Origin of the sequence: Kocuria salsicia (assembly GCF_039532055.1) — a bacterium.
Taxonomy (GTDB): Bacteria; Actinomycetota; Actinomycetes; order Actinomycetales; family Micrococcaceae; genus Kocuria; species Kocuria salsicia.
The window spans coordinates 115,344-171,788 of the sequence record NZ_BAAARF010000012.1 but is presented as its reverse complement, the minus strand read 5'-3'; the positions used below and the strand labels follow the sequence as shown (position 1 = coordinate 171,788).

Annotated in this window: 52 protein-coding genes and 1 riboswitch (2 of these 53 running past the window's edge); of the genes, 28 read left to right on the top strand and 24 right to left on the bottom strand. The window is 70.6% G+C overall.

The genetic code is table 11. The features are described 5' to 3' along the window. The 3 genes from ABD264_RS10710 to ABD264_RS10700 form a co-directional block, all read right to left on the bottom strand. Positions 1-527: the start of an MFS transporter gene (locus ABD264_RS10710; RefSeq protein ID WP_144942336.1), read on the bottom strand. It extends 877 nt beyond the left edge of the window; 527 of the gene's 1,404 nt are visible here — the first part of the coding sequence; it begins with the start codon at positions 525-527; its stop codon lies off the left edge, out of view. A 132-nt stretch (positions 528-659) separates the two neighbouring features. Beyond that, on the bottom strand, positions 660-2,477 hold the full coding sequence (locus tag ABD264_RS10705) for an ATP-binding protein (protein WP_144942335.1): 1,818 nt from the start codon (positions 2,475-2,477) through the stop codon (positions 660-662). Between the two features lie 104 nt (positions 2,478-2,581). After that, positions 2,582-3,235, bottom strand: coding sequence for a Maf family protein (locus ABD264_RS10700; protein WP_303106045.1), 654 nt, complete (start codon positions 3,233-3,235; stop codon positions 2,582-2,584). 1,148 nt (positions 3,236-4,383) lie between these two features. On the opposite strand from ABD264_RS10700, the gene ABD264_RS10695 reads away from it, so the two are divergent. After that, positions 4,384-6,033, top strand: a complete 1,650-nt coding sequence (locus ABD264_RS10695) for a sugar transferase (protein ID WP_344205983.1) — start codon at positions 4,384-4,386, stop codon at positions 6,031-6,033. Positions 6,034-6,101: 68 nt separating this feature from the next. Here the strand turns inward: ABD264_RS10695 and ABD264_RS10690 are convergent, their stop codons facing one another. Both ABD264_RS10690 and ABD264_RS10685 read right to left on the bottom strand, forming a co-directional pair. Beyond that, positions 6,102-6,290, bottom strand: coding sequence for a hypothetical protein (locus tag ABD264_RS10690; RefSeq protein WP_344205981.1), 189 nt, complete (start codon positions 6,288-6,290; stop codon positions 6,102-6,104). Between the two features lie 464 nt (positions 6,291-6,754). Then, the gene (locus ABD264_RS10685) at positions 6,755-7,255 is read right to left on the bottom strand and encodes a DUF779 domain-containing protein (protein ID WP_144942332.1); all 501 of its coding nucleotides are present in this window, start codon (positions 7,253-7,255) and stop codon (positions 6,755-6,757) included. A gap of 32 nt (positions 7,256-7,287) precedes the next feature. On the opposite strand from ABD264_RS10685, the gene ABD264_RS10680 reads away from it, so the two are divergent. Further along, positions 7,288-7,458, top strand: coding sequence for a hypothetical protein (locus tag ABD264_RS10680; RefSeq protein ID WP_153245902.1), 171 nt, complete (start codon positions 7,288-7,290; stop codon positions 7,456-7,458). 88 nt (positions 7,459-7,546) lie between these two features. Here the strand turns inward: ABD264_RS10680 and exaC are convergent, their stop codons facing one another. The 4 genes from exaC to ABD264_RS10660 all read right to left on the bottom strand — a co-directional run bounded on the left by exaC (position 7,547) and on the right by ABD264_RS10660 (position 13,319). Next, positions 7,547-9,070, bottom strand: a complete 1,524-nt coding sequence (exaC, locus tag ABD264_RS10675; RefSeq protein WP_290498592.1) for an acetaldehyde dehydrogenase ExaC — start codon at positions 9,068-9,070, stop codon at positions 7,547-7,549. 161 nt (positions 9,071-9,231) lie between these two features. Beyond that, positions 9,232-10,668, bottom strand: a complete 1,437-nt coding sequence (locus ABD264_RS10670; protein ID WP_303106048.1) for a dicarboxylate/amino acid:cation symporter — start codon at positions 10,666-10,668, stop codon at positions 9,232-9,234. Positions 10,669-10,783: 115 nt separating this feature from the next. Continuing rightward, on the bottom strand, positions 10,784-12,520 hold the full coding sequence (locus ABD264_RS10665) for a DUF885 domain-containing protein (protein ID WP_303106049.1): 1,737 nt from the start codon (positions 12,518-12,520) through the stop codon (positions 10,784-10,786). 103 nt (positions 12,521-12,623) lie between these two features. Then, complete coding sequence (locus tag ABD264_RS10660; RefSeq protein WP_344205976.1) at positions 12,624-13,319, bottom strand: IclR family transcriptional regulator; 696 nt, start codon at positions 13,317-13,319, stop codon at positions 12,624-12,626. Between ABD264_RS10660 and ABD264_RS10655 the strand changes: the two genes are divergently transcribed. The 3 genes from ABD264_RS10655 to ABD264_RS10645 are packed head-to-tail and all read left to right on the top strand — an operon-like array spanning position 13,312 to position 14,471. Then, positions 13,312-13,704 (top strand): MFS transporter, encoded by a 393-nt coding sequence (locus ABD264_RS10655; protein ID WP_344205974.1) that lies wholly within the window; start codon positions 13,312-13,314, stop codon positions 13,702-13,704. The two genes, ABD264_RS10660 and ABD264_RS10655, sit on opposite strands and share 8 nt — an antisense overlap. A gap of 50 nt (positions 13,705-13,754) precedes the next feature. Beyond that, on the top strand, positions 13,755-14,198 hold the full coding sequence (locus ABD264_RS10650; protein ID WP_344205972.1) for an MFS transporter: 444 nt from the start codon (positions 13,755-13,757) through the stop codon (positions 14,196-14,198). An 18-nt stretch (positions 14,199-14,216) separates the two neighbouring features. Then, entirely contained in the window at positions 14,217-14,471 is a 255-nt protein-coding gene (locus tag ABD264_RS10645; RefSeq protein WP_222128305.1) for a hypothetical protein, read from the top strand. Between the two features lie 15 nt (positions 14,472-14,486). Here ABD264_RS10645 and ABD264_RS10640 read toward each other — a convergent pair whose 3' ends face one another. After that, positions 14,487-15,626, bottom strand: a complete 1,140-nt coding sequence (locus tag ABD264_RS10640; RefSeq protein WP_344205970.1) for a MauE/DoxX family redox-associated membrane protein — start codon at positions 15,624-15,626, stop codon at positions 14,487-14,489. A gap of 356 nt (positions 15,627-15,982) precedes the next feature. Here ABD264_RS10640 and ABD264_RS10635 point away from each other — a divergent pair, with 356 nt between their 5' ends. Further along, positions 15,983-16,123, top strand: a complete 141-nt coding sequence (locus tag ABD264_RS10635) for a hypothetical protein (protein WP_153245901.1) — start codon at positions 15,983-15,985, stop codon at positions 16,121-16,123. 13 nt (positions 16,124-16,136) lie between these two features. Here the strand turns inward: ABD264_RS10635 and ABD264_RS10630 are convergent, their stop codons facing one another. From ABD264_RS10630 to ABD264_RS10620, 3 genes are all read right to left on the bottom strand, one after another. Beyond that, entirely contained in the window at positions 16,137-16,433 is a 297-nt protein-coding gene (locus ABD264_RS10630) for an acyl-CoA carboxylase subunit epsilon (protein ID WP_344205968.1), read from the bottom strand. After that, positions 16,430-18,013, bottom strand: coding sequence for an acyl-CoA carboxylase subunit beta (locus tag ABD264_RS10625; protein ID WP_055084544.1), 1,584 nt, complete (start codon positions 18,011-18,013; stop codon positions 16,430-16,432). The genes ABD264_RS10630 and ABD264_RS10625 overlap by 4 nt, the downstream gene beginning before the upstream one ends. A gap of 229 nt (positions 18,014-18,242) precedes the next feature. Beyond that, a complete protein-coding gene (locus tag ABD264_RS10620) occupies positions 18,243-18,536 on the bottom strand; it encodes a YciI family protein (protein WP_055084542.1) in 294 nt (97 codons plus the stop codon). Positions 18,537-18,780: 244 nt separating this feature from the next. Between ABD264_RS10620 and ABD264_RS10615 the strand changes: the two genes are divergently transcribed. The 4 genes from ABD264_RS10615 (at position 18,781) to ABD264_RS10600 (ending at position 22,488) form a co-directional block, all read left to right on the top strand. Next, a complete protein-coding gene (locus tag ABD264_RS10615) occupies positions 18,781-19,815 on the top strand; it encodes a biotin--[acetyl-CoA-carboxylase] ligase (protein ID WP_303106054.1) in 1,035 nt (344 codons plus the stop codon). Beyond that, complete coding sequence (locus ABD264_RS10610; protein WP_144942325.1) at positions 19,812-20,354, top strand: hypothetical protein; 543 nt, start codon at positions 19,812-19,814, stop codon at positions 20,352-20,354. Before ABD264_RS10615 ends, ABD264_RS10610 begins: the two co-directional genes overlap by 4 nt. A gap of 65 nt (positions 20,355-20,419) precedes the next feature. Further along, the gene (locus ABD264_RS10605; RefSeq protein WP_144942324.1) at positions 20,420-21,574 is read left to right on the top strand and encodes an adenylate/guanylate cyclase domain-containing protein; all 1,155 of its coding nucleotides are present in this window, start codon (positions 20,420-20,422) and stop codon (positions 21,572-21,574) included. Beyond that, on the top strand, positions 21,571-22,488 hold the full coding sequence (locus ABD264_RS10600) for a PP2C family protein-serine/threonine phosphatase (protein ID WP_144942323.1): 918 nt from the start codon (positions 21,571-21,573) through the stop codon (positions 22,486-22,488). The genes ABD264_RS10605 and ABD264_RS10600 overlap by 4 nt, the downstream gene beginning before the upstream one ends. A 75-nt stretch (positions 22,489-22,563) precedes the next feature. Here ABD264_RS10600 and ABD264_RS10595 read toward each other — a convergent pair whose 3' ends face one another. Further along, positions 22,564-24,678 carry an acyl-CoA dehydrogenase family protein gene (locus ABD264_RS10595; protein ID WP_344205961.1) on the bottom strand — a complete coding sequence of 705 codons (2,115 nt, stop codon included), beginning with the start codon at positions 24,676-24,678 and terminating at the stop codon, positions 22,564-22,566. A 90-nt stretch (positions 24,679-24,768) separates the two neighbouring features. Then, positions 24,769-25,449: a TetR/AcrR family transcriptional regulator gene (locus ABD264_RS10590; protein WP_244944767.1), complete on the bottom strand. Its 681-nt coding sequence runs from the start codon at positions 25,447-25,449 to the stop codon at positions 24,769-24,771. Positions 25,450-25,519: 70 nt separating this feature from the next. Between ABD264_RS10590 and ABD264_RS10585 the strand changes: the two genes are divergently transcribed. From ABD264_RS10585 to ABD264_RS10545, 9 genes are all read left to right on the top strand, one after another. Continuing rightward, positions 25,520-26,884, top strand: coding sequence for an acetyl-CoA C-acetyltransferase (locus ABD264_RS10585; RefSeq protein ID WP_344205959.1), 1,365 nt, complete (start codon positions 25,520-25,522; stop codon positions 26,882-26,884). A gap of 49 nt (positions 26,885-26,933) precedes the next feature. Then, a complete protein-coding gene (locus ABD264_RS10580) occupies positions 26,934-28,316 on the top strand; it encodes a 3-oxoacyl-ACP reductase (protein WP_144942319.1) in 1,383 nt (460 codons plus the stop codon). Positions 28,317-28,320: 4 nt separating this feature from the next. After that, positions 28,321-29,391, top strand: a complete 1,071-nt coding sequence (locus tag ABD264_RS10575; protein WP_344205957.1) for a MaoC family dehydratase — start codon at positions 28,321-28,323, stop codon at positions 29,389-29,391. Positions 29,392-29,617: 226 nt separating this feature from the next. After that, the gene (gene ligA / locus ABD264_RS10570) at positions 29,618-31,906 is read left to right on the top strand and encodes an NAD-dependent DNA ligase LigA (protein ID WP_303106059.1); all 2,289 of its coding nucleotides are present in this window, start codon (positions 29,618-29,620) and stop codon (positions 31,904-31,906) included. Between the two features lie 7 nt (positions 31,907-31,913). Then, positions 31,914-32,771, top strand: coding sequence for an inositol monophosphatase family protein (locus ABD264_RS10565; RefSeq protein WP_144942316.1), 858 nt, complete (start codon positions 31,914-31,916; stop codon positions 32,769-32,771). A gap of 429 nt (positions 32,772-33,200) precedes the next feature. Continuing rightward, a complete protein-coding gene (locus ABD264_RS10560; protein ID WP_344205954.1) occupies positions 33,201-33,923 on the top strand; it encodes a transglycosylase family protein in 723 nt (240 codons plus the stop codon). 148 nt (positions 33,924-34,071) lie between these two features. Then, a complete protein-coding gene (locus ABD264_RS10555) occupies positions 34,072-35,268 on the top strand; it encodes an NAD(P)/FAD-dependent oxidoreductase (RefSeq protein WP_144942314.1) in 1,197 nt (398 codons plus the stop codon). Between the two features lie 318 nt (positions 35,269-35,586). After that, positions 35,587-35,757, top strand: coding sequence for a hypothetical protein (locus ABD264_RS10550; RefSeq protein WP_303106061.1), 171 nt, complete (start codon positions 35,587-35,589; stop codon positions 35,755-35,757). A 75-nt stretch (positions 35,758-35,832) separates the two neighbouring features. After that, positions 35,833-35,985, top strand: coding sequence for a hypothetical protein (locus tag ABD264_RS10545; protein ID WP_186366705.1), 153 nt, complete (start codon positions 35,833-35,835; stop codon positions 35,983-35,985). Positions 35,986-36,168: 183 nt separating this feature from the next. Here the strand turns inward: ABD264_RS10545 and ABD264_RS10540 are convergent, their stop codons facing one another. The 5 genes from ABD264_RS10540 to ABD264_RS10520 all read right to left on the bottom strand — a co-directional run bounded on the left by ABD264_RS10540 (position 36,169) and on the right by ABD264_RS10520 (position 43,000). After that, positions 36,169-38,613, bottom strand: a complete 2,445-nt coding sequence (locus ABD264_RS10540; protein ID WP_344205951.1) for a S9 family peptidase — start codon at positions 38,611-38,613, stop codon at positions 36,169-36,171. Between the two features lie 187 nt (positions 38,614-38,800). Then, complete coding sequence (locus tag ABD264_RS10535) at positions 38,801-39,940, bottom strand: ABC transporter permease (RefSeq protein WP_303106063.1); 1,140 nt, start codon at positions 39,938-39,940, stop codon at positions 38,801-38,803. After that, positions 39,937-40,821: an ABC transporter ATP-binding protein gene (locus tag ABD264_RS10530; protein ID WP_144942310.1), complete on the bottom strand. Its 885-nt coding sequence runs from the start codon at positions 40,819-40,821 to the stop codon at positions 39,937-39,939. The genes ABD264_RS10535 and ABD264_RS10530 overlap by 4 nt, the downstream gene beginning before the upstream one ends. A 122-nt stretch (positions 40,822-40,943) precedes the next feature. Next, positions 40,944-41,732, bottom strand: a complete 789-nt coding sequence (locus tag ABD264_RS10525; RefSeq protein WP_303106064.1) for a response regulator — start codon at positions 41,730-41,732, stop codon at positions 40,944-40,946. After that, a complete protein-coding gene (locus ABD264_RS10520; RefSeq protein ID WP_303106065.1) occupies positions 41,729-43,000 on the bottom strand; it encodes a sensor histidine kinase in 1,272 nt (423 codons plus the stop codon). The genes ABD264_RS10525 and ABD264_RS10520 overlap by 4 nt, the downstream gene beginning before the upstream one ends. Positions 43,001-43,231: 231 nt before the next feature. On the opposite strand from ABD264_RS10520, the gene ABD264_RS10515 reads away from it, so the two are divergent. Continuing rightward, positions 43,232-43,996: a CPBP family intramembrane glutamic endopeptidase gene (locus ABD264_RS10515; protein WP_144942307.1), complete on the top strand. Its 765-nt coding sequence runs from the start codon at positions 43,232-43,234 to the stop codon at positions 43,994-43,996. 141 nt (positions 43,997-44,137) lie between these two features. Here the strand turns inward: ABD264_RS10515 and ABD264_RS10510 are convergent, their stop codons facing one another. Further along, the gene (locus ABD264_RS10510) at positions 44,138-44,776 is read right to left on the bottom strand and encodes a VOC family protein (protein WP_126875036.1); all 639 of its coding nucleotides are present in this window, start codon (positions 44,774-44,776) and stop codon (positions 44,138-44,140) included. 105 nt (positions 44,777-44,881) lie between these two features. Then, positions 44,882-45,000: riboswitch (SAM riboswitch) on the top strand. 74 nt (positions 45,001-45,074) lie between these two features. Here ABD264_RS10510 and ABD264_RS10505 point away from each other — a divergent pair. The 3 genes from ABD264_RS10505 (at position 45,075) to ABD264_RS10495 (ending at position 48,623) form a co-directional block, all read left to right on the top strand. Next, on the top strand, positions 45,075-46,517 hold the full coding sequence (locus ABD264_RS10505) for a bifunctional o-acetylhomoserine/o-acetylserine sulfhydrylase (protein WP_126875035.1): 1,443 nt from the start codon (positions 45,075-45,077) through the stop codon (positions 46,515-46,517). After that, on the top strand, positions 46,514-47,680 hold the full coding sequence (metX, locus tag ABD264_RS10500; protein WP_144942305.1) for a homoserine O-acetyltransferase MetX: 1,167 nt from the start codon (positions 46,514-46,516) through the stop codon (positions 47,678-47,680). The genes ABD264_RS10505 and metX overlap by 4 nt, the downstream gene beginning before the upstream one ends. Before the next feature lie 127 nt (positions 47,681-47,807). Then, positions 47,808-48,623 (top strand): GNAT family N-acetyltransferase, encoded by an 816-nt coding sequence (locus ABD264_RS10495; protein WP_144942304.1) that lies wholly within the window; start codon positions 47,808-47,810, stop codon positions 48,621-48,623. Between the two features lie 133 nt (positions 48,624-48,756). Here ABD264_RS10495 and ABD264_RS10490 read toward each other — a convergent pair whose 3' ends face one another. Next, on the bottom strand, positions 48,757-49,632 hold the full coding sequence (locus tag ABD264_RS10490; RefSeq protein WP_244944766.1) for an SGNH/GDSL hydrolase family protein: 876 nt from the start codon (positions 49,630-49,632) through the stop codon (positions 48,757-48,759). 72 nt (positions 49,633-49,704) lie between these two features. Between ABD264_RS10490 and ABD264_RS10485 the strand changes: the two genes are divergently transcribed. Continuing rightward, positions 49,705-50,349, top strand: coding sequence for an alpha/beta hydrolase (locus tag ABD264_RS10485; protein WP_144942303.1), 645 nt, complete (start codon positions 49,705-49,707; stop codon positions 50,347-50,349). 65 nt (positions 50,350-50,414) lie between these two features. Here ABD264_RS10485 and ABD264_RS10480 read toward each other — a convergent pair whose 3' ends face one another. Beyond that, entirely contained in the window at positions 50,415-50,651 is a 237-nt protein-coding gene (locus tag ABD264_RS10480) for an RNA-binding S4 domain-containing protein (protein ID WP_144942302.1), read from the bottom strand. 200 nt (positions 50,652-50,851) lie between these two features. Here ABD264_RS10480 and ABD264_RS10475 point away from each other — a divergent pair, with 200 nt between their 5' ends. Together ABD264_RS10475 and mmsB are read left to right on the top strand one after the other, a co-directional pair. Further along, complete coding sequence (locus tag ABD264_RS10475; protein WP_144942301.1) at positions 50,852-52,348, top strand: CoA-acylating methylmalonate-semialdehyde dehydrogenase; 1,497 nt, start codon at positions 50,852-50,854, stop codon at positions 52,346-52,348. Positions 52,349-52,444: 96 nt separating this feature from the next. After that, positions 52,445-53,389, top strand: coding sequence for a 3-hydroxyisobutyrate dehydrogenase (gene mmsB, locus ABD264_RS10470; protein WP_303106066.1), 945 nt, complete (start codon positions 52,445-52,447; stop codon positions 53,387-53,389). Here the strand turns inward: mmsB and ABD264_RS10465 are convergent. Continuing rightward, positions 53,343-53,891 carry a MarR family winged helix-turn-helix transcriptional regulator gene (locus ABD264_RS10465; protein WP_303106067.1) on the bottom strand — a complete coding sequence of 183 codons (549 nt, stop codon included), beginning with the start codon at positions 53,889-53,891 and terminating at the stop codon, positions 53,343-53,345. The genes mmsB and ABD264_RS10465 overlap by 47 nt on opposite strands. Positions 53,892-54,095: 204 nt before the next feature. On the opposite strand from ABD264_RS10465, the gene ABD264_RS10460 reads away from it, so the two are divergent. Together ABD264_RS10460 and ABD264_RS10455 are read left to right on the top strand one after the other, a co-directional pair. After that, positions 54,096-55,289: an acyl-CoA dehydrogenase family protein gene (locus ABD264_RS10460; RefSeq protein ID WP_290498567.1), complete on the top strand. Its 1,194-nt coding sequence runs from the start codon at positions 54,096-54,098 to the stop codon at positions 55,287-55,289. 244 nt (positions 55,290-55,533) lie between these two features. Next, positions 55,534-56,445: the 5' portion of a glycine--tRNA ligase gene (locus tag ABD264_RS10455; RefSeq protein ID WP_303106068.1), read on the top strand. Its footprint extends 471 nt past the window's final position; the window shows 912 of its 1,383 coding nt (coding positions 1-912); it begins with the start codon at positions 55,534-55,536; its stop codon lies off the right edge, out of view.

The window sequence follows — 56,445 nt, the reverse complement described above, 5'->3', positions numbered from 1 at the left end:
ATGAACCCGAACGGGGCCCCGAGCTGCGGCCACATGGCGGCCCGCGCGCGCTTGCCCTCCTCCGCGTACTCGGTGGCCAGCAGGGATGCGCCGGACCACTCGCCACCCAGGCCCAGACCCTGGCAGAAGCGCAGGATCGTGAGGATCAGAGGCGCCCAGATGCCGATCTGGTAGAAGGTGGGCAGCATGCCGATCAGGAACGTGGCCACACCCATGGTCAGCAGCGCGCCGATCAGGGTGGCCTTGCGTCCGATGCGATCACCGTAGTGCCCGAAGATCACAGAACCGATGGGGCGGCCGAAGAACGCGGCGGCGAACGTGGCCATGGAGGCCAGCAGCTTGGCGGTGTCGTTCTCGCCCGTGAAGAACAGGGCGGGGAAGACGGCCACGGCGGCGGTGGCGTAGACGTAGAAGTCGTAGAACTCGATCGTGGTCCCCACGAGGGAGGCCAGGATCACGCGGCTGCGCGGAACGGCGGGGCGTTGCGCTGCAGAACCGGGGTCCACGGTGGACACGGGCGAAGACATGGTGAACCTCACAGGACAGGTGGTCTGAATGTCTTCAAGATAGAGCGCCGGATACCACATCGTGAACTGGGGAGTTCACATTCTGAGACGCCGTCTTGACCGCGGCGGCGTCGTCGCGCTGCCCCTATCCGCTCAGCCCGTGATGGAGGCGAGCACGGTCCCGGCGGAGACGGTGTCCCCCTGCGAGACGTCCAGGTCCTTGACGACCCCGGACTTGTGCGCCGTGAGGGGCTGCTCCATCTTCATGGCCTCGAGCACCACGATCAGATCGCCCTCGGAGACCTCATCCCCGTTGGACACGGCGATCTTCACGATGGTGCCCTGCATGGGTGAGGTCAGTGAGTCCCCGGATGCACCGCGGGCCGCGGCCGAACCACGCGTGGCCCGCTGCTTGCGCTGCTTGCTCTGCGCGGTGGGGGCGGCCGAGCGGGGGCCCGCGAGCTGCTGCGGGACGGTCACCTCCAGGCGCTTGCCGCCCACCTCCACCACGATGCTCTGCCGCTCCGGCTCCTCCTCCGAGGGCTCGGGGGCAGCGCTGAAGGGTTCGATCTGGTTGTCGAACTCGGTCTCGATCCAGCGGGTGTGCACGGTGAACGGGGTGCCTTCAGGGGTGGCGAAGGCCGGATCGGAGACGACGGCACGGTGGAACGGGACCACCGTGGGCATGCCCTCGATGCTCAGCTCCTGCAGGGCACGGCGGGAGCGCTCCAGGGCCTGGGTGCGGTTCGCGCCCGTGACGATGAGCTTGGCGAGCATGGAGTCGAAGCTGCCGCCCACCGTCTCTCCGGCCTCCACACCAGAGTCCACGCGCACCCCGGGCCCGGAGGGCATGGTGAACGTGGTGAGCGTGCCGGGGGAGGGCATGAAGTTGCGCCCGGCGTCCTCGCCGTTGATGCGGAACTCGAAGCTGTGGCCGCGGATCTCGGGGTCCTCGTAGCCGAGCGCCTCGCCGCGGGCGATGCGGAACTGCTCGCGCACCAAGTCCAGTCCGGAGACCTCCTCCGAGACGGGGTGCTCCACCTGCAGGCGCGTGTTGACCTCCAGGAAGGAGATGGTGCCGTCCTGGCCCACGAGGAACTCGCACGTGCCCGCGCCCTGGTACCCGGCCTCGCGCAGGATGGCCTTGGAGGACTCGTAGAGACGCTGGTTCTGCTCGTCCGTGAGGAACGGTGCCGGAGCCTCTTCCACGAGCTTCTGATTGCGGCGCTGCAGCGAGCAGTCGCGGGTTGAGACGACGACGACGTTGCCGAACTGGTCCGCGAGGCACTGGGTCTCCACGTGGCGGGGTGCGTCCAGGAAGCGTTCGACGAAGCACTCACCGCGGCCGAACGCCGCGGTCGCTTCGCGCACGGCGGACTCGTACAGCTCCGGGATGGCCTCGCGTTCGCGCACGACCTTGATGCCGCGTCCGCCGCCGCCGAAGGCCGCCTTGATGGCGATGGGCAGGCCGTGCTCGTCCGCGAAGTCCAGGACCTCCTGGGCGCTCGTCACGGGGTCCGCGGTGCCGGGCACCTGCGGGGCGTTGACCTTCTCCGCGATGTGGCGGGCGGCCACCTTGTCCCCCAGCTGGCGGATGGCCGCCGGGGGAGGGCCGATCCACGTGAGACCGGCGTTGAGCACGGCCGCCGCGAAGTCCGCGTTCTCGGAGAGGAACCCGTAGCCGGGATGGACGGCGTCCGCGCCGGAGCGGGCGGCGGCGTCGAGGATCTTGTCGATCTGCAGGTAGGAGTCCGCGGCGGTGGTGCCACCGAGGGCGTAGGCCTCGTCCGCCATGCGCACATGCAGGGCGTCCCGGTCCGGGTCCGCGTACACGGCCACCGAGGCGATGCCCTCGTCACGCGCGGCGCGGATGACACGGACCGCGATCTCCCCACGGTTGGCCACCAGGACCTTGGTGAGCGGACGGGGTGCGGTGGCGGCCTCTTCGTGCTGCCGCGAGGTGGTGGTCACGTGATAACTCCTTGTCGACATCTCTCCGAAAGATTAGTGCCCCGCCGGGGGGAACGCCTAAGTGTCGGCGCCGAGAACCGCGTGAACTGTAGAAGTTCTACAAATCATTGCGCGCTGTGCTGTGCGCCCTCCGGCTGGGCGTCCCACCACGTGGTGACGCACACGCCCGCGTCGCGCAGCAGTGCCCGCAGCGTGGACAGGCTCAGTCCGACCACCGCGTTCGGGTCCCCCTCCACGCGTTCCACGAACACGGATCCGCGCCCGTCCAGCGTGAAGGAGCCGGCCACCTGCAGTGGTTCTCCGGTGCCCACGTAGTCCCGGATCTCCTCGGGGGACATCTGCGCGAAGTGAACGGTCGCCGAGCTCAGGGCCCCGTGTCCGGCCTGGTGGGCCGCGTCGTCGTGGGCGTCCACCAGCCAGTGGCCGGTGTGCAGCGTGCCCGCCCGCCCGCTCATGGCGGTGATGCGCTTGAGCGCGACGTCCGGTTCGTACGGCTTCCCGTACGACTCCCCGTCCAGCTCGAACACGGAGTCGCAGCCGAGCACCAGGCGGCCCTGCGCCTGCGGCAGCTGGGCGACGGCCTCCGCCTTGGCGCGGGCCAGGCGCAGCGCGGTCTCCGCCGGCGTGAATGGCCCCTCGGCGCGAACCAGGGCGTCCTCGTCCACGTGGGAGACGACTGCGTCGAACGGGATGGCGGCCCTGCGCAACAGGCCCGCGCGGGCCGGGGACTGGGAGGCGAGGATCAGGGAAGGTTCCACGCTGCAACTGTACGGCGGCAGGATCGGTTGCACCCGCGCAGGTTCCATCCACTCCGGTCAGCGCCATCCGTTGCCCGCTCGCATCGGTTCGGTCCGTCCCTGATTGCGCCGCGCGGTCCTCGTCCGAGCGCAGGACACCCAGCTGCACCAGGCTGCGGATGCTGCGACGTGTGAACTCCTCCGCCCGGGGGTCCTCGCCGTGCTCCTCCCTCAGTGCAGCGGCCAGTTCGTGGACGGAGCGGGGGCAGCTGGTCCAGCAGGGTGCGGATCAGGGTTCCGTGTCTGTGGACTGCAAGCACGGAGGACTCCTGATTCTCAGTCCGGGAGGGCGCGTCCTCGACCGAGGGGCCGGGGAGCGGGCGGGGCGGCAGCGGTGCGGTGGCGGGGCCCGTGAGGAGGGCGGCAACGTCGTCGACCTACCGGTAGCGTGCGGCCCGCACCCCGCGCACCCGGCGACCGTCCGCACGAGGGTGCTCAGCGGTGCGGGCACCGAGGGCAGCGCGGAGATGCTGGGCGCGAGGCTCGACAGCGCGAGCACCAGGGGCAGGGTTTCGCTGAGTCCGGCGGGGGGCAGGATCTGCGGCATCCGTCGTCTGCCGCTCCACCAGGACGAACGAGCCCAGCCGCACCTGCCTGGTGACCGGCCGCAGGCCGAGGTCCCCGGGGGCGACCTGCCGTTGGGAGCCGCCCTTGCGCGTGACGACCGACAGCGGCTTCGGACAGGGGCGCGCAGGTCACTCGGGTCCACGCGCACCGTGTCGTTGGCCAGGTACTCCAGAGCGCGCCCGAGGGTCGCGGCGACGGTGGTCTTTCCCGTGCCTGCGCTCGGCCCAGAAGGGTCCGAGGGCCCCGGCCAGCGTCACGTCCATGCCCGTGCCCCTGACGCTCAGTCGCACGGCCTGTGACGCGTCGCACATGGATGCATCGGTCGCCTTTCCATGGAGCCGCTCAGCCGGATCGCGGCCGGTCGGGGGTGGGACCTGCCCGCGCGAGTCAGTCCGCGACGAGTCCCGCATGCGCCTCTGACTTGGGGACGAATCCACGCAGACGCATGCATCTTGCTACGATGACGCGAGAAATTCCGGGGCAGGAGGTGATCGCTGGTGCACGTACGCGGTGGAACGCATCAGGCGTCTCCCCAGGCATCAGTGTCGCCCGAGACGGAGGCGCGTTCGGCTCCCGAGGCGCTTGCCCGGGCGGCATCCGGGGCGTCTTCTCAGCTGGCACCCGGTGCCGCGCACACGCTGGTCCCGGGAACGGCGCGCCAGGAGCCTGCCGGGGCAGGGCCGCCCGCGGGCGACGTCGCCCCCGCCCACCGCCCCGGGCTGGTGCGCGACATCGCAGAACCGGCACCCGTACACGGTCCGCTCGGCACCCCGTGGTGGGTGCCCTACAGGGCCGCGGCGCTGCTGTGCGACCTGCTCGCGGTGGGCGCGGCGATGGGCGTGGCCACCGGGCTGCGCTTCGGGCGCGCGAACACCGCCACGGTGGTGGGTGCGCCGTGGCTGAGCTGCCCCGCGATCTCCGCGTTCATTGGGCTCGCGTGGATCGCGGCGCTCGCCGTGCGCAGAGCGTACTCGCGCCACCACCTGGGCTTCGGCGACGTCGAGTACCGGGTGGTGGCGAATGCCACATTCGTGCTGTTGGGCGGGCTGTCCCTGGCCGCCGTGGTCTTCCAGCTGGATGTGGCCCGCGGCTTCCTGGCGCTCGCGCTGCCGCTGGGGTTCGGGCTGCTCATCCTGGGGCGCTGGCTGCTGCGGCAGGTGCTCGTGCGCCGGAGGGCCGCCGGAACCATGATGGAGCACGCGCTGCTGATCGGCTCCACACCGACGGTCACGTGGACGGCCGGGCACATCGCCCGGATCCCCGCGGCGGGCTACCGGGTGGCCGCCGTGCTCTGCGCGGAGCCGGACGCTCCCGATCAGATCCAGCTGATGGACGGCACGGTGCTGCGCAACCTGGGCTCGTGGGAAGGCACCCAGGAGGTGCTCGACGAGACCGGGTTGCGCACCGTGATCGTGGCCGACGACGCCGACACCGACCGCCAGTTCCTGCGCTCCCTCTCCTTGCAGCTCGAGGGCTCGGACGTGCGCCTCGTGCTGACCAGCCGCCTGACCGACGTGGTGGGTCCCCGCATCCACTGGCGCCCCGTGGCGGGCCTGCCGCTGACAACCGTGGACGCCCCTCGGCTCACGGGTGCCAAGTACGTGCTCAAACGCGGCTTCGACCTGGTGGTCGCGGTGCTCGGGGGGCTGCTCTGCTCCCCTCTGCTCGTGCTCGCGGCGCTCGCGGTCAAGCTGCAGGACGGCGGGCCCGTGCTCTACCGGCAGCAGCGCGTGGGGATCGACGGCGCGGCGTTCACGATGTACAAGTTCCGCTCCATGCGCGTGGGCGCGGAGGTCGAGGTCACGGGGCTGCGTGCGGACAACCAGGGCCACGGGTCTCTCCTCACGCTGCACAACGACCCGCGCGTGACGCCCGTGGGCCGTGTGCTGCGCAGCTGGTCCGTGGACGAGCTGCCCCAGCTGCTCAACGTGCTGCGCGGGGACATGGCCGTGGTGGGTCCGCGCCCCCAGCTCGCGAGCGGGGTGGCGCAGCTGCCGGAGAACCACCAGCCCCGGCTGACTGTGAAGCCGGGGATCACCGGGCCGTGGCAGGTGAGTGAACGCTCCTCCTTCTCCGCGGACGAGAGCGTGTGCCCAGACCTGGCCTACGTGGAGAACTGGTCCCTTGCGGGGGACGCCATCATCGTGCTGAAGACCGTCAGGGCCGTGCTCACCCGTGACGCGGCGTACTGAGCCGTGAGACCACCGAACCAGGCGGCCGCCTCGTCGGGCCGCGCCGTGGCGCATCTTCTTCCCCGGCTTCACGGGGGCGGTCTTCGGGCTACTGACGGTGCCAGCAGCGGGAGGATGGTGGCGACGCCGCGCTCCAGGCGCTGCACCGTGGCCCGTGCGGCGTGGATGCCGCGCAGGTGGGGGTCTCGGACGCCCTCGTCCGGCACGGCGGGGGAGCGGGCCACGGTGCCGTGGCAGACGAAGAGCAGGTGGGGCATGGCTGAGAGTGCAGGGCGCAGGATGTGGGGGAGCCCTCCGGGATCTCCGCCCCGCATCGACCCAGGCACCCCGGCCCATGAAAACCCGCATCGTTGTGATGCTTCTCGTGGCCGGGGGCGACATCCCTTCTGGACCTGCTGGCCGTGGCCTCTCGCCTGCTGCTCACACAGTTGCTCACGTCGGGGGCCGAGGTTCCAGGGGCCGTGCAGCGCATCGTGGTTCCTCTGGCCCGTACGGAGGACCGTCAGCCGCGCCACGAGCCGGGGACCCACGAGAACGTCAACGTCTGTGCTGTGCCCGCATGGGTGGAGCAGCCGGGGGTCCGTGGCGTAGCCCTTGACCCGCAGGGCGTCCGCGTGCGTGTTACGCGCAAGGAACTGAACCTCGGCGTGTGCCAGCTCCACGCGTGCCGAGAAAGGGATCTCCGAACGCCGGATGGTCCCAGGTCACCGCCATGTGTGTCCTAGACGGAGCACAGTTCGCTGCGCGTGAGGAAGCGCTTGCCCGTGGGGGTCTCCAGGGAAAATCCGGAGCCCCGGCCCGGGACCGCGTCAATCACCAGACGGGTGCGGCGCCACGCCTCGAACTGCTCGGCGGAGATCCAGAACTCCACCGGGCCCAGCGCGGATCCGTCCTGTGCCGTGAGATCGGCAACGCCGAGCAGGACGTCCGAATCCCCGGTGCGGAACTCGCCCGCCGGGAAGCACATGGGAGCGGACCCGTCGCAACACCCACCGGACTGGTGGAACATGAGCGCCCCGTGGCTCTCCCACAGCTGTCGCATCAGCTCCACGGCGGCCGGGGTGAACCCCACCCGCGACTCCGTCTCCCCGGCCACGGTGGCGGTGGCGGTGAGGGCCACGTCGATCCCGGGCGGGAACTCGACCGCGGACTCCTGCTCGCCATGGGGCCCGTTTTCGGGTCCGGCGGGAACCGACGCGGTGGTCTGTGCTCCGATGCTCATGTGCGGCCTCTGTTCGTGGTCGGGGACGCCCCATGGGGCGCATCGCGTGTGCCCCCAGCATGGTCGTGGAGGTGCGGCCGGGGGAAGAGATGGCTGGCAATTGTTCCGCCTGCGGCGGACGGGCTCGCCGCTACGTGGCGCTGGTCGGCAATCTCCTCGTCGCCTCGGGCCTCATGCTGGCGTTGCTGACCTTCTCGCCCTGACCCGGACCGTCCAGGGACGCCGGGACGACGACCCGGGGCGGGCACTGTGTGGACACCGCCCCGGGTCTAACCGCTGTCTCAGTGGGGTTTAGAAGAAGCCCTGCGGCGACTCGGTGTAGCTCACGAGCATGTTCTTCGTCTGCTGGTAGTGGTCCAGCATCATCAGGTGGTTCTCGCGGCCGATGCCGGATGACTTGTACCCGCCGAATGCCGAGTGCGCCGGGTAGCTGTGGTACTGGTTCACCCACACGCGGCCGGACTGGATGGCCCTGCCTGCGCGGTAGGCGGTGTTGCCGCTACGAGCCCACACACCGGCGCCCAGACCGTAGAGGGTGTCGTTGGCGATCGAGATGGCGTCGTCGTACGAGCCGAACTTCGCCACCGAGAGCACCGGCCCGAAGATCTCCTCCTGGAAGATGCGCATGTTGTTGGTGCCCTCGAACACGGTGGGCTGCACGTAGTAGCCGCCGGCGAGGTCGCCCTCGAGCTCCGCGCGCTCGCCGCCGATGAGCACCTTCGCCCCCTCCTTCTTGCCGATGTCGAGGTAGGACAGGATCTTCTCCAGCTGGTCGGTGGAGGCCTGCGCGCCGATCATGGTGTCGGTGTCCAGGGGGTTGCCCGCCACGATCTTGGACACGCGGTCGATGCCGTCCGCGAGGAACTGGTCGTAGATGGACTCCTGAATCAGGGCGCGGGACGGGCACGTGCAGACCTCGCCGGAGTTCAGAGCGAAGAACGCGAAGCCTTCCAGCGCCTTGTCGTAGAAGCCGTCCTTCTGCTGGGCGACGTCCTCGAAGAAGATGTTGGGCGACTTGCCGCCGAGTTCCAGGGTGACCGGGATGATGTTCTCGGACGCGTACTGCATGATGAGTCGGCCCGTGGTGGTCTCACCGGTGAACGCGATCTTGCGGATGCGCTTGTTGGACGCGAGCGGCTTGCCGCACTCGACGCCGAAGCCGTTGACGATGTTGACCACGCCGTCCGGGACGAGGTCCTGGATCAGCTCCATCAGCACGAGGATCGAGGCGGGAGTCTGCTCGGCGGGCTTGAGCACCACACAGTTGCCGGCGGCCAGCGCCGGGGCGAGCTTCCACACGGCCATGAGGATGGGGAAGTTCCAGGGGATGATCTGGCCGACGACACCGAGGGGCTCATGGAAGTGGTACGCCACGGTGTCCTCGTCCAGCTGCGAGAGATGGCCCTCCTGCGCGCGGATCGCACCGGCGAAGTACCGGAAGTGGTCGATGGCCAGGGGGATGTCCGCGTTGAGGGTCTCGCGGACCGGCTTGCCGTTGTCCCAGGTCTCGGCGACGGCGATCAGCTCGAGGTTCTCCTCCATGCGGTCCGCGATCTTGTTGAGCATGATCGCGCGCTGCGTGGGCGTGGAGGCGTTCCACGACGGTGCGGCGGCCCAGGCCGCGTCCAGCGCGGCCTCGATGTCCTCCGCGGTTCCGCGCCCGACCTCTGTGAACGCCTGGCCCGTGACCGGGGTGACGTCCTCGAAGTACTGACCCTTGACCGGCGCCACCCACTGGCCTCCGATGAAGTGCTCGTAGCGGGGCTTGAAGGTGACGACCGAGCCGTCCTTGCCGGGCTGTGTGTACACGCTCATGAAACCGACCGTCCTGTCTGCGGAAGTGATGTGCACCACATCCTAACGGTCATCGGTGCCCGCGTACACGCCCCCCTTTGTGGGACGCGGAAGGGCGGCCCGGGAGACTCCGGACCGCCCTTCCGCACCGTCGCCGTACCGACAGTCGCGGGTTGGGGAACCTACTCGGTGCGCTGGCCGTCGGACGGGCCCGCGGGGGCGTAGGCCGAGGCTCCGGACGCCGAGGCGGTGGCGAGCTCGGGATCCGACGACGCGGCGTCGTCGTCGTTGCCGAAGTCGCCGTGGCGCGGGGCGTTGTAGAGGTCCATGTCGAGGATGCCCTCGCGCTTGGAGACGATGGCCGCCACGAGCGCCTGGCCGGTCACGTTGAGGGCGGTGCGGCCCATGTCGATGATCGGGTCCACGGCGAGCAGCAGGCCCACACCGTCCAGGGGCAGGCCCAGGGTGGACAGCGTCAGGGTCAGCATCACGGTGGCGCCGGTGGTCCCGGCCGTGGCGGCGGAGCCGAGCACGGAGACCAGGGCGATCAGCACGAAGTGCATGGGCGTGAGGTCAACTCCGTAGAACTGCGCCACGAAGATGGCCGCGACCGCGGGGTAGATCGCCGCGCAACCGTCCATCTTGGTGGTGGCGCCCAGCGGGATGGCGAAGGACGCGTAGTGCGTGGGCACGCCCAGGTTGCGCTCGCTGACGTGCTGGGTCACGGGCATGGTGCCCAGCGAGGAGCGGGAGACGAAGCCCATCTGCATGGCCGGCCACACACCGGTGAAGAACTGCTTCACGGACAGGCCGTTGAGCTTCACGAGCACCGGGTAGACGACGAACGCCACGAGCAGCAGGCCCACGTAGATGGTCAGCACGAACTTCACGAGCGAGCCCATGGAGGTCCAGCCGTACTCGAACACGGCGGTGCCGATCAGGCCGAGCGTGCCGAGGGGAGCGAGGCGGATGATCCACCACACGACCTTCTGCATGATCGCGAGGCCGGACTGCATGAAGGTGAGGAACGGGGCGGCGGCCTTGCCGGTCTTCAGCGCGGCGATGCCGACCACCAGGGAGACCACCAGGATCTGCAGGATGTTGAAGTTCACGGAGGTCTTCACGGTCTCCGGGTCCAGGACCTTGGAGGTGGTCTCCAGGCCCAGGACGTTCACGGGGATCAGGCCCTTGAGGAACGCGAGCCAGGAGCCCTCGGTGCCGGAGTACGCCCCGGGCTGCGCCTGGCCCGTGCCCACGCCGGGCTGGGCGACGACGCCGAGCACCATGCCGATCACCACGGCGATCAGGGACGTGATGGCGAACCACATGAGGGTCTTCCACGCGAGGCGGGCCGCGTTGGAGACGTCGCGCAGGTTGGCGATCGAGGAGATGACGGCGGTCACGACCAGCGGCACCACGGCGGCCTTGAGGATCGTGACGTAGCTGGAGCCGATGGTGTCCAGGGTGGTCATGAGCCAGTTGGGGCTCTCCTCGGCGTCCCCGCCCATGGCTGCTGCCACGGACCCGAGGAGGACACCCAGCACGAGGGCGATGAGGATCTGCCACCCGAAGGACGTCATCCAGCGCGGGAGACGGCGGGTACTTTCTGCGGAATTCATACCGGAAACAATAGGGCGACGAATCATAAACTGCACGCGGCCCGTGACGAAATATTACGCAGAGACCCGGGAATAAACCCCGTGTTCCCGGGGGAATCCCCGGGAACACGGGGCCTCACAGGGCGAGGGCGTAGGTGAGTGTGTCCAAGCCCACGGAGCCCAGCCGCAGAGCGCGGCTGTGGAAGCGCTTGAGGTCGAAGTCCTCGCCCTCCCGCGACATGGCCGCCTCGCGGGCGTCCAGCCACATCTGCAGCCCGATCCTGTAGGAGGGGGCCTGCCCGGGCCAGCCCATGTAGCGCAGCCACTCGAAGCGCAGCGTGCCCTCGGCCATGGCGACGTTGTGGCGCAGGAACTTCCAGCCGTCCCCGGGGTTCCAGGTCTCACCCGCGCGCGCCCCGCCGAGCAGGTCCCCGAGGTCCGAGGGGATCTCGAAGCCGCAGTGGAATCCCACGTCGAAGATCACCCGCACGGTGCGCAGCCGCTGCGAGTCGAGCATGCCCATGCGGTCCCCCGGGTCGTCGAGGAAGCCGAGCTCGTCCATGAGACGCTCTGCGTACAGGGCCCAGCCCTCGCCGTGACCGGACACCCAGATGCCCATGCGGCGCCACTCGTTGAGCTCGCCCGCGTTGGCCAGGGCGGTGGCGCACTGCAGATGGTGGCCCGGAATGCCCTCGTGGTAGACGGTGGTGGTCTCCTCCCACGTGTTGTGCTGGGACACGCCCTCCGGCACGGACCACCACATGCGTCCGGGGCGGGAGAAGTCGGCACTCGGCGGGGTGTAGTAGATGATGCCGTCGTGTGTGGGGGCAATGCGGCACTCCAGCGTGCGCATGGGTTCGGTGATCTCGAAGTGCGTTCCGGACATTTCCGCCAGGGCGGTGTCCGAGAGCTGCTGCATCCACGCCTGAAGCTCCTCGGGGGAGTGCAGCTGGCGCGCGGGGTCCTCGTTCAGCGCGGCCATGGCCTGCTGCACGGTGGCCCCGGACAAGATCTGGTCCGCGACGGCGCGCTGCTCGGCGTCCAGCTCCAGCAACTTCTGCACGGCCCAGTCGTAGACCTCACGGGGGTCCCGGCGGGCGCCGAGGAAGGAGGCGAGGTGCAGTCGGTAGTCCTCGAGTCCGCACGCGCTGCTCTCCCGGGCGCCAGGGGCGAACTCTTCGCGCAGGGACCGGGCGATCTCCCGGTAGGCCGCGCGGGCGGCGTCGGCGGCACGGGCGAGGTCCTCCCGCACGTGCTCAGGTGCGGAGGGATCGTAGGCGAGCGTGGCGAAGGAGCCCTCGTCGGAGGCGTACTGCTCCGCCTGCGTGGCGGCCTCCACGATCTGCGGCGCGGCCGGTGGCCGGTTCAGTGAGACGGCCTCGCGCAGGCCCTCGCGGTACTGCTCCAGCGCGGCGGGGATGTTGGCCATGCGCCCCGCGAGGTGGCGCCAGTCCTGCTCGGTCTCGCGTGGCATTGCGTCCAGGATCTGGCGGATGCCCTGCACGGGGGACTCGATGTTATTGACCACGGCGACATCCAGGTTGGCCGCGTGGCGGTCCCGTTCCAGCTCGAGCTCGTTGCGCATGGCGTGCAGGGTCACCCGGTCCACGTCGTCCTCGGGGGTCACGTCGTCCAGGCGTGCGAGGGTGGAGCGGACGAGCTCGGCACGGGCCGCACGGCCGGCGGGACCGAAGTCAGGGTACTCGGTCTCGTGCCCCGGGAGGCCCAGGAAGGTGGCGCCGCTCGGATCCAGGGCGAGGGTCTCGTGGAAGTAGGCCTCGGCGAGCCGGTCGGCGGCCGTGGCCGTGCGCTGCGTGGAACCCAGGGGTGCGAGGGATTCGTGGGAATGGGGTGCGGTGTCGGAGTGAGTCACGGAATGTCACCCTAGTCACACTGCCGACACGGACAAGCATCGCCGCGCTGGTCGGCACCACCGGCCAGCGGCGGATCACCGTGCCGGCAGGACCGGTCCGAGCTCACGCGTGGCGTCGATAAGTGGGGGAACGTGCTCCTCGAGCTGGGTCGCCGTGCTGCGGAACAGGGGAGCCGCAAGTGCCACGGCACCCAGCAGCCGCCCGGACGGGGGCCGTGATCGCCACCATGCCGAGGTCGTTCTCCTCGCTCTGGGACGTCCAGACTCCCTCGCGGGCGGTGACGACCTGGCGGGCGAGCTCGTCCCGGTCCGTGAGCGAGTGCGCCGTGCGCGGTTCGAACTCGATGTCCCGCAGCAGCTGCTCGCGAGCGGCGGGCTCGGAGAGGGCGAGCAGGATCTTGCCTGATGCCGTGCTGTGCAGTGCCGCGCGGTCACCCGGATCCGTGGTGGCGCGGAACTGCGGACCGTCCTCCGTGCGCACGGTGAGGGCCCTGTCGCCGTCCGGCACATGGAGCACGGAGCTTTCCCGGGTGCGTTCGGTGAGCCGCTGCAGCACGGGGACGGCGGAGCTCTCGAAACCCTGGGGGGCCGCCACGGTGTGCGCCAGCTGGAACACGCGCAGTCCCAGGTGGTAGCGCTTGTCCTGCGCGTCGTATCGGGCGAAGCCGGTGGACACGAGCGTGTTCAGCAGCCGGTAGCACGTGCTGAAGGGGTGGGACGTCTTGCGCGCCATCTGGGCCGCAGTAACGCCGTCCGGGTGCTCTCCGAGCAGGGCGAGGGCGTCGAGGGCCTTGACCACGGTGCCGGCCTGGTGGCCGGTTCCGCCCCTGCCCCTGGTGGTTGTGGGTCCGCCCGACGTCGCCGCGTTCCTGGGCGGGGTGCTCGAGTACCACGACTTCTTCGGCTACGCGACGGCTGCCTCCGTGGTCTTCAGCCAAATCTTCTTCCTGGCCTGCGATGCCACGATCGCGCTGATCCCAGTCCTTCGCGATCTTCGGCGTGGGCGACCTTTTCCGTTCCCCGGGCGCATTCGTCTTCGGACACCTGAGCGAGAAGATCGGGCGCAAGAACATCTGGTCATCACGCTCGTGCTGATGGGCGCGGCCATCTTCCTGATCGGCATGCTCCCGGACTTCCACAGCCTGGCCACTGGGCGCCCGCGCTCTTCGTGCGGCTGCGCGTGATTCCGGGTCTCTCCGCCGGGGGTGAGACAGCCGGAGCGTCGTCGTTGGCCATGGAGGAGTCCCCGGTGGGGCACCGTGCGTTCTTCCCGAGCTTCGCGAGGAGCGGCATCTCCGACGGCCCCGTGATGTTCCGGACCCACTTCGCGCCGTTCGCGCAGGTCGCCCTGATGTCCTTCCAGACAGTCACCAACACTTTCATGCAGGCGTTCGGCCTGGCATGCGCCACGCAGGTCGTGGGGATCCCCACCGCGGCCATGCTGTGGGTCAGCAGCGTGGGCAACGTGTGCGCGATCGCCACGCAGCCGCTGTTCGCCAGGTTTTCCGACAGGTTCGATCGCAAACCCGTGTTCCTTGCGGGTGTCACCGGCTCCGCCGTGCTGATCTTCGGGTCCTTCACCGTGCTCTCTCCAGGCAACATCCCCGTGGTGTTCCTGGCAAGCACGCTGATCACGGCGGGCAACTACGTGCTGTCCAACTCCGTGTACCCCGGCTAATTTCCAGAGCTTTTTAGCGTGCGCGTGCGGTATTCGGGCATGGCGATCGGCCTGCAGATCGGCATTCTGTGTGCGGGCTTCACGCCCTCCCCTGGCACGGCTCTGGTGGGCGGGGATCCCGCCAACTGGGTCCCTGCGGCATGGATCGTGGCGGGCTCTTCGACCATCGCGATCGTGGGCGCGCTGTGGGCGCGGGAGACCTACCGCACGCCCCTGGACCGGCTGGGCCGCGGCGTCCACCACCCGCAGGCCGGGGAGGCGCTCACCCGGTAGTCCGCGTCCGCTGACTCAAGCGGTGAACCGGTCCTGCAGCTCCTGCAGCAGCTCCAGGACAACGCCTCCACCCACCACGGGCCCGCCCGCGAGCAGGCCGTCCGCGCCGAGCACCACGGCCCATATGGTTGCGGTCTGCTCGAAGACGACGGCGGCGGAGGAATCCGCGTCCACGAGCCCCGCCGCCCGCAGTGGGGCGGGGAGCAGGTCGAGGCTCTCCTCGCGGGAGACCACCGTGTGCAGGGCCACAGGGCCCAGATGGTCGCCGAGGGTTGCCAGTCGCTCGATCACGGGCACGCATTCGCCGCACGTGGGGTTCACGAAGAACAGGGCACGCGCCTCGATGGCCGCCAGTGCGCGCAGGGTCACGGAGCCACTTTCGCGGTTTCGCAGCACTGTGTGGGGGATTGGGGCGCGCTCGTAGTCCGCTTCGAGATCTGCTTCGTTGTCCGTGCTGTCCGTGCTGTCCGTGCTGTCCGTGCCGACGACGCCGTTGCCCGCCGCCGCGGCCTCCTCCGGCCCCGCACCGTGGCCCGTCGCCGTGAGCGGCGCCGTACGCAGGGAGGTTGTTTCGGCGTCGTCGTACCCGCGTCGAGGCGGCAGCGCAGGCAGCTGTGAGACGTCGGGCGCGGAGCGGTCGCGGCCGTCGCGCTCGGCCCAGAGGCAGAGCAGGAGCAGCAGAACCGGGACGAGCAGGGCGAGTCGGGTCCCCCACGGCAGCGGGACCACCGGGCCGCGGGGCTCGGTCACCGTCACGGCGAGCAGGGCGAGTGCGGCGACCATCGTGAAGGCCGTGTTGCGCACGACCGTGCGTGCGGAGACCGGCGCCCGGGACAGCGCGCCGAAGCAGCCGCACGGGGCGGGATCGGGCCGGCGGGACTCGGGCACCACCGCCGCAGTGAACAGGACAAACAGTGTCAGAGCCGCGGCGCTCGCGAGCCACAGTAGAGCGCCAGCGGTGAGCACCAGTGCGAGGGCCACGAAGATCTCCACCCACGGCAGCACTTCACGGAGCCATCGGCCACGCAGGAACCGGGGGAGGGGAAGTCCCGCCACGAGCTGCAGGCTCGCACCGGGGGACACGAGTTTGGCTGTCCCGCTCACGAGCAGGACTGCGGCGAGGGAGACGAGGAGGGAGAGGGGGAGGGCGGTCACGCGCCCATTGTCCCAGGCAGGTGTCCCGGGCGGGTCCGGCACCGCCACCAACGCTGTGTGTTCCATGACATGTCATGCAGCGTGGCGCGCAGCAGAAACGGAGTCCCCGAGAAGGTGCCCCTCGACGCGTCTGATCCGTCGGGGGTTCGGGCGCCGGACCCTCGCCAAGGACGCGGTGTGGGCGGTGCCAACGATAGCCCTGGCGGTAGCGGCGCCCGCCGACGCCGCCTCGCGGGCGTCTGTGGCGGCTACGAGCGCAGCCTCGAACAGGGGTCAGGAACGGTCAACTACCAGATGCTGGTGGTCTCGCTCGGCATCCGGGCATCCAGTCCCAGTTCCCCGAGATCCTGGACAGCGTGCTGAGCGCGATGGAGGTTGCCCGTTGTGGAGACAACAACGGCAACGACTCCTCCACCATCTCTGTGGACAAGTCGAGTGCGTACCAGCTTCCTGCGGGCCAGAACCCGGTCGCCGTGGTTGTTCCTGCCCACGCGTGAACGGCTTCCACGGTCACCGCTCCGGCTGTGCCCTCCGCCACGCACCCCGGCCGGGGCGCAGCCGCAGACCCAGCCGCAGCCGGCGGGACTGCGCCTTGGGGGTTTTGCGGGGCGTGGCCCCGCCGCTCTTCTCCTCCGCGGCCGGCCGGGCGCTGAACAGTGCCACGAGCACTGCGAGCTCCTCTGGCGTGGGGTTGCCGCGGGTGACCGTGAACAGCGGCTCCTGCTGGCTCGTGGCCTCGGGCAGTGAGGCCACGGCCGCGGTGCGGGGATCGACGCCCGGGAGCGCCGGCGCGTTGGGGACGCTCACAGCGGAATGTTCCCGTGCTTCTTGGCTGGCTGGGACGCACGCTTGTCCGCGAGGCCGCGCAGCGCCTTGATGATCTGCTCGCGGGTCTCCGACGGGCAGATGACGGCGTCCACGTAGCCGAGCTCAGCGGCCTGGTAGGGGTTGAGGAGGTCCTCCTCGAACTTCTGGGCCAGCTCCGAGCGCAGAGCGTCGTCGTCCTCGCCGTTCTCCTTCGCGGCCTTGAGATCCCGGCGGTAGAGGATCTCCACCGCCCCCTGCGAGCCCATCACGCCGATCTGCGCGGTGGGCCATGCGAGGTTGATGTCCGCACCGAGCTTCTTGGAGCCCATCACGATGTACGCACCGCCGTAGGCCTTGCGGGTGATCACGGTGACCAGCGGCACCGTGGCCTCCGCGTAGGCGTACAGCAGCTTGGCGCCGCGGCGGATGATGCCGTTGAACTCCTGGTCCGTGCCGGGGAGGAACCCGGGGACGTCCACGAACGTGAGGATGGGAATGTTGAACGCGTCGCAGTGGCGCACGAAACGGGCAGCCTTCTCGGAGGCGGCGATGTCCAGGGTGCCGGCGAACTGCATGGGCTGGTTCGCCACGATCCCCACGGTGTGGCCTTCCACCCGGGCGTAGCCGACCATCACGTTGGGCGCGTAGAGCTCCTGGACCTGCATGAAGTGGCCGTCGTCCACGACCGTCTCGATCACGGTGCGCATGTCGTAGGGCTGGTTCGCGGAGTCCGGGATGAGCTCGTCCAGGGCGAGGTCCTCGTCCGTGGTCTCCTCCACCTGGTCGTGCTCCAGCACGGGGCTGTCCTGCAGGTTGTTGCCGGGCAGGAACTCGAGCAGCTCGTGCACGAAGTCGAAGGCGTCCTGCTCGTCCGAGGCCAGGTACGCCGCCGTGCCCGTGCGCTCGTTGTGCGAGCGGGCGCCGCCCAGGGTCTCCATGTCCACGGTCTCGCCCGTGACGGTCTTGATGACGTCCGGGCCGGTGATGAACATGTGGGAGGTCTTGTCCACCATCACCACGAAATCGGTCAGGGCGGGGGAGTAGGCGGCACCGCCGGCGCACGGGCCCATGATGAGTGAGATCTGCGGGACCACGCCGGAGGATCGCACGTTCATGCGGAAGATGTCCGCGAACATCGCCAGGGAGGCCACGCCCTCCTGGATGCGCGCGCCGCCGCCGTCGTTGATCCCGATCACGGGGCAGCCGTTGCGCAGCGCGAACTTCTGGACCTTGACGATCTTCTCTCCGTTGACCTGGGAGAGGGAGCCGCCGAACACGCCGAAGTCCTGCGAGTAGACCGCCACGAGGCGCCCGTCCACGGTGCCGTAGCCGCTGACCACACCGTCCCCGAGCAGCTTCTTCTTCTCCATGCCGAACATCGTGCTGTGGTGCACGGCCAGCGCGTCGAACTCCACGAAGGACTCGGGGTCCAGCAGCATCTCGATGCGCTCGCGCGCGGTGTTCTTCCCGCGCGAGTGCTGCTTCTCCACCGCGCTCTGTCCTGCAGGCACGGCGGCCTCCTCGCGGCGCTGCCGGAAATCGGCGATCTTGCCTGCGGTGGTGGACAGGTCGTGGCTCATGGGACCTCGCGTTGTCGAGACGGATGACGGGGCGGGCAGCCGCGCGGGTGCCCAGGATCGGGTTCCAGTGTAGTTGCAGCACTCCCGGGCATGTTTGTAGAGGTCCCACAATCTGTGCGGCTTTTCTTGCCCGTGGGCACGCTGTTCCCGTCCGGGCCTCCGGTGGATTCCTCCGGACGACGACGCCGCAGCGCCGGCCTCCGCGCGCACCACTCCACCCCTGCGCGTCTCAGGAGCCCTGCGGCGCCCCGCCCACGGAGCCGATGGTCACGTTCCACGGCTGGATCTCGTGCTCGGTGACGGCGCCGTGCACCACCAGGGGGTCCTTCGCCACGATCTCCTCGACCTCCCGCTGGGAATCCGCTGAGAAGATGATCAGGGCCGCGTCGTCCCCCAACGGCCCCGAGGCGAGATTGCGTCCCTGCTCGTTCAGCTCACGGAGGTAGGCGCGGTGCGCGGGGCGGTGCTCGGCGAGGACCTCCTGTGGGCCGCCGTAGATGTAGGTGAGGGCAAAGATGCTCATGGGGTTCCTCTCATGGACTCTCGTGGTGCGCCCTAGCATAGGTGGGTCCCTCGTGCGCGGACCGGGGACGCGAACCGGGAGCCGAACCGGGGCTCGGGCCGGGACCGGTTCGGTTCGCCCGCGGTGCCGGGCGAACTCGCAGGTGGTGGCCGCTGTGGAGGTCGGGGACCCCACCTAAAATGTCACGGGTGCGGGCATGCCCCCGTGCCCAGGACCGCAGCAGAAGAGCAGAAATAGAGGACCCATGGACGCCACCACCGACCAGCCCGCCGCGGACTACCGTGCCGAGGACGCGGCGCGCGCTCTGCGGGGTGCCGGGTGGGGCGAGGTCGAGGTGCTGGACACGGTGGCCTCCACGAACGCGTGGCTCGCGGAGCGGATCGCGGCGGCGGCCTGGGACCAGACTGGTGGGGGAGCGTCCCACGGGGCCACCCTCGCAGAGTCCTCGCCCCGACGGGCAGCGCCCCGAGATTCCGCGCCCTGCGCGCCAGCACCCGGAGACGCCGCGCCCGCAGGGTCCGCGCCCCGTGCGGTGGTGGCCGGGTTCCAGGCCGGCGGGAGGGGCAGGCTGAACCGCCAGTGGGTGACACCGCCCGGCACCGCGGTGACCTTCTCCGTGGCGTGCGTGCCGGTGGACCACGCCGGACGCGCCTGGAGTCCTGAACTCGTCCCGTGGCTCACCCTGCTCATGGCGCACGCCGTCACCGGTGCGGTGCGGGACCTCACCGGCGCACCTGCCACCATCAAGTGGCCCAACGACGTCCTGGTCCACGACCGCAAGCTCTGCGGCATCCTGGCCACCATGGTCCCAGCCGCGGCAACCGGCGGTGCAGGAGCAAGCAGCGCCCCCACGGTGGTTGTGGGCGCGGGCATAAATGTCGCGCAGACCGAGCTGCCGGTGCCCACCGCCACGTCCCTGCGCCTGGAAACCGCCGCCGACACCTCCAGCGACGACGCCGCCGTCCCCAACCGGCCCGCCGTTCTCACCGCCGTGCTGGAGCGCCTCGCGGACCTCGTGTCGCGCGTGGGCGAGGACCCCGCCCGCGAGCTCGGCCCCCACGGAAGCGTGCGGACGGAGATCGAGGCGCGGCTGGACACCATCGGCCGCCGCGTCGCGGTGCAGCTGCCGGGCACGGACCAGCCCGCCGTGGGAACCGCCGTGGGCCTCGGCGCCGCCGGTCAGCTGGTGGTGCGGGGACAGGACGGCGCCCTGCGAGAGTTCTCCGCCGGCGACGTCGTCCACGTACGTCCCGCGGTCGGGCAGGCGGCCCGCGCGTGAGCCGTGCCGGCGCGCTGGCCCTGGCGCCCGGGGAGGAGACGGTGGTGTACACCCGCGCGCACCCCCTGAAACTCCTAGGCCCTGCGCTCGCCGCGTGGTTGATCGTGCTGTGCTACTCCGCGCTGAGCCGCGTCCTGGACCTGACCTGGCGGCCCACGGACACCCCCTGGACCACCGTGCACACCGTCGTGGGATGGGTGCTCGCGCTCGCCGCGCTGCTGGCCGCGTGGCACTTCGTGGTGGCGCCGGTCTGGCGGTGGCTGCGAACGCGCTTCGTGCTGACCACCCGGCGGCTCGCACTCGTTGGCCCGCCCGTGCGCAACGGTGAGGTCGCCCTGCCCCTGGAGGCCCTGCGCTCCGTGCGGGTGACCCGCGGAGCCGCGACGCCGGGCGAGGCACGGGAGAGCCTGGACCGGGGCACGGTGCTCGCGGACTTCGGCCACCTGGGAGGTCTCAAGCTCTCGGGCTGCCCCCAGCCGGCCCGGTTCGCGCAGCTGGTGCGCGAGTCCGCGGCGGGCGCGTCCAACTCGTGGGCCTAGAGTGGTGCAGACAACACCGTCGTGCCGGTACCGCCGGTAGTACAACAGCCAGCAAGGAGGACCGGGTGGCCGATGCCCCCTCTGACGACCCGCAACGGTACGCGACGGGTCCCCAGACAGAGCAGCTGAACCTGAACCTGAACAACCCTGTGCAGTCCAACCTGTACGGCTCGGATGAGTCCCAGGCGGCCGTGCGCCACCTCGATTCCCTGCTGCTGGGCTCCCAGCGCAACCTGCGCCGTCGTGAAGCCGCGCGCGAAGCCGGTCTGTCCACGGCGTCGGCCCAGAAGATCTGGCGCGCCCTGGGCTTCCCCAACCTCAGCGACGACGACGTCTACTTCACGGGCGAGGACGTCCGCGCCCTGCGCGTGGTTTCCAACCTCGTCCAGGAGGAAAAGCTCAGCGAGGAGGCGGCCCTGTCCCTGGCCCGCTCCGTGGCCCAGCTGACGGACCGCATGGTCGTGTGGCAGATCGAGGCACTCGTGGAGGACATGGTCGCCCACCGGGACATGACGGACGCCGCTGCCCGCCGCGAGCTGCTGCGGCTGCTGCCCGAGCTGCTGGAGCCCCTCGAGCAACTGCTTGGCTACGCGTGGCGCCGTCAGCTCTCGGCGGCCGTGCAGCGGCTGGCTATGAGGGGCGAGCGCGCAGACGGCTCCACCGTGAGCCTCAACGACGTCGATCCCGGCGGCGGCGCGCTGCCCCTGGCCCGCGGTGTCGGCTTCGCGGACCTCGTCTCCTACACCTCCCTGTCCCGGCAGATGAACGAGCGCACGCTCGCGAACCTCGTCCAGCGCTTCGAGAAGCGCTGCGCGGAGGTCATCTCGATCGGAGGCGGGCGCGTGATCAAGACCATCGGGGACGAGGTCATGTTCCTCGCGGAGACCCCGGATGGTGGCGCGCAGATCTCCCTGGCGCTCGCGCGGATCATTCGTGAAGACCCCCTGCTCCCGCAGGCGCGCGTGGCCTTCGTGTGGGGGCGCGTACTGCCGCGCCTCGGTGACCTCTACGGGCCCACGGTGAACCTGGCCTCCCGGCTGGTGGCCCTCACCGAACCGGGCGGCGTGATGGTGGACGCCTCCACCGCCAAGGTCCTGGAGGGGGACGAGCGCTTCGTCCTCACCCCCCAACCCACTCGTAACGTGCGCGGTTTCGGGGACGTGCGCCCGGTGTCGATCAGCCAGGGCCGTGGGCCCCTCCTCGAGGAAGAGGTCGAATGAGCGAAGCACTCACGATCCGGTCGGGCGGAGTCACGGACCGTGGCCTGCGCCGCGAGACGAACGAGGACGCCCTGATCGTGACCGACACGATGTGCGCCGTCGCGGACGGCATGGGCGGCCACGAGGCCGGCGAGGTGGCCAGTGCACTGTGCGTCGCGACCCTCGGCGCCTCGGACCTGTTCTCCCTGGACGACTTCCGCGACTACCGGATCACGGAGCCCGAGCCGGGTTCCGACGTCGCCCGCTTCCGCGCGACCATCGACCGCCAGCTCAAGCTGGACCCGGACGTCCCCAACGGGGCGCTGGACGCCGTGCACCGCGTGCGTTCGGTGCTGTGGGAGGCGGACCAGGCCATCCAGGCGCAGTGCGGCACCCGGGCCGGGACCACGGTCACCGGTGCGTGGCTCGTGGAGATCGAGGGCGCGTGGCTGTGGATCATCTTCAACGTGGGGGACTCCCGCACCTACCAGCTCACGGGTCCGCTCGTGGGCGAGGAGGTCACGGAGGCCTCCGGCCCGGTGGGGGTCACCCAGCTGACTGTGGACCACTCGGAGGTGCAGTACCTGGTCTCGATCGGGCAGCTGACTCCCGCGCAGGCGCTCGTGCACCCGCGCCGCAACGTGATCACCCGGGCACTGGGCACGGGACAGATCTGGGAACCGGACGTGGTCGTGGTGCCCGCGGTGCCGGGCCAGCGGCTGCTGATGTGCTCGGACGGTCTCACCGGCGAGCTCTCCCCGGCGCACATCGCGCGCGTCCTGCACTCGGTGCGCCACCCCAAGGAGGCGGCGGACGTGCTCGTCCAGGCGGCCCTGCGCACCGGCGGCCGGGACAACGTGACGCTGGTGGTCGCGGACGCCCTCGACGCCGAGGATCCAGCGGCCCACACCAGCACCATCCCGCGCGTCCGCTGAGACCCGCGCGCTGAAGCGGCCCCGCGGCGTCGTCGTCCGACGATGCCCCGGGGCCGCGTGCGTCAAGCGCGCCGGTCAGGCGTGGTGGCCGCGCGTCTGGGCTCCCGGGTCCTTGGCGGGCTTGGGCTCCTTGACGGGGGCGTCACCGCTGGCACGCAGCCGGCGGTAGTAGTCCTGCGCCTCCTGCTGACGCTCGGCCTCCACCGTGCCACCGATCTCCGCGCGCAGCAGCTCGGGGGAGAGCCCAAAGGCGTCCACGAGCTCCAGCGAGTACGGCCGCAGCCGCGCGATCAGGCGGTTGATGTAGGACTCCAGTGCACGGCCGCGGCGCATGGACAGGCGGCCGTAGGAGAGGTACCAGGCGAGGTCCTGCTCGATCAGGCGCAGGCCGAAGAGGTCCCGCAGCCACGTGAGCACGCGCTTGGTGTCCGGGTCCTCGATCTTCTCCAGACCGGAGGTGAACGCCTCCCACTGCAGCAGCTGCGCGTGGGAACGCGCTGCCTCCAGCAGCCGGTTCTGGTTGCGGTTGAAAGCCTCGGCCTGCTCGGTGCGGGACTTGCGGGCCACGGCGCGAAGCTCCTCCGCGACGTCCCCGACCATCGTCTGCACGCGGTCCGTGAGCAGCGCGCGCTGGGCGGCGGGATCGCGCAGGGCGTTGACGGACTTGCGGGAGTCCCCGGTGTCCGAGAACGCCTGGGTGAGCTTGCGCAGCCCCGAGCGGTTGAACCCCGCCTCGGTGGCACGGTCCGCCACGTAGCGGGCCATGACTCCCACGTCCGCGTTCTTGAACTCGGCCGAGTAGTCGTTGAGCAGGCGCTTGGCCACGAGCTGCAGCAGGATGGTGTTGTCGCCTTCGAAGGTCACATACACGTCCAGGTCCGCACGCAGCTCCACGAAGCGGTTCTTGGCCATGAAGCCTGCGCCGCCGCACGCCTCGCGGCACTCCTGCAGGGTGTCCAGGGCGCTCCAGGTGGACATGGGCTTGAACGCCGCCGCGAGGGTCTCGAGCTCCTGGCGGTTGCCGTCGGACTCGTCCTGCCCGGAGAAGACCTCGTGGAACTTGTCCAGCAGCTGCTGGTGGGCGAACGCCATCGCGTACGTCTCCGCGATGCGGGGAATCAGCCGGCGCTGGTGGCGCTGGTAGTCCAGCAGTGTCTGCTCGCGGATGTCCGAGTCCGAGGTGAACTGGCGGCGCTGCTCCGCGTAGCGCACGGCAATGCTCAGTGCGGCCTGGTTGGCGATCGTCGCCGCGCCGTCCAGGGACACGCGGCCCTGCACCAGGGTGCCGATCATCGTGAAGAAGCGGCGGCCCGGGGACGGGATGGGGGAGGAGTAGACGCCGTTCTCGTCCACGTCCCCGTACTTGTTGAGCAGGTTGGTGCGGGGCACGCGCACGTGGTCGAAGTGAAGGCGGCCGTTGTCGATGCCGTTGAGCCCGCCTTTGCGGCCGTCGTCCTCGCCGCCCACACCGGGCAGGAACTCGCCGTTCTCGTCGCGCAGCGGCACGTAGAGGCAGTGCACGCCGTGGTTCATGCCGTCCACGATCAGCTGCGCGAACACGGTGGCGGCTCGGCCGTGCAGGGCGGCATTGCCCAGGTAGTCCTTCCACGCCGCCTTGAAGGGGGTGTGGATCTCGAACTCGTCCGTCTCGGGGATGTACGTGGCGGTGGTGCCGATCGAGGCGACGTCCGAGCCGTGGCCGATCTCCGTCATGGCGAACGCGCCGGGCATGCTGAGGTCCAGGATGGCAGGCAGCCACTTCTTGTGGTGCTCCTCGGTGCCCAGGTTCAGCACCGCGGAGCCGAACAGACCCCACTGCACGCCGGACTTGATCTGCAGAGAGGGGTCCGCCAGCACGAGCTCCTCGAACGCGGAGAGGTTCGCCCCGGGGCTCATGGCGCCGCCCACGCTCTCGGGCATGCCCAGGTACTGCGGCCCGGCCTCGGTGAGCAGCTTGAGCTGCTCCAGCGTGGTGGCGCGCTGGTCCGCGACCGTCTGGTCGTACTTGGACTGGAAGCGGGGATCCTCGGCGCGCTTGCGGGCAGCCAGGCGGGCCTCGGGCCAGCGCCCGAGCAGGATGGCGCCGAGCTCGGCGGTGTCGATGCCCGACGGCGCGGTGGCACCCTCCTCGGGCAGGTCCTCGATGCGATCGGTGTCCGGAATGGTTCCGCTGACCGAAGTGGTGGACATGGTGACTCCTGAATTTTCTCGTGGACGGTTGGTCCGTCCGGGGTGAGGGTCATGGTTGCGGGAAGAGGAAAAGGGTGAGGGGATGCAGAACTAGGGGTGGGTCGACGAGAGGGGCGATGCGACGTCGGGCCTTCCCGGCGGGCCGCCGCTGCCCAGGGGGCGCAGACCTTCCACGGCCCATGCGGTGATGGTGCTGCTCATGTCGTGACGGTCCGGAAGTCCCGGGGCGTCGCCCTGCGCGAGCCACGCCTCCCCGGCGCCGCGAACCATGCCCACGGTCGAGGCGGCCCAGCACCGCAGCACCGCGGTGTTCATGGCCTCGTCGCCGTGGAGCCGCAGGTGCTGCTCCACGAGCAGGTCCCGCACTGAGTCGACGAAACGCTCGATGGTGGAATCCTGCTCATCCGGGGCGGTCACGACGAAGCGGTAGACCTCGGCCGAGCCCGCAACGGAGCGAAGGTACTCCGAGACCAGCGCGTGGATCATGGCGGCGAAGGTGTCCGCCTCGCTCGCCGCGGCCACCATGCGGCGGCGCATCCGTGTCACGAAGTACTCGCCCACGGCGGCCTGCACGCCGGCCTTGTCCTTGAAGTACCGGTAGAACACGGACTTCGAGGTGCCGCACGCGGTGGCGATCTCCTCCATGGAGATGGCGGCGCCGTGCGCGGCCACGGCGTCGCGCGCGGCCGTGATCAGCTCTATGCGCCGCCTGGCGCGGTGTCGCTGCCAGCGGCTGTTTCTGCCATCGACGGGGTTCGTGACCTGTTTCACGATACCGAGAGTATCAGCTACTGTGGGTTTCAAGTGATCCACGTCGCACAAACCCTCAGGAGCAACCCCCATGTCCGAGAACACCCAGAAGCCGAACTCCACGTCCACGCACGCCGCGGGCAAGCACGCCTCGAACGCCGCCGGTCCCCGCCCCGTGGTGGTCGCTGGCAACCGCATTCCCTTCTCCCGGGCCGGCGGTGCGTACGCGAACGCGTCCAACCAGGACATGCTGACCGCCGCGCTCGACGGTCTCGTGGCACGCACCGGGATCGCCGGTGAGCGCCTGGGTGCCGTGGCCGCCGGCGCCGTCATCAAGCACTCGCGGGACTTCAACCTGACCCGCGAGTCCGTGCTGGGCTCCGCCCTGGACGCGGCCACCCCGGCCTACGATGTTCAGATGGCGTGCGCCACGGGCATGGAGACCGTCAGCTCGATCTCCAACAAGATCCGCCTGGGTCAGATCGAGGCCGGCATCGCCGGTGGTGTCGACTCCTCCTCGGACGCGCCCATCGCCGTGAGCGAGCGGCTGCGCCACGCGCTGCTGCGCCTGCAGCGCGCCAAGACCGCCGCCGAGAAGATCAAGGCGTTCAAGGGCCTGCGCCCCGGTGACCTGGCCCCCTCGGTCCCCACCTCGGGAGAGCCCCGCACGGGTCTGAGCATGGGTGAGCACCAGGCGATCACCGCACTGAAGTGGGAGATCACCCGCCTCGCGCAGGACGAGCTGGCCGCCGCGTCCCACAACAACCTCGCCGCAGCGTACGACCGCGGGTTCTTCGACGACCTCGTCACCCCGTTCAAGGGCCTGTCCAAGGACAACAACATGCGTCCGGGCTCCACCGTGGAGAAGCTCGGCGCCCTGAACCCCGTCTTCGGCAAGAAGCTTGCGGGGGAGGCAACCATGACCGCCGGTAACTCCACTCCGCTCACGGACGGTGCCTCCGCAGTGCTCATCACCACGGACGAGTGGGCCTCGGACCACGGCCTGACCCCGCTCGCGGAGGTCGTGGACAGCGAGGCCGCCGCGGTGGACTTCGTGACCGGCAACGAGGGCCTGCTGATGGCTCCGGCCTACGCCGTGCCGCGGCTGCTCGCCCGCCAGGGCCTCACGCTGCAGGACCTGGACCTCGTGGAGATCCACGAGGCATTCGCCTCCACCGTGCTGTCCATCATGAAGGCGTGGGAGTCCCCCGAGTTCTGCAAGGAGCGCCTGGGCCTGGACAAGCCGCTGGGCTCGATCGACCGCAGCAAGCTCAACGTCAACGGCTCGTCGCTGGCCACCGGCCACCCGTTCGCCGCCACCGGTGGTCGCATCGTGGCCTCCACAGCCAAGGAGCTCGCGGCGCGCGCCAAGGCGGAGGGCAAGCCGCAGACCGCACTGATCTCGGTGTGCGCCGCCGGCGGCCAGGGCGTGGCCATGCTGCTGCGCTCGGCCTGAGCACCGCACGGCAACCGCGAGACAACACGAGATCTGGGAGAGACGAACAGTGACTGACACATACCTGGACATGGTCAACTCGGGGCTGGGGAAGCAGGTCGCGGGCAAGCTCGGGCTGCCGCGCCCGGTGACCCTGCGCCGCTTCAAGGCCGGTGCGGACTTCCCCGAGGGCTCCGTGCTGGTGCTCGGCAAGGGCCGGGCCGCCGACGCCGCCGCGAAGGACCTGCTCGCGTGGGACCTCGACGTCCGGCGCACCGCGCAGGACGTGGACCGCGTGGGAGCCGTGGTCATCGACTACACCGAGGCGGAGACCCCCTCCCAGCTGGGTGGGCCCGCGCTGGAGCTGGCCTCCGCGCTGCGCAAGCTGCGTCGTGGCGGCCGCGTGATCACGCTGTCCCGTCCGGCGCTCGGGATCGGGACCGGCGCGGCGTCGGGCACTGCGGCGAACGCGGAGCCCCTGAGCCCCGCCGTCTCCGCGGCCCGCCAGGGCGTCGTCGGCATCCTGCGCTCCGTGGCCCAGGAGATGCGCGGCGGCGTGACCGCCAACGGCGTGCTGATCGCTGACGGGGTCTCCCCGGACGTGGCCAGCGTGACCGGGGCTATCCGCTTCTTCCTCTCCGGGCGCAGCGCGTACGTGGACGGCCAGTTCCTGACCGTCAGCGACGACCGCGGCGACGCCGGAGTGGACTGGGATCACCCGGTCGCCGGCAAGATCGCCGTGGTCACCGGTGCCGCCCGCGGCATCGGCGAGCAGGTCACCCGCACGCTGGCAGCCTCCGGCGCCACGGTGATCCCTGTGGACGTCCCCATGGCCGGTGACGCGCTCAGCACGCTCGCCAACGAGCTGCGCGTTCCCGCCCTGCAGCTGGACGTGACCGATCCCGAGGCCGGGCAGAAGATCCTGGACCTCGTCACCGCGCGCTACGGTCGTCTGGATCTCGTGGTCCACAACGCCGGGATCACGCGGGACAAGATGCTCGCCAACATGGACGCCGCCAAGTGGGACTCCGTGCTCGCGGTGAACATCGAGTCGCAGCTGCGGATCAACGAGACGCTGCTCGCCTCGAAGGACCTCGGACCGGCCCCGCGAATCGTGTGCCTCGCGTCTACGAGCGGCGTTGCGGGCAATCGCGGCCAGACCAACTATGCCGCCTCCAAGGCGGGCGTGATCGGTCTCGTCGCGGCCACGGCCCCGCTGATCGCGGCCAAGGGCGGCACCATCAACGCGGTGGCGCCCGGGTTCATCGAGTCGGACATGACGGCCAAGATCCCCGCGGCCCGCCGCCAGATCTCTCGCCGCCTGAACTCGCTGCAGCAGGGCGGGCTGCCCGTGGACGTTGCACAGGCCATCACGTTCCTGCTCTCGGACGCCGCCGGCGGCATCAACGGCCAGACGCTGCGCGTGTGCGGCCAGAGCCTGGTGGGGGCGTGATCGCATGAGCGAGGAACTGCCGGGGCTGCCCGGCGACTACGAGGTCGAGCTGCTCCGCGGACCCGTGAAGCTCCCGGGGCTCTACGCCTCGGCGGGCGCCCACGCGGCGGCGTCGGCACTGGGCGGCGCGGCGGCGTCGGCCACCCGCAGGGTGCTGCCCGCCCTGCGCAACTCGCCCGCGAAAAAGGTGCTGCCGGCGTCGCTGCGCGGGGAGGCACCGGAGCGCGTGGACGCGTCCCTGGAACTGCCGCGGGTGGCACACCAGGTGCGCGGGCTGAGCGCGGATCCCGAGTGGCACGGGAAGTTCTGCCGCGTGGTGCATGCAAGTCCGCATCCGGTGGCACCCGGTTCGGAGCTCAGCGCCGTGTACTCGGGCGCGCTGCACGCCCTCGCGTTCCCCGTGGCCATGTCCGTGCTGACACGCCCGGACTTCCCGCTGCCCGTGCTCGGCATGGTGCACCTGAGCAACACAGTCCACCACATCACGGACGTGGCGGTCGGCGAGCCCGTCACCGCCACGGCGTGGGTGGACAACCTGCAAGCGCACCGCTCCGGAACCCTGGTGGATGCGATGGTCACGCTGGGCCGCGAGGACGGCGACGTCGTGTGGGCCGGGCGCTCCACGTATCTCGCCAAGGGGGTTCACACCGCGATCGCCGGGCAGTCACCGAGCAGCGGCGACTCTGGGGAGACCGACAAGCGCGAGGAGTTCACGCCTCCGCACCCCACAGGCGAGTGGCGCCTCGGGGCCGGTACGGGGCGTGAGTACGCGGCCGTCAGCGGCGACTACAACCCCATCCACCTCTCGGACCCGTCCGCGCGGGCCCTGGGCATGAAGTCCGCGATCGCGCACGGGATGTACACGGCGTCGCGCGCCCTCGCGATGACCGGTGTGCCCGCCGAGGTCCCGTTCGTGTGGTCGGTGGACTTCGCCACCCCCGTGCGGCTTCCTGCCACGGTGGCCGTGGCGGTGGACGACGACGGTCGCGGCCACTCCTGGCGCGGTTCCACCGTGGACGTGTGGGACCCCAAGCGCAACCGCCCCCATGCGCAGTTGCGGGTGACCGCCCTGTAGCGGGACCCAGCGCACAGCTGCGACGAGCGTCGCCCCCGGACCACTGCACGAGGTCCGGGGGCGGCGCTCGTCGTCGTTCGGCTCGGGCAGCGTGGGCCCGCAGGCGCGGGCCTCTGGGCGCGGGCTCGACGGCGCGGCGTCGTCCCCGGTGCGGCACGGGGCCCACTGTGGGACCGTGCCGGGACCGCGGACTCAGCGTGTCGGCGTCGTGGGTCACAATGGTGCGGTGAGCACAGAGACAGCCAAGACCGCCCAGCGGGCCACGGACGTGAACGGCCAGGACCTCAACCCGGAGGAGCCCAGCGAGGCACTGCGGGAGCAGTACGCCGAGCTCTCTGACCGGGTGCGCGAGGCGCGCGCCGCCTACTACGTGCACGACCAGCCCGTGATCTCGGACGCGGAGTACGACGCCCTGTACCGCGAACTCGAGGAGTTCGAGGCGTTGCACCCGGAGCTGAAGGCCAACGACTCACCCACGCAGGAGGTCGGCGGCGAGGTCGGTGTGGCGTTCAGCCCGGTCACGCACCTGGAGAAGATGTACTCGCTCGAGGACGTCTTCTCCACGGACGAGCTCGTGGCGTGGCTCGAGCGCGCGCAGCAGCAGGTCGAGCAGCTGCCGGGGGCACCGGAGGTCGCGTGGCTCAGCGAGGTCAAGATCGACGGTCTCGCGGTCAACCTCCTCTACCGCGACGGCGTACTCGTGCGCGCGGCCACGCGCGGGGATGGCACCACGGGCGAGGACATCACGCACAACGTGGCCACCATCAAAACCATCCCGCAGCGGCTCACCGGTGAGGACTTCCCGGAGGAGGTGGAGGTGCGTGGCGAGGTGTTCATCTCCTCCAAGGACTTCCGCGCGCTCAACGAGACGATGGTGGAGGAGGGGCGCGCGCCGTTCGCCAACCCCCGAAACGCGGCCGCGGGTTCGCTGCGCCAGAAGGATCCGGAGGTCACCGCGCGGCGACCGCTGTCCATGTTCGTGCACGGCATCGGCTACGTGCGCGGCGTCGAGCTGACCACGCAGTCCGAGGCCTACGACGTCCTCAAGGGCTGGGGGCTGCCCGTGAGCCCATATTCCCGAGTGCTGGCCTCGGTGCCCGAGGTCCTCGAGTTCATCGCCGAGTTCGGGGACAGGCGGCACAGCCTGCTGCACGAGATCGACGGCATCGTGGTCAAGGTGGACGACCGCCGCACGCAGTTCCGCCTCGGTTACACCTCCCGCGTGCCCCGCTGGGCGGTGGCATACAAGTACCCGCCGGAGGAGGTCAACACCAAGCTCCTGGACATCCTCGTGAACGTGGGGCGCACCGGGCGGGTCACTCCTTTCGGGCTCATGGACCCCGTGCGGGTGGCCGGTTCCACGGTGGAGATGGCCACACTGCACAACCAGGACGTGGTGAAGGCGAAGGGTGTGCTGATCGGGGACACCGTGGTGCTGCGCAAGGCCGGGGACGTGATCCCGGAGATCGTGGGACCCGTCGTTGCCCTGCGGGACGGTTCCGAGCGCGAGTTCGTGATGCCCACCGAGTGCCCGTCCTGCGGCACCCCGTTGCGCCCCGCCAAGGAGGGGGACGTGGACATTCGCTGCCCCAACGCGCAGACCTGCCCGTCCCAGCTGAAGGAGCGCGTGAACCACGCGGCCGGGCGCGGTGCGTTCGACATCGAGGCGCTCGGGGAGGAGGCCGCGAAGGCCCTGACCCAGCCCGTCCCGCTGGACGCCCCGGACGGCACCGACTTCTCGGCCCCGCCGCTGCGCAACGAGGCCGGGCTGTTCGACCTCAGCCCGCAGGACCTGCGGGACGTCATGGTGTGGCGTGACTCCCGGCGCACCGTCAAGGACCCCGAGACGGGCGAGAAGGTGCAGCGGGTCACGCCCGAGCTCGTCCCCTATTTCTGGACCAAGCCCACGAAGGCCAGGCCGAGCGCCCCGTCCAAGACCACGGAGCAGATGTTCGCGCAGCTGGAGAAAGCTAAGGACACAGACCTGTGGCGCGTGCTGGTGGCCCTGTCCATCCGGCACGTGGGACCCACGGCGGCTCGCTCACTGGCGGTCGCTTTCCGCAGCATGGATGCGATCCGCGCGGCGGACCAGGAGACCCTCGCCGGCACCGACGGCGTGGGGCCCGTGATCGCCCAGGCGGTGATCGAGTTCTTCGAGGAGCCGTGGCGGCGCAACGTGGTGCAGACCTGGGCCGAGGCCGGGGTCCGCATGGAGGAAGAGGTGGACGAGTCCACGCCCCGCACCCTGGAGGGGGTCACCGTGGTGGTCACAGGCTCGCTGGAGGGCTACAGCCGCGACTCCGCCAAGGAGGCCATACTGGCGCGCGGCGGCAAGGCGGCCGGATCGGTCTCCAAGAAGACGGACTTCGTGGTGGCCGGCGAGAACGCGGGCAGCAAGCTGGACAAGGCCGAGTCCCTGGGTCTGACCGTCCTGGACGAGGCGGGCTTTGACCTGCTGCTCGCGCGGGGCCCGGCGGCGTTCGAGGACGCCGCGGCCGCGGCAGATGAGGAGTAGACCGGACATGGCTGACGCACTGGAGGGGCTGGGCCCCGGGACGGACGAGCTGGAGGACCTTTTGGCGGTTGCGCTGGAGGCGGCCGAGGCAGGGGCACAGGTGCTTCGCGGCAGGGACACTGCGCAGCTGCATGCCGTGAACAAGTCCTCGGAGGGGGACTGGGTGACGGCCTTCGACGTCGCCGCTGAGGACGCCGTCAGCGAGGTGCTGCGCGGGGCCAGGCCGTACGACGCGATCACCGGGGAGGAGTCCGGGACCTATGTGCCGGGCCAGCGTTCCGGCGTGCGCTGGTCCGTGGATCCCCTGGACGGCACCACCAACTTCATCCGGGACATCGTCTACTATTCCACCTCGGTGGCTGCGTGCGACGAGCACGGCAACTGGCTCGTGGGGGTTGTGAACGCTCCCGCCCTGGGGCGGATCTACTACGCCGTGGCGGGGCTTGGCGCCTGGGTGCGCCGCAACGGCAGGGACACCCGGTTGACGGGCCCGGTGCCTTTGCGACGGGGAGCGCTCTACGGGACGGGGTTCTCGTACGACCCCGCGGTGCGCCGCGAGCAGTTCGGCGCTTTCCTCGAGACCATGGAGAACTTCTCGGACATGCGCAGACTGGGAGCCGCATCACTGGACCTCTGCATGGTGGCGGAGGGGACCCTGGACGGGTACTCGGAACGGGGGCTGCACGAGCACGACTGGGCGGCCGGTGCGCTGATCGCCCACGAGGCCGGAGCGGTGGTGGAACGCCCCGATCTGCCCCCGCCGCCGGCGCTGTGTGAGGAAGAGCACACGGATCCTAGTGCGATTGTGAACGTCTACGAAAAGGCCCGTGTGGCCAGCGTCATCGCGGCGTGGGCGGCCAACTGAGCGGGAGATATCAGACCGTTATGCACTGGCTATCAGTCCGTTACCATGGCGTGGCCGATGTGCGAGGTTGACCTCTGCGACGGGGGTGCCCTAGCGTGTCACGAGTTGAAGGGCCCTGCGGGCCGTGATACGCGCCCAAGACTGGGGTTGTCCCCAGAATTGGTATAACGAAAACGTAACGCTGCACTTGGCTGAACGCGGAATGTTACGCTATCGTTATCAACAACTTCCTCAGCGGACTTTCGTGAGCGGAAGTTCGCTACCGGACCACTGATCCGTGGTCTGGACTGTGCTGGATGCTGCTGCAACACCGTACGTCGTCTGTATGGCAGCATTCCGTAGTTTCTACCCCTAACACCAACTGTCAAGGGTAGACGACGGCGCGAAGACCCCCGGGGACGGGAGCGAGCGTAGGTGGCCTTACGGAGCATGATGAAGACTTCAACCGCTATTCGCCGTGGTGCCGCTGCTGTCGTGATGGGTGGTGTGGCCGTCGGTGCCTTCGCCGTTCCCGCCAACGCCGCTCCGAGCCTCGACGCAATCAAGCAGTGCGAGTCCGGCGGAAACTACCAGGCCGTCAACGCCTCCTCCGGTGCCTCCGGCGCCTACCAGTTCCTCGACAGCACCTGGGCCGGCATGTCCCAGTCCGCGGGCTACGCCCACGCCGCGGATGCGCCTGCCGCCGTCCAGGACGCTGCCGCCGCCGAGCTCATGGCCCGCTCCGGTGCCAGCCAGTGGGAGTGCTCCTCCATGATCTCCTCGGGTTCCTACTCGGCCCCCGCCGCCGCCGCGTCGGTGTCCACGCAGTCCTCCTCCGTGCAGGAGGCCGCCCCGGTCGAGCAGGCTGCCCCCGCCGTGCAGCAGGCCGCGCCGGTGAAGGAGACCGCACCCGTGCAGGAGACCGCGCCCGCTCAGGAGTCCGCTCCCGTGGCCCAGGCACCGGCTGTGGAGTACTCCGCCCCCGCTGCCCCCGTGCAGCAGGCTGCTCCGGCCGCCGGCACCTACACCGTGCAGGCCGGCGACACGCTGGGCACGATCGCCAACAAGCTGGGCGTCAACGGCGGCTGGGAGGCCCTGTACGCGGCCAACTCCGGCTCCGTGGCCGATGCCAACCTGATCTTCCCGGGCCAGGTTCTCAACATCCCCGCCTGATTTCAGGCACTCGTCCCCCGGGACGAGCCGGTCGTGACGCTGAACTGATCAGCAGAATGCCCACTCGGAACCCCGTTCCCGCCCACGTGGCGGGGACGGGGTTTCTGCGTTGCCGTTCAGTTGCAGGCAGGGGTGCGAGAATGGGTCCATGTGCCAGGAGATTGTGATCATCGGTGGCGGGATCGCCGGACTGTCCGCGGCGTCCGAACTCGCCCGGTTGCGGGGGGCAGGACACGGCATCCTGGTCCTGGAGGCCGAGGAGGACGTCGCACTGCACAGCTCCTCCCGGTCGGCGCAGCAACTGATCCCCGGCTACGGCCCGGGACCGGTGCTTGAGCTGACGCGCTGGAGCATCGACCAGATCCTGCGGGCGGGTGAGGAACTGGCGGCGCCGCTCGCCTGGCCTAGTGCGTTTGTGGTCGCCGGTCGCCCGGAGGACGTCGCAGCCATGGCGGCCCCGGGGATGCGGTCACTCAGCCGGGAAGACCTCGTTCTGCTCTGCCCCGAGCTTGCGGCGAACCCGGAGCGGTACCCCTCGGCGGCCGTGGACGACTCCGCCGTTCGGACGGATGCCTCGGCCCTCGTGGCGTGGCACCGTGCTCGGGCCGAGGCCGCCGGGGTGGAGATTCGCACGGACGCGCGCGTGGTGGGACTTTCCCCGCAAGAAGGAGAGACCTGGGTGGTCGACGTCGTCGGTTCCGGCAAGACGGCAGCGAGGTCGGAGACGGCGGTGCGGGCCCGTACGGTCGTCAATGCCGCGGGCTCGTGGGCCGAGCACGTCGGCGCGCTGGCGGGCGCCACCCCGCAGGGGCTCCAGCCCTACCGCCGCACGGCCGCGCTGGTGAGCCTCGCCGAGCCGTTCGTGCCCGAGCACCCGATGGTCGACGACGCCGCCCAGGACTGGTACTACCGCCCCGACCCGGTGGGGGCCATGATCTCCTGGGGTGAGGCGGAACCGAGCGAGCCCTGCGATGCCACTCCCCACGACGGCGCTGTTGCCGCTCTGATCGAGACCCTTGAACGGGAGACTGCCCTGCGGATCACCGGCACGGTCAAGGAGTGGACCGGTTTGCGCACCTCCCGCCCGAGCGACGTGCCGGTGTGCGGCTGGGATACCGCCGCTCCCGGGTTCTTCTGGCTGGCCGGCCAGGGCGGCTACGGCTTCCAGACCAGCTCTGCGCTCGCACGGGCCACCGCGGAACTCGTCGTTCAGGGGCGGGTGGGTTGGTGGCTGAGCGCGGACACGGTCGAGGCGCTTCGCCCGGCGGCCAGGGACGCGGACGTCGTCCTGCGGTGCCCCACCGGCACTGACGGGAACCCCGCTACCGGGGGAGCGGCGTTGTAGACCGCCCCGATCTCCTGCTGCCTGCCCGCAAGCTCAAGCACGCCGCGTTCGTGACGGGCAAGCGTGCCCTGCGGCTGTGGAGCACCATCGTGTTCGCCACGGTGAGGCGGGTGGGACCGCGCCACGCCGCGATGAGCCCGCACACGTTCGACCCGTCGCGGTACCACCGCTCGTTCCTGCCGCCGGACGCACCCGACCGGGGCCACGGGGGAGAGCAAGCTGCCTCGCAGTGTGTTCGTGCCGTGGCTCGGGGATAGCCCGTTGACACCGCGTCGACGGGAGAAACTGGTGGTTCTGCGGGAATGGATCGGGCTCCCGGTGAAGCTGGTGACCCCGGAGAACCTGAGCGACTGGGTGCTGCCCCAGCACCCGCTCCACCGGGCCTACGAGAACCTCTCCCTGGTCTGCCGTTCCAACTACCTGCGCGCGTCCCTGACGCACCACCACGGGGGCGGCTACTGCGACCTTAAGGCGTCGGCGGCGGGTTGACAGGACGCATTTGTCCGCGCGGAACGGAACCCGGAGGCGTGGTTGACGGGTTGTGCCGAGGCAGCAGCAGGGGGCGTGACTCGCTTGCCGGAAGACCTCGAACTTGTGGGCTGCCCGGTCTCCTGGACCCGGCTCCTCGGCGGGGTCCTGCACCCGCGGCAGCTCAAGCACCTGGAGTGCGCGAGGCAGGACCCGGACCTGCTGCTCGAGTTCGAGAACTACCAGTAGACACGACGGCGCCGCCGCGGCGGGGGCGCCCGCTTCACCGTCGACGTCGGTCGGGACGTGGCCCTGTCGGGGACGCGCCGGGTGCGCCCGGTCCAGCCCACCAGGACGGACGAGTTCGGTCCAGGCCACGGCGCCTGTCACGCCCGGCCCGACCTGCGGCGACGCCGCCCGGCCCCGGGGTGCTCAGTCCGCGACGCCCAGGCAGCGCATGAGCCACGCGTACTCCCACGCGGTGTCCTTCCACTGGGCGTACCTGCCGGAGGCACCACCGTGACCGCCGGCCATCTCGCAGCGCAGCAGCACGGTCTCCGGGTGCGCAACCTTGGTGCGCAGCTCCGCAACCCACTTCGCGGGCTCAACGTACAGCACGCGGGTGTCGTTGAGGCTCGTCACCGCGAGGATCGGCGGGTAGTTGGCATCGCGCACATTTTCGTAGGGGGAGTAGGAACGCATGTACTCGTAGACCTCTGCGGACTCCACGGGGTTGCCCCACTCCTCCCACTCGAGGGCGGTCAGTGGCAGCTCGGGCATGAGCATGGAGGTCAGCGCGTCCACGAACGGCACCGCGGCCAGCCCGCCGCAGTACAGCTCGGGGGCGAGGTTCAGCACCGCGCCCGCGAGCAGACCGCCCGCCGAACCGCCCATCAGCGCGATCCGCCGCGCATCCACGTCCTGGCGTGCGGCCAGGTGCCGGGTCACGGCCACGAAATCGGTGAAGGTGTTGGTTTTGGTGTTCTTCTTGCCGTCCTCGTACCACGCGCGTCCCAGCTCACCGCCGCCGCGCACGTGGGCCACGGCCCAGATCACACCGCGGTCCAGCAGGGACAGCCGCGAGATGGAGAACGCCGGGTCCGTGCTGATCTCGTAGGAGCCGTACGCGTACTGCAGCACGGGCGCGGGCACCGCGGGGTCCAGGTCTGCGCGGCGGATCATGCTCACGGGAATCCGCGTGCCGTCCTCCGCGACCGCCCAGTCCCGCTCCACGGTGTAGTCCTCGCTGCGGTACCCGCCCAGCACAGTGGCCTCGCGCCGCAGCGCGGGCTCACCCACGCCGAACGCGTCCAGCGCACCGGCCCCGGGCTCGCCCGTGGGGATGTCGTACACGCGCGGCGGCGTCACGAAGGATGTGTAGGACACGCGCACCACCGAGTTCTCGTACTCGGCGGAGAGCACGCCGGTGCTGCTGAGGTCCTCGTCGAACGCGGCCTGTGTCCCGGTCAGCAGCCCGGCGTTCGCCGCCGTGCCGGTGCCCGCAGACGACGGCGCCGCACCGCCCGCCCGTGCGTCCGTTCCGTCGTGCGCCATCCCGGTCACCAGTGGTTCCAGGGCCGTGCGGGGGATCAGGCGCACCCGGGGCGTGGTGTCCTCACGCAGGGCCACCACCAGGTGGGTGGCCGTGGGGATTGCGGACTCTACGCGCACGGTGTCCGAGGCGGGGACCACGTCCACCAGCTCCACCTCCGTGAGGCCCCGCCCAGCGTGCTCCATCGGCATGAGGCTGACGCGCCCGTTCGGGGCGTGCGCGTCGTGGGAGAGCAGCAGCACATCGGTGCCGGCCACGGTGAGCGGCTCCACCTCGTAGAGCACCCGCTCCTCGCGGGAGAGCACAACCCGCCACGGCAGGTCCACAGGGGCCTCGGGGTGTGCCTCCTCCGTGCCGTCACTACGACCGGGGTCCGCCCCCATGCGCTCGTCGGGCGCGTCCTGGTGCGCGGGGGAGGGCGCCGCTCCGGAGGACGGGCCACGGGAACCCGGCGCGGCGGCGTCGTGCTCCGGGGTGTGTGAACCGCGCGCGGCAGCGTCGGCGGCGGAAAGCTCGCTCAGGCGCAGGACGCTGTACTCGCTGTACTCCGAGCACGAGGAGGAGAGCATGAGCCACTGCTTGTCCGCGGAGAGCTCCGCACCGAGCCACAGGCCGGGATCGTCCTCCTGGAACAGCAGCTGGTCTGCGGAGACGTCCGTGCCGATCACGTGGCGGTACACGCGGTACGGGCGCCAGGACTCATCCACCACGGTGTAGACCACCTGCGAGGCGTCCGGGGTGAGGAACGCACCGTAGGAGGTCTGGGGGATCCGGTCCGCGAGCAGCGCCCCGGTGGTGAGGTCCTTGACGTGGACGGTGAACCGCTCGTCCCCGGCGGTGTCCTCGGACCACGCGAGCCGGGAGCCGTCCTCGGCCACGCTGAACGCGCCGAGCGCGTAGAAGTCGTGCTCCTGCGCCGCGGCGTTCGCGTCCAGGAGGGTCTGCTCACCGTCCAGGGGCGTCCCGGGCTCCACGGCGGGCGGGGTCCAGTCCGCAGGGTCCGCCGCGGGTACCCGGCAGAACACCTGGTGGGCGCCGCCCTCCACGGTGCGCGCGAAGTACCACCAGTCCCCGTGGCGGCTGGGGACCGAGAGGTCCGTCTCCTGGGTGCGGTCCTTGATCTCCGTGTAGATGCGCTCCCGCAGCGGGGCGAGGTCTGCAGTGACCGCCTCCGCGTAGGCGTTCTCACCGTCCAGGTGTGCCCGGACCTCGGGGGAGTCCTTCTCCCGCAGCCACTCGTAGGGGTCGCAGAACGTGTGGCCGTGGAACGTGCGCTTTACGGGACTGCGGGGGGCCACGGGGAAGGTCTGCTGCTCGGAAGTCATGCGCCCCAGTCTAGGGACGTGCCGGCGGGCCGTGCGGGTGCCCGACCGCACGGCCCGCCGGGGTGGTGTTGCCTTCCAGCTCCGGCTCGTCGCGCCGGGTGCTGCGCCCCGTCCCCGCGTGCCCCAGGACCGGCGGACGCCGGCCCGCGCGCTCCGGGACCGGGGTCCGCGACCGGTGGCGCGGCCCTCAGCCCCGCAGGGCCTCCCGCCACTTGAGCGCTCTGCCGGTGCGCAGGATGGAGCGTTCGTAGATCACCGCGGCGAGCCAGATGGCCAGGGCGGTTGTCACGACCAGCAGCACCAGCGAACCGACGTGCTCCCACCCCTGCCCCTGCCCCAGGAAGATGCGCAGCGGCACGGCCACCGGGGCGGAGAACGGGATCCAGCTCATGATGCGCAGCGCCTCCGGGTTGTCGTTGAAGAAGATGACCCCGAAGTAGGGGAGCATGATCAGCATCATCACGGGCATGGATGTGGAGCCGATGTCCTCCTGCCGGGACACCATGGACGCAGCGGCGGCATAGAGGGCCGCGATCATCACGAACCCGGTGGAGAACAGCACCACGAACCACAGGATGGGTACGCCCATCCCGTCCAGAGGCAGCACGTCCCCGTTGATCTGCAGGCCCAGCAGCAGCGCACCAGCCAGCAGGGCCACCTGCAGGATGGCCATGGCCGCGTTGCCCAGCACCTTGCCGGCCATCATGGCCCGCGCCGGGACCGCGGCGAGCAGGATCTCCACGACCCGCGACTGCTTCTCCTCGATCACGGACACCGCGATCTGCTGGCCGAACGTCACGGAGGCCATGAAGAACACGAGCCCAAAGCCGAAAGACATGAGGTATCGCAGCGCGGGGTTCGGCGCGGTGGGATCCAGCAGCTCCACTCCCGGGCGCGTGGACAGCGCCTGCACCAGATCCGAGGGGGCGTCCGTCATGGCCAGGACACTCACACCGGCCGGACTGTCCGGATCCGGCACCACGGCGGCGTCGGCCGCACCCGAGAGCACCGCCTCCCGGGCCGCATCCTCGGAACCGACGGTCTGCGGGGCGTAGTCCTCGCCGAGGGCCTGGACGGACGGCACGGTCTGCTCCACCACGGCCACGCGGGTAGAGCCCCCGGCGAAGAGGTCGCCCAGGCGTGGCACGAGCAGCGTGGCGGCCAGTGCGGCGGCCAGCAGGATCAGCGTGGTGATAATGAACGGCTTGGAGGCGGCCTTCACCTTCATCTCGCGCGCGGCCACGGTGCCCACCGCGGTCCAGAAGGATGTGCGCCGCGGGCTGCGCGGCTGCGTGGTGCGATCAGGGGTGCTGGTGACGGTGCTCATCGGGTGACCTCCGTGAAGATCTCGTGCAGGGTGCGGGTGACAGGTCCGAAGCGGTGGACGGTACCCCGGGCCACGGCGTGGGCAAGGACGGCGTGGGCGGCGGCCTCGGAGTCGGCCAGGAAGTGCACGCGCCCGCCGTCGAAGGAGAGCACCTCCACGCCGGGTGCCTCGCGCACCCAGCCGGTGTCCGCGGCGGCGTCGAGCTCCCACTCGGGCTGCGTGTGCGCAGCCAGCAGCTCGGAGCGCGAGCCCGCGGCGCGCACCCGCCCGTCCGCGAGGATGACGAGCTCGTCGCACAGCCGCTCCACGACGTCCAGCTGGTGGGAGGAGAACAGGACAGGAACCCCGGTGTCCGCGGTCTCGCGCAGCACCTGCACCGTGGTCTCCACGGCGTGGGGGTCCAGCCCGGAGAAGGGCTCGTCCAGCACGAGGGCCACGGGATCGTGCACCAGGGCGGCGGCGATCTGGGCCCGCTGCTGGTTGCCCAGGGACAGCTCCTCGAGCCTGCTGCCCGCGCGGTCGCGGAGCCCCAGGCGCTCGAGCAGCGCCATGGCCCGGGCCTTCGCGTCCGCGCCGGTCATGCTGTGCAACCGGCCCAGGTAGACCAGCTGGTCCAGCACGGTCATCTTGGGGTAGAGCCCACGCTCCTCGGGCATGTACCCGATGCCGGCACGGTAGTCCGCGGTGATGGGGGAGCCGTCCACCTCGATCTGCCCCGATTCCACCGACAGCACGCCCAGGAGGATGCGCATGGTGGTGGTCTTGCCCGCGCCGTTGCCGCCCACGAACCCCGTCATGAGGCCAGGGCGGATGCTGAAGGTCAGATCCTTGAGCACGTGCGCCGACCCGAAGGACTTGTTCACCCCGTTCACTGTGATCATGGTCCGAGCCTAGGAAGGCCCGGGCGCGTCCACCTCCCCCTCGGGGTGGATCTTCCGCGCCGTGACCACCTCCGCCGGCGGGCGGAGCCGGGCACGGGTTCCGTCCGCGGCGGGCCGTGCGCTCAGGTGCCGGAGTGCCCGTGCTCGAAGGCCCAGATCACCGCGTGGACCCGGTCCCGGGCGCCCGTCTTCTGCAGCACGTTGGACACGTGGGTCTTCACCGTGGCCCTGCCCACCACCAGCTCGCGGGCGATCTCCGCGTTGGACAGCCCCCGGGCCATGGCGGTCAGCACCTCGGTCTCCCGGGCGGTGAGCCCCGCGCGGGAAGCGTCCTCGCCTGGCCGCGCTGCCGTCCCGGCCACGGCACCGGGCGCACCGGGTGACGACGTCGCCGCGTCGCGCTCCCGGGCGGGCGAGCCCGGGGCAGGTGCCGCGGCGTCGCCCGCCGGAGCGGGGGAGGGCGGCGTCGTCTCCCCGGCCAGTGCGGACGCCCCCGCGGTGCGGGCCAGCACCTTGCGCGTAACGAGCGGATCCAGCAGGGCGTCCCCGCGCCCCAGCACCCGGACGGCCTGGATCAGCTCCTCCGGTCCGGCGGACTTGAGCAGGAACCCGGAGGCCCCGGCGGAGAGCGCGGCGAACAGGGCTTCGTCCGTGTCGAACGTGGTGAGCACGAGCACCGCAGCGCGGGAGCCTGCGGCGAGCAGCCGACGGGTGACCTCGATGCCGTCCAGCCGCGGCATCTGCACGTCCATGCACACGACGTCCGGTGCGAGGGCGGCGGCGAGCTCGAGGGCCTCCTGGCCGTCGCAGGCCTCGCCCACCACCTCGATGTCCTCCTGAGAGGTGAGGATCGCGGAGAATCCCACGCGGATCAGAGGCTGGTCGTCCACCAGCAGCACACGCAGACTCACCGCTGCTTCTCCCGGTCGTTGCGGGTGGGAACGGTGGGGCGCACGAGCCAGCCACCTCCGGATTTCGGGCCCGCCTCCAGGGTGCCGCCCACCGTGGTGATCCGTTCTCTCATGCCGGGCACCCCCATGCCTGCGCTGTCGGATGCTGGAGCCCCCGCGCGGCCGCCGCGTCCGTCGTCGCTGACCTCCAGCTCCACCCGGTCGGCCCCGGTGCGCAGCCGCACCGCGACCGAGGCCCGCGGGCCGGCGTGCTTTCGGGCATTCGTGATCCCCTCCTGGGCGGTGCGGTACAGCGCCAGCTGGGCCGGGGGCGGCAGATGCGGCTCGGGACCGATGCGGTGCAGCTCCGCGCGCTGACCGATGGCCCGTGCTTCCGCCACGAGCGCGTCGAGGTCCGGGAGGCGGGGCAGGGAATCGGGGGCCTCCTCGCCGTCGCGCAGCGTGTGGAGCATGGTCTTGAGCTCGGTGACGGCGTCACGCGCCGAGGACTCCACGCCGCGCAGGTGTGCGGTGGCGGCCTCGGGATCCCGCGCCATGCTCAGCCGCGCGGCCCCGGCCTGGACGCCCATGGCCGTGACGTGGTGGGCCACGACGTCGTGCAGCTCCCGGGCGATCCTGAGCCGTTCGAGGCTCACGGCCTGCTCCGCAAGCCGCTCCTGCTGCTGCCGGATCTCGGCGTGGGCGGCCTCGAGCTCCTGCCGCTCGATGGCCGCGTTCCACGCCCGGTCGCCGAAGACCCACGCCCCGGCGAAGTAGGCGATGTTCACGAGGAACTGGATCGCGGCGATGGCCATGTAGGCGTTGACGCCGTGCTCACCCACCTTCGGATCCGTGAACTGGTCCACGGTGCTCCAGCCCAGCCACACCGCCACCCCCACGGCCACGGCTGCGCGGGACCACGTGGCGCGGGGGCGGTCCGGGCACCAGGCCCCCACGGAGTAGAAGCCCAGGAACAGCACCACCTGGGAGGCGTACATCTCGATCCCGGCCCACGTGCCGAGCGCGAAGTACACGAAGGACACCGCCACCATCACGGCCACAGGGAAGCGACGCCGCCAGGCGAGCGGGGCGGCCAGCACCACGGCGCCCATGGCAACCCACCCGACGTCCGCCTTCCACGGGACCGACTGCACGAAGTCGGAGAGGTAGACCAGTTCAACGCCGGCCAGTGCCAGCACGCCGGCACCCAGGGCATCCCGCCGACGCCACCCCGGCTGCAGGGCTCGGTGGGGCGGGGAGGTGTCCGTGGCGACGGGGCTCGGGCGCATGGCTTCCCACTACCGACGGAGCGACCCGAACGGCGGGGCGCGCCGTCTCGCGGGTGGACCCGACGACGGCCACCTTCACGATGGGTCCGCCCGACAACGGATCCACCGACGGGGCGGCGGCAGGGAGGGCGCGTGCTCGGCGCGGGGCGCAGCGTGCCCGCACGGTTGCGGCGGGACGCTCCCGGGAACTGCCGACGCGCGCACCGGTCCCGCCGCGCGCACAATGGTGGGGTGACCGATTCCCTCGAGCCACCGCCCCGTGTGCCCCGCGCCGACCTGCGGATGCAGATCCTCCTGGTGCTCGGGGTCTCCCTGGGCGCCTCCGCCGTGTACTCCGTGCTGGACCTCGCGGAGATGGCGCTGCGCTCGTCGATCGCGGAGAGCTCCACGACGCTCAACCAGCCTCTGAGCCCGCTGCCCGTGCTGGATGCCCTGCGCCGGCTCACCGGGATCTGCTTTGCCCTGGTGCCCGTGGCGCTCGCGCTGCACCTGCTCGCGGGCACCACCTCCCGGATCCCGGCCGTGCTGCACTGCATCGGCGTGGACACCCGGCGCCCGGGGCACGACGCCGCGTGGGGCCTCGTGCTGTTCGTCCTGATGGGCGGTGGGACGCTCGCCCTCTACCAGGCCGGTCGCGCGCTTGGGATCACGGCGGAGATCACCACGTCCACGCTGGAGACCACGTGGTGGACCGTCCCCCTGCTGCTGCTCACCGCCCTGCGGCACGCGCTGGTGGAGGAGATCATCGTGGTGGCGTTCCTCGCGGACCGGATGCGGCGGCTGGGGCGTTCGTGGTGGACGGTGGCAGTGGTGTCCTCGATGCTGCGCGCGAGCTACCACCTGTATCAGGGCATCGGTCCGGCACTCGGCAACCTGGTGATGGGGCTCGTGTTCGTGTGGTGCTACCGCCGCGGTGGGCGGCTCGCCCCGCTGCTGCTCTGCCACTTCCTGCTGGACGCCGTGGGGTTCCTGGTGCCCCAGCTCCTGGGCGGCTGAGCGCCACCGCGAGCACCAGCCCGGGGGCGAGGCTGATGGGGTCCGCAATCATGGTGCCCCCCGTGGCTCGCCCCGACGACGAACCGAGTCGCGGGGCCGTGCGAGCGGCGTCGTCGAACCCGGAGGGCTCGGTGCCCCGGATCAGATGGTGACGGGCCCGTCCGGCGTGCCGAAGGTGACCGCCAGAAGACCGGGCGTGCCGTGGGGAGCGGACCACGTGACGTCCACCGAGCGCAGGACGTCCTCCACGGGGCCGCCGAGCCAGTCCGTCACCCGCTCGGGGGAACCGGCGATCTCCATGCCCGTCAGGCTGACGTCCGTGAGGCGCGCCTGCGAGGGGTGCATCTCGTCCGCGGAGTCGAAGTGGATCATGAACGGCAGCTGCGGATCCGCGATCAGGCCCTTGACGCCGATCTGGTGCCAGTCCAGGCGGCGGCCGTCCGGGAAGATCCGGCCGCCTGGCGCGGAGGGTCGGCCCAGCTTCTGCTCGAACGGGGCGAGGTCCGGGACCTCCACGACCCACCCGAGCCAGCCGCCGCCGGCCTCCGAACGTGCACGCACGGCCTGCCCGAACGGCGCCTTGTCCGCGGCGGGGTGCTCCAGCACGGTCACGACCTCCACGTACTGGTGGTCTGTCAGCGGCAGGATCATGTTCCGGGTGCCGAAGCGGGGATGGACCCCGCCCTTCACCGGCTCGATCCCCAACCGGTCCGCGATGCGTTCGGTGGTGGCCTCCAGGCCGTCCGGCTGTGCTGCGAAGGAAACGTGGTCCAGCTTCATGCAGTCATCGTGGCACCCGTCACACGGGCCTCCAAATCCTCGGGTGCAACACTGCGGACACCGGACTTGACGTGGCAGCGGCCGGGTTCCCAAACTGGAGGTCTAGGTCACGAGAGTCAGCGTCAAGCCCCAGCTTGCTGACCGGCAACCCTCCCACCGCGGCGGGGTGCCCTGGGTGAAGACCTGGCCGGGACGTCGTCCGACGCCCACGGCAAGCGCGGGCCACCGGTCGCCCGTTCGTGCGGGCACCGTGCGGACGGTCGCCTGGCCCCTGATCCTTCCGAGAAGGCGAATGGCCATGAGCACAGCACCCACCCCCGACAACCCCCAGGACTGGGCGTTCGAGACACGGCAGATCCACGCGGGGCAGAACCCGGACCCCGTGACGGGTTCACGGGCCCTGCCCATCCACCAGACCTCGTCCTTCGTGTTCCCTGACGCGCACACCGCCGCGGCCCGGTTCGCGCTGCAGGACATGGGCCCCATCTACTCCCGCCTGACCAACCCCACCACCGAGGTGGTGGAGAACCGCCTCGCCTCCCTGGAAGGGGGAGTGGGGGCGCTGATGGTCTCCTCCGGGCAGGCCGCCGCAACCCTGGCCGTGCTCAACCTGGGCGGGGCGGGCACGCACGTGGTGGCCAGCCCGTCCCTCTACGGCGGCTCGTACAACCTGCTGCGCCACACGCTGCCGCGGTTGGGAGTGGAGACCACGTTCGTGGCGGACCCGGACGATCCGCAGCAGTGGCGGGATGCCGTGCGGCCCTCCACCGTGGCGTTCTTCGGAGAGATGATCCCCAATCCCCGCAACGACGTCCTGGACGTGGAGACCGTTGCCGGGATCGCCCACGAGGCCGGGGTGCCGCTGATCGTGGACAATACCGTGGCCACCCCGTACCTGGTGCGGCCCATCGAGTGGGGCGCGGACATCGTGCTGCACTCGGGCACCAAGTTCCTGGGCGGTCATGGCACGGCGATCGGCGGATTCATCGTGGACGCGGGGCGCTTCGACTACGGCGCGGACCCGGAGCGGTTCCCGGGCTTCAGTCAACCGGACCCTACGTACAACGGCCTGGTGTACGCGCGGGATCTGGGGGAGGGCGGAGCCTTCGGCGTCAACCTGTCCTACGTGCTCAAGGCCCGTGTGCAGCTGCTGCGTGACCTGGGCGCGTCCATCTCCCCGTTCAACGCCTTCCTCATCGAGCAGGGGATCGAGACGCTGTCACTGCGCGTGGAACGCCACGTTGACAACGCCCAGCGGGTGGCGGAGTGGCTCGAGGCCCGCCCCGAAGTGCGCTCGGTGTCCTACGCCGGGCTGTCGTCCTCGCCGTGGCACGGGCGGGCTCGCAAGTACGCCCCCCGAGGAGCCGGTTCCGTCCTCGGTTTCGTGCTGGAGGGCGGCAAGGAGGCGGGAATCTCGTTCGTGGACGCGCTGAGCCTGCACTCCAACGTGGCGAACATCGGGGACGTGCGGTCCCTGGTGATACACCCGGCGTCGACGACGCACGCGCAGCTCTCCGAGGACGAGCAGCGCGCGGCGGGCGTGGAGCCCGGCTTCGTGCGGCTCTCGGTGGGCACCGAGGGGATCGAGGACATCCTCGCGGACCTCGAGGCGGGCTTCTCGGCGCTGGCCGCCACGGAGTCGAGCGCGCCCACCCGCACCGGGCCAGGCGCGGACCCCGCCGCTGGCACGGACGGTGGCTCGACGGCGCGTGCGGGCGCGGACGCCGAGCCCGCGGCATGACCGTGAGGCAGACGGACCCGGCGGTGCGCCGGGACGGTGTGGTGCGGGCCGCGGAAATCGGGGAGCTCACCCTGGAGTCCGGGTTCCGGCTGCCTGACGTGCGCCTGGCGTACGAGACGTGGGGCGAGTTGGCCCCGGACGGTTCCAACGCGGTGCTTGTCGAGCACGCGCTCACGGGTGACTCGCACGCGGCGCGCGGCACCACCGTGGGCTATGGGGACACAGCGCCCTTCGACATGGACGGCCGCCGTGCCGCCGCGGACGCCGGTGGCTGGTGGGACGGTCTCATTGGACCGGGCGCGGCCATCGACACCAACCGCTGGTTCGTCGTGTGTGCGAACATCCTGGGCGGCTGCCACGGCAGCACGGGCCCCGCGAGCCTCGCCCCGGACGCCACGCCGTGGGGCTCGCGCTTCCCGCGCATCACCGTGCGGGACACCGTGGCTGCGGAGGCGCGGCTCGCGGACCGGCTCGGGATCCGGCGATGGAGGCTTGTTGTGGGCGGCTCGATGGGCGGTGCCCGCGCGCTGGAGTGGGCCGTGTGCCACCCCGAGCGGGTGGCGGCGTGCGCGGTGATCGCCGCCAACGCCCGCGTGAGTGCGGAGCAGCTCGCGTGGGGTCACGCGCAGGCGCTCGCCATCCGGCAGGACCCTCGGTTCTGCCACGGCAACTACTACGCGGGCCCGCACCCCGTCGAGGGGCTTGGGCTGGCACGCCGGATCGCGCACATCACCTACCGCAGCGCCCACGAGCTCGCCGCCCGCTTCGACCGGGAGGCCCAGCCGCGGGAGGACCCTGCGGGCACGCACCCGGGCACCCGGGGCCGCTACCGGGTGGAGGGCTACCTGGACCACCAGGCGGGGAAGCTTGCCGCGCGCTTCGACGCGAACGCGTACCTCAGCGTCAACGAGACGCTGATGTCCCACGACGTCGCCCGCGGCCGCGGCAGCCTCCGGCAGGCCCTCGCGCGAACCCGGTGCGAGTGGCTCGTGGCCGCGGTGGACTCCGACCGGCTGTTCCTGCCCGAGGAGTCCGCCGAGCTCGCGGCCTCACTGCCCGGTGAGCACGAGGCGCGCACCATCACGTCACCGAGCGGGCACGACGGCTTCCTGCTGGAGACCCCGCAGGTGGGTCGGCTGCTGCGGACGGTGCTGCCGGACTGAGGCCCGGATGACGTGAGATCGGCGCGGGACGGGCGGCGCAGCATCCGTCCCATCCCGCCGTGTGGCCTGGATGCGCAGGGGTGGGGAGGCCTTGCCACGCGGGGTGGTCGGTGTCACACTCTCCCGCATGCGGACCCGAACACTGCTCGACGCCTACGACACGCAGCTGCGAGGTGATGCCGAGATGCTCGACGCACCCGACGTGCTGCGTCTCGGACCCCTGCTCGCCGGGGTGTTCCCGGCGCGGCGGCGGGCCTTCGTCTCCTCCGCGCCCTTCTCGATGGGCGGGGCAGAACTGGACGACCTGATCGCCCACGTGATCACAACATGTGAGGCGGACCCCCGCGTGGACCACATCTCGTGGAAGACCCGGTCGCACGACCCGCTGCCCCACCTGCTGAGCCGACTCCAGCACCACGGTTTCGCTCTCGGGGAGCCCGAGACGGTCATGGTGGGTGAGGCGGATGCAGTCCTCGCCGCCCTCGCCGGGCAGGAGCCCCTCCGGGGGTACGCCGTGGAGCGGGCAGCCAGGGAGGCGCAGCTGCGGGAGGCGGAGCACCTGGCAGGACGGGTTTTCGAGGACTCGCCAGAACGCATCCGGCTCCAGCAGGACGAACTGGTCGAGCGGTGGCGCAGTGCCCCCGAGTCGTTCGAGATGTGGGCGGTACGCGACGGGGACGGCCAGGTGGTCTGTTCCGGGCGCATCGAGTTCCTCGAGCACACTGACTTCGCCGGGCTCTGGGGCGGCGCGTGCCTGGAGGAGCACCGTGGACGCGGGCTGTACCGGGCCCTGGTGGACCGGAGAGCCCGCTCGGCCCGGGACCGGGGGCGGACACTGCTCCACGTCGACTGCAGCGAGTACTCGCGGCCCATCCTGCAGCGGGTGGGACTCGTGCCCGTCACCACGGTGAGATCGGCCACGCGCACGTGCGCCTCACCGTGACGGGGACGAGTCCTCGTCTCCGTGCTGGTGGCCCTCCCACGCGGGCGGCTCGGCGGCGGTCCGTGCAGGACGGCGCCCGCACTTCGGAAAGGGGCGGGCGCCGTCGTCGTGCGGTTGAGCGGAGCGGGGGTGCTCAGGCCCCCTCGGTCTGCTCTGGAATCTGCTCGCCCGCTCCGGGGATCGTTGCCTGGCCGAACGCGGGACGCTTGGCGGTGATGTAGTCGCCGGAGCTGCGGCGGCGGATGCGGCGGCCCACCCACGGCACGAAGTACTTGCGGGCCCACACCATGTCGTCCCGGCGGGCCTCGCGCCACGTGCGCTCGGGGCGCTCCTCGGGGTGGCCCGGGGTGAGGCCGTGGTCCACGCCCAGGCAGTCCAGGGTCTCGCACGCGATGAGCTGGTGGCCCAGCGGGGAGAAGTGCAGCCGGTCCGGCGCCCACATGCGCGGATCGCCCAGCTGGTGCAGACCCCACAGGTCCACCATCACGGCGTCGTGGCGGGCGGCCACGGTGCGCACGTTCTCGTTCCAGATGGCCACGCGCCCGCGGATGCTGCGTAGCACGGGGGTGTTGCCGATGTCCGGACCGTCGAACATGGCCACGGTGGCACCGGTGGCCCTGATCTGCTCGATCACCGCGTCCAAGCGGGAGGCGATGTCGTCGGGATCCGCAGCGGGGCGCAGCATGTCGTTGCCACCCGCGCTGATGGTCACGAGGTCCGGTCGCAGCTCCAGGGCCGGCTCCAGCTGCTCGTCCACAATGGGCTGGAACAACCGGCCGCGGATGGCCAGGTTCGCGTAGGCGAAGTCGTCCGTGTTGCGCGCAAGCTCCTCGGCCACGCGGTCGGCCCAGCCCCGGAACCCGCCCGGGACGGAGTCGTCGGGGTCGCCCACACCCTCCGTGAAGGAGTCGCCGATGGACACCATCCGGTGCCAGGGGTGCGGCGGCTGCGCGGTGCTGTCCGCGGCGGGAACGGGGGGCGTCGTCAGGGGCGGAGTGCTCTCATCCATACCAAAATTACTAACACGTATTGCAGAGCTGTGTCGTCACTGTCCGTCACAGCCGCGTGTGAGGATGGAGCCATGGAACCAGCACCCCACGTCATCTGGAACAACGAGGCCGAGGAGCGCGCCGGGACACCCCTGGTGGTCATGTTCCACGGCTACGGCTCCCACGAGGGCGACCTCATGGCCCTCAGCGCGTCCCTCCCCGGTGGACTCAGCATCGCCTCCGTGCGCGCGCCGCAGCGGGCTGGCGCGGGCTTCCAGTGGTTCCCGCTGTCCTCAGAGCTCGGCTTCACCACGGACGCCGTGGTGGCCGCCGCCGAGCCCGTGGTGCCGTGGCTGCGGGACGAGGCACTGCAGCACACTCACGTGATCCTGCTGGGCTTCTCCCAGGGGATGGCGATCGCCACCACGGTGGCCCGCCACGCCCCGGATCTGGTGGACGCCGTGGTGGGGCTGTCCGGTTTCGTGGTCCCGGTGGCCGACGACGACGCCCAGGCGGACTTCTTCCACGACGCAGCCCTGCGCCAGGATCCCCTGCGGATGTTCTGGGGCCGCGACCCCGAGGACCCGGTGATACCGCCCGCACTGGTGGACCTCACCGCCGAGTGGGCCCAGCAGCACGCGGAGGCCACCAAGGTGCAGTACCGGGGCATCGGTCACGGGGTTTCGCCCCAGGAGCTGTCACACGTCTCGGAATACCTGCGGGCACTCACGGACTGAGCGCACCGCCCACCCGCACCGTCCTCCGCTCCGGCGCGTCCACTGCGGCGGGGGAGTGGAACGCACTACGCGCTGACGATGCGCACGGGCGGCATGCCGGAGGCCGGGACCTCCAGCACGTCACCGGGGTGCAGCTGCGCGCCCCGGCGGGTCTCCGCCTCTCCGTTGACCTGCACCGCGCCCTCGGACACCAGGGTCTTCGCGTGGTGGCCGTCCTCGGCCAGGTTGGCCAGCTTCAACGCCTGTCCCAGGCGGATCATCTGGTCCCGGATGGGCATCTCTTCGTACGCAGTGTCGCTCATGCGTCCATTGTCTCAGGTGCGCCCGGGCGGATCACTGGGAACGCTGCTCGGTGCCCGGACGTGCCTGGCCGGGGTGGGGTGCGGAGGGACGGAAACGCATCCGGGCGGCGTCGTGACCCCAAGTAGTTGCACGTCCAACGAAGTGGGGATACGTTCGGGGGAGACGTGCATCACACCCGAGCCCCACCCCAGGAGCAGCCATGACCCTCGTTCCCCACTTCGTCGCAGGCCGGAGGACCCCGGGCGACTCCGGTCGCACGCAGGACGTCTTCAACCCCGTGGAGGGGGAGGTCAGCGCGCAGGTGCCGCTGGCATCGGCGGAGGAGGTCGCGCAGGCCGTGACCGCCGCCGAGGAGGCGTTCCCGCAGTGGTCGGGGCTCAACGCCCAGCGCCGCGCGCGGATCCTGCTCACGTGGGTGGACCTGATCACCGAGAACATGGACGAGCTGGCCACCCTGCTCTCCAACGAGCACGGCAAGACCTTCCCGGACGCCAAGGGCGACATCCAGCGCGGCGTGGAGGTCGTGGAGTTTGCGGCCGGAGCACCGCACCTGCTCAAGGGCGAGTTCTCCAGCGGCGCGGGCACCGGGATCGACGTCCACTCGCTGCGCCAGCCGCTCGGCGTGGTCGCGGGTATCACCCCATTCAACTTCCCCGCGATGATTCCGCTGTGGAAGGCGGGCATCGCGCTCGCCGCCGGCAACACCTTCGTTCTCAAGCCCTCCGAGCGGGACCCCTCCGTGCCCGTGCGGCTCGCGGAGCTGGCCGTGGAAGCCGGCATGCCCGCCGGTGCGCTGAATGTGGTCCACGGTGACAAGACGGCCGTGGACGCCCTGGTCGAGGACCCGCGCGTGCGGGCGATCGGGTTCGTGGGCTCCTCGCCCATCGCCCAGGCCATCTACAGTGCGGCCGCCGCGCAGAACAAGCGCGCCCAGTGCTTCGGTGGCGCCAAGAACCACATGGTGATTATGCCGGACGCGGACCTCGAGCAGGCCGCTGACGCCCTGATCGGGGCGGCCTTCGGCTCCGCCGGCGAGCGTTGCATGGCCATCTCCGTGGCCGTGCCCGTGGGGGAGGCCACCGCTGACAGGCTGCGCGCGCTGCTCGAGGAGCGGATCGCCATGCTCACGCTCGGCCCGTCCCTGGAGGAGTCCTCGGACTTCGGTCCCGTGGTCAGTGCCCAGGCCAAGCAGCGCATCGAGTCCTGCATCACCGCCGGTGAGAAGGAGGGTGCGGAACTGGTGGTGGACGGCCGCGGCGCCACCGTGGACGGCCACCCCAACGGGTTCTGGGTGGGTGCCACCCTGTTCGACCACGTCACCACGGACATGAGTATCTACCGCGAGGAGATCTTCGGCCCGGTGCTGTGCATTGCCCGCGCCGCGGACTACGAGGAGGCCCTGCGCCTGCCCAGCGAGCACGAGTTCGGCAACGGCGTGGCCATCTTCACCCGGGACGGGGACACGGCCCGGGACTTCACCACCCGCGTGGAGGTGGGCATGGTGGGCGTCAACGTCCCCATCCCCGTGCCGATCGCGTACTACACCTTCGGTGGCTGGAAGGCCTCGGGCTTCGGGGACCTCAACCAGCACGGCACGGACGGGCTGAAGTTCTACACCAAGACCAAGACGGTCACCACGCGCTGGCCCTCCGGCACCAAGGAGGGCGCGAGCTTCGTGATGCCCGCCGGTAGCTGAGCCGCACGACGACGACCGGCGGGGTCCCAGCGCCCCGGCACTACCGCAGCTCCGCGACCCGTGGAGCCGCCGCCCACCCCTGGAACAAGGAACGTCATGACCGAGACCCCCAGCCAGCAGCTCCCCGCCGTCGCCTTCTTGGGCCTGGGCCACATGGGCGGCCCGATGGCCGCGAACCTCGCGGCGGCGGGGGTGCAGGTCACCGGCTACGACATCGTCCCTGAGGCGTGTTCTGCGGCCCGCGAGCAGGGAATCGAGGTGGTCGAGACCCCGCAGGAGGCGGCGCGGTCCGCAGACGTGGTGATCACCATGTTCCCGTCCGGCAAGCACGTGGTGGACGCCTACGTGGGGATCGACGGCGCCGTGGGCCTGCTCGCCGCAGCTCCCGCGGGTACCACGTTCCTGGACTGCTCCACAATCAACATCTCGGAGGCGCAGGAGGCCACGGAGCTGGCACGGGCGGCGGGGTTCACCGCCGCGGACGCCCCGGTCTCCGGGGGTGTGGTGGGCGCCACCGCCGGGACGCTGGCCTTCATGGTGGGTGCGGAACCCGAGGTCTTCGAGCGCGTGCGACCCCTGCTGGAGATCATGGGCGGGCGCGTGGTGCACTGCGGCGGCAGCGGCATGGGTCAGGCCGCCAAGATCTGCAACAACATGATCCTGGGTGTGTCCATGGTGGCGGTCAGCGAGGCGTTCGTGCTGGCCGAGAGGCTGGGGCTGGAGCACCAGGCGATGTACGACGTCGTCTCCAACGCCTCCGGGCAGTGCTGGGCGCTGACCACCAACTGCCCGGTTCCCGGCCCCGTGCCCACCAGTCCCGCCAACAAGGACTTCGAACCCGGCTTCGCCGGGGCCCTGATGGCCAAGGACCTCAACCTCGCCACCACCGCACTGGACGAGACCGGGGCCGCGGCACCGATGGGGCGCCTGGCGGCGGAGCTCTACAACCAGTTCGTCGCGGACGGCCACGCGGGCAAGGACTTCTCCGGGATCATCACGACCCTGCGCGACGGGGGTCGGAAGAGCTCTCGGGAGAAGTGAAGTCCCCGCAGCGCGCGCGAAAACCGTTCAGCGCACCGACGACCGCTTCCACCTCGTGGTCCTCGAAGCCCGTGGTGAGGAACAGGTCCTTGTTCAGCGCCCGGGTGGCCTGGGCCACGACCTCCAGCCCCTCGGGAGTGAGGGTCACGTTCACGGCGCGGCGGTCCGTGCTGACAGGCTCGCGGCGCACCAGGCCTGCGCCCTCCAGGCGGTCCACGGCGTTGGTGATGGAGGTGGGGTGGACCTGCAGCAGTGCGCTCGCCTTCTTCATGAGCATCCTGTGCTCCCGGGTGAAGCTCAGCAGGGCCAGCACCTCGTAGCGGGAGAACGTGAGTCGGAACGGCTTGAGGATCCGGTCCGCCCGGGCCAGCAGCAGCTGTTGCGCCCGCATGATCGACGTCACCGCGGCCATGGGTCCGGCGGCCTGCGTCCAGCCCTCGCGCTCCCAGTTGCGCCGTGCCTCGGCAACGGGGTCGCGGGGGAGGGGCTCGTGCTGGGGCATGCCCGCATTCTACGTGCCCGGCGCAGGCACTCCGTGGCGGACGGCGTCGTCGACCCTGCCCCGGGCGGGTTTCCGTCCGCCGGGTCTGCCGCGACTGCCGCGCACCCGACCGGGGAGTGTGATCCGCACCACCAGCAGGTGCATTCCTCGGATATAGTCGGACGTACTACTTTCGACCTGCCCACTACCCCGAGGATCAGGATCATGAGCCCAGCCGCATCACCCCAGCGCGCCACCGCCCACCTTCCCAGCACTGACCTCCTCCACCTGGAGCACCTGCTCAGCGCGCAGGAGCGCGAACGGTTGCGGGGCATCACGGATCATCTCCAGACCCAGGTGCGTCACCAGAGCGTGGGCTACTGGAACCGCGAGGAACTGGCCAGAGAGCTGCTGCCCGGGCTGGCAGACCTGAGCCTGGGGCGGCTGGCCGAGAGCGGCGGGTCCCGGCTGTTCCAGAACCTCGTGCACGTGCAGGTCGCCCGGGCGGACCTCTCCCTCTCCGCGCTGCTGGGCATCCACAACGAGCTGATTGTGGGCACCCTGGAGGCGTTCGGCTCCGAGGAGCAGAAGCAGACGTGGCTGCCCGGACTCAAGGAGCTACGGCAGCTCGGCGCGTTCTGCCTCACCGAGCCGGAGCACGGCTCGGACATCGCCGGTGGGCTGGCCACCACCGCCACCCGGGACGGGGACGGCTGGGTGCTCAACGGCTCCAAGCGGTGGATCGGGCTCGGCACCGTGGCGGATCTCGCGCTCGTGTGGGCCAGGGACACCGCCGACGGACTCGTCAAGTGCTTTGCCGTGGACACCGCTCTGCCGGGGTACTCGGCCACCAAGATCGAGCACAAGATCGGGCTGCGGATCATGCAGAACGCTGACGTGGAGCTAACCGACCTGCGTCTGCCCGCGGATGCGCTGCTGCCGGGTGCCGCGGACTTCGCGGCCACCAACGACCTGCTCAAGGACTCGCGCGCGTGGGTGGGCTGGCAGGCGGTGGGCGCGCAGCAGGCGCTGCTCGACATCCTGCGCGACTACACCCTTGAGCGCGTCCAGTTCGGCAGGCCCATCGCGAGCTTCCAGCTGATCCAGCAGGTGATTGCTGAGGTCGCCGGCAACCTCGCGGCCAGCTCCGGGCTGATGGCACAGGTGACGCGTGTGCAGGACGACGGCGAGCTGGAGATGATGCACGCCGCACTCGCCAAGTCCACGGCCACGCGACTATCCCGCCAGTCTGCCGCGCAGGCCAGGGACGCGTTGGGTGGAAACGGGCTGCTGAGCGACCACGGGATCGCCAAGATCATGGCGGACGTCGAGGCCATCCACACCTACGAGGGCAGCTACCACATCAACTCGCTCATCGTGGCCCGCGCGCTGACGGGGATCTCCGCGTTCGTCTCGTAGCGGGCTGGTAGCAGTCCCGCAGCGGGCGAGGAACGGGACCCGCGGCGAGCAGGGGAACGGGCGACGTCGCCGTGGCCGGACGTGTGCGCGGCGGCAGGGACAGAGCGTGTTTAGGCGAGCGTCGCGGCACCTCGCTACGCTTGTCCCTGAACCGCGCGCCCGCGCCCACGGGCAGCGCACCCCAGACCGATTCCCCACGCGCGAGCCCTCGCGAGGTCCGCGCGAGAAACGGAAGTGAGACCGTATGGCCCCGAAATCCACCCTGGACAATGTCATCTCCCTGGCCAAGCGCCGGGGCTTCGTGTTCCAGGCGGGTGAGATCTACGGGGGTTCGCGCTCCGCGTGGGACTACGGGCCCCTGGGCGCGGAGCTGAAGGAGAACATCAAGCGCGAGTGGTGGCAGACCTTCGTGCGCGGCCGCGCGGACATGGTGGGCCTGGACTCCTCGATCATCCTGCCGTCCGCGGTGTGGCAGGCCTCCGGGCACGTGGAGACCTTCACCGATCCCCTGGTGGAGTCCCTGCACACCCACAAGCGCTACCGCGCGGACCACCTGCTGGAGGCCTACGAGGCCAAGCACGGGCACCCGCCGGTCAACGGGTTGGCGGACGTCAAGGACCCGGAGACGGGCCAGGACGGCAAGTGGACCGAGCCGCAGCAGTTCTCCGGTCTGATGAAGACCTTCCTGGGCCCCGTGGACAACGAGGAGGGCAAGCACTTCCTGCGCCCGGAGACCGCCCAGGGCATCTTCGTGAACTTCCTCAACGTGGTGACCGCAGCGCGCAAGAAGCCACCGTTCGGCATCGGGCAGATCGGCAAGGCGTTCCGCAACGAGATCACCCCGGGCAACTTCATCTTCCGCACACGGGAGTTCGAGCAGATGGAGATCGAGTACTTCATCCACCCGGACGAGGCGAAGAAGTACTTCGACGAGTGGGTCGAGGCGTGCTGGGACTGGTTCGTGGACCTGGGCGTGAACCCGGACAACATGCGCCGCTACGACGTCCCGGCGGACGACCGCGCGCACTACTCGGACGGCACGATCGACATCGAGTACCGCTTCGGCTTCCAGGGCTCCGAGTGGGGTGAGCTGATGGGCGTGGCGAACCGCACGGACTTCGACCTCACCAACCACACCGAGGCCTCCGGCACCAAG

What these genes read in the sequence shown, in the direction of transcription:
- ABD264_RS10690 (WP_344205981.1), bottom strand. Translation starts at nt 6,290, where the DNA reads ATGCCCCACCTGCTCTTCGTCTGCCACGGCACCGTGGCCCGCTCCCCC.
- ABD264_RS10685 (WP_144942332.1), bottom strand. Translation starts at nt 7,255, where the DNA reads ATGAGCATCGGAGCACAGACCACCGCGTCGGTTCCCGCCGGACCCGAA.
- ABD264_RS10680 (WP_153245902.1), top strand. Translation starts at nt 7,288, where the DNA reads ATGGGGCGCATCGCGTGTGCCCCCAGCATGGTCGTGGAGGTGCGGCCG.
- exaC (WP_290498592.1), bottom strand. Translation starts at nt 9,070, where the DNA reads ATGAGCGTGTACACACAGCCCGGCAAGGACGGCTCGGTCGTCACCTTC.
- ABD264_RS10670 (WP_303106048.1), bottom strand. Translation starts at nt 10,668, where the DNA reads ATGAATTCCGCAGAAAGTACCCGCCGTCTCCCGCGCTGGATGACGTCC.
- ABD264_RS10650 (WP_344205972.1), top strand. Translation starts at nt 13,755, where the DNA reads ATGGAGGAGTCCCCGGTGGGGCACCGTGCGTTCTTCCCGAGCTTCGCG.
- ABD264_RS10625 (WP_055084544.1), bottom strand. Translation starts at nt 18,013, where the DNA reads ATGAGCCACGACCTGTCCACCACCGCAGGCAAGATCGCCGATTTCCGG.
- ABD264_RS10620 (WP_055084542.1), bottom strand. Translation starts at nt 18,536, where the DNA reads ATGAGCATCTTTGCCCTCACCTACATCTACGGCGGCCCACAGGAGGTC.
- ABD264_RS10615 (WP_303106054.1), top strand. Translation starts at nt 18,781, where the DNA reads ATGGACGCCACCACCGACCAGCCCGCCGCGGACTACCGTGCCGAGGAC.
- ABD264_RS10600 (WP_144942323.1), top strand. Translation starts at nt 21,571, where the DNA reads ATGAGCGAAGCACTCACGATCCGGTCGGGCGGAGTCACGGACCGTGGC.
- ABD264_RS10595 (WP_344205961.1), bottom strand. Translation starts at nt 24,678, where the DNA reads ATGTCCACCACTTCGGTCAGCGGAACCATTCCGGACACCGATCGCATC.
- ABD264_RS10585 (WP_344205959.1), top strand. Translation starts at nt 25,520, where the DNA reads ATGTCCGAGAACACCCAGAAGCCGAACTCCACGTCCACGCACGCCGCG.
- ABD264_RS10575 (WP_344205957.1), top strand. Translation starts at nt 28,321, where the DNA reads ATGAGCGAGGAACTGCCGGGGCTGCCCGGCGACTACGAGGTCGAGCTG.
- ABD264_RS10565 (WP_144942316.1), top strand. Translation starts at nt 31,914, where the DNA reads ATGGCTGACGCACTGGAGGGGCTGGGCCCCGGGACGGACGAGCTGGAG.
- ABD264_RS10560 (WP_344205954.1), top strand. Translation starts at nt 33,201, where the DNA reads ATGATGAAGACTTCAACCGCTATTCGCCGTGGTGCCGCTGCTGTCGTG.
- ABD264_RS10555 (WP_144942314.1), top strand. Translation starts at nt 34,072, where the DNA reads ATGTGCCAGGAGATTGTGATCATCGGTGGCGGGATCGCCGGACTGTCC.
- ABD264_RS10540 (WP_344205951.1), bottom strand. Translation starts at nt 38,613, where the DNA reads ATGACTTCCGAGCAGCAGACCTTCCCCGTGGCCCCCCGCAGTCCCGTA.
- ABD264_RS10535 (WP_303106063.1), bottom strand. Translation starts at nt 39,940, where the DNA reads ATGAGCACCGTCACCAGCACCCCTGATCGCACCACGCAGCCGCGCAGC.
- ABD264_RS10530 (WP_144942310.1), bottom strand. Translation starts at nt 40,821, where the DNA reads ATGATCACAGTGAACGGGGTGAACAAGTCCTTCGGGTCGGCGCACGTG.
- ABD264_RS10520 (WP_303106065.1), bottom strand. Translation starts at nt 43,000, where the DNA reads ATGCGCCCGAGCCCCGTCGCCACGGACACCTCCCCGCCCCACCGAGCC.
- ABD264_RS10510 (WP_126875036.1), bottom strand. Translation starts at nt 44,776, where the DNA reads ATGAAGCTGGACCACGTTTCCTTCGCAGCACAGCCGGACGGCCTGGAG.
- ABD264_RS10505 (WP_126875035.1), top strand. Translation starts at nt 45,075, where the DNA reads ATGAGCACAGCACCCACCCCCGACAACCCCCAGGACTGGGCGTTCGAG.
- metX (WP_144942305.1), top strand. Translation starts at nt 46,514, where the DNA reads ATGACCGTGAGGCAGACGGACCCGGCGGTGCGCCGGGACGGTGTGGTG.
- ABD264_RS10495 (WP_144942304.1), top strand. Translation starts at nt 47,808, where the DNA reads ATGCGGACCCGAACACTGCTCGACGCCTACGACACGCAGCTGCGAGGT.
- ABD264_RS10490 (WP_244944766.1), bottom strand. Translation starts at nt 49,632, where the DNA reads ATGGATGAGAGCACTCCGCCCCTGACGACGCCCCCCGTTCCCGCCGCG.
- ABD264_RS10485 (WP_144942303.1), top strand. Translation starts at nt 49,705, where the DNA reads ATGGAACCAGCACCCCACGTCATCTGGAACAACGAGGCCGAGGAGCGC.
- ABD264_RS10480 (WP_144942302.1), bottom strand. Translation starts at nt 50,651, where the DNA reads ATGAGCGACACTGCGTACGAAGAGATGCCCATCCGGGACCAGATGATC.
- ABD264_RS10475 (WP_144942301.1), top strand. Translation starts at nt 50,852, where the DNA reads ATGACCCTCGTTCCCCACTTCGTCGCAGGCCGGAGGACCCCGGGCGAC.
- mmsB (WP_303106066.1), top strand. Translation starts at nt 52,445, where the DNA reads ATGACCGAGACCCCCAGCCAGCAGCTCCCCGCCGTCGCCTTCTTGGGC.
- ABD264_RS10465 (WP_303106067.1), bottom strand. Translation starts at nt 53,891, where the DNA reads ATGCCCCAGCACGAGCCCCTCCCCCGCGACCCCGTTGCCGAGGCACGG.
- ABD264_RS10460 (WP_290498567.1), top strand. Translation starts at nt 54,096, where the DNA reads ATGAGCCCAGCCGCATCACCCCAGCGCGCCACCGCCCACCTTCCCAGC.